The organism is Sphingopyxis sp. LARHCG72 (genome assembly GCF_052871675.1).
In genome coordinates, this window is sequence record NZ_JBIXJU010000002.1 from 54,560 (window position 1) to 107,644 (window position 53,085).

Below are 53,085 nucleotides of genomic sequence, written 5' to 3' on the forward strand. Positions count from 1 at the left end.
ATACAACCGCCGCAATCTGGAAGGTGCGATCGGTTTCGAGGGCACGTTCGGTGACGGCTGGAAATATGACGCCTATTATGATCATGGTGAAATCCGGATCAGCCAACAGGTCAAGAACCAGCGGATCAAGTCCCGCTTCGCCGCCGGTGTCGATTCGGTGCTGGTCGGCAACACGCCGACGTGCCGCATCAATGCCGATGCCTCGACGACAAACGACGATCCCAATTGTGTCCCGATCAACCTCTTTGGCAATGGCAATATCTCGGATAAGGCCGCAGCCTGGGCCTTTGGCGGCGCGCATCTGATCGCGACCATCAAGCTCGACGCGGCAGGCGCCTCCGTATCGGGCCAACCCTTTGCAACCTGGGCCGGTCCTGTCGACATTGCCGTCGGCACCGACGTTCGCTGGGAAAAGCAGACCACCGACTATGTCGATCCGCTGTCCAGGGCCAATGCGCTGAGCGTTCTCAACTCGTCGGCAACCAATGGCAGTTTCAACGTCAAGGAAGTCTTCGCCGAAGTAAACGTGCCGTTGCTCGATGCCGAAGACGTCGCACGTCTGGAAATCAACGGCGCTGCCCGCTATTCGGATTATAGCACCAGCGGCGGCATCTGGTCGTGGAAGACCGGCGGCACCCTGCGTCTCGTCAACGACCTCCTGCTGCGCGCCGTCTATTCCCGCGACATTCGTTCGCCCAGCATCGCCGAATATTTCACCACCCGCTCGGTCGGCATCGGCACGGTCGTGGATCTCTACCGGGGCCCCAATGTCATTCAGAATGGCGTGACGGTTTATGGCGGTGGCAACAGGAATCTCACCCCGGAAATTTCGCACACGCTGACCGTTGGGGGATCCTATTCGCCACACTATATTCCGGGCCTTCGCCTGTCGGTCGATTATTATGACATCAACATCGACAATGTCATCACGTCGATCCCCGCGCAGACGCTGATTGCGCAATGCGTTGCCAGCAAGCCGAGCGATCCGACGTGCGGCGGCGTCATCGTTCGCAAACCCAATGGCGAAATCGAGTCGATGACGAATACCGTTCGGAACCTCGCCAATTACAACACGCAGGGACTCGATATCGAGGCGTCGTACCGGATGGCGCTGGGCGACGGCAATCTGAGCTTCCGTGCATTGGCCAACCACGTCTTCCATCTGAAGGTCAACGGGGTCGATGTCGCAGGCATCGTCGGCGGCGAAACCGCCTTCTCGACGCCGAAATGGCGCGGCAGCGCGACAGTCGCCTTCGACAACGCCGACTTCGGTGCCAATGTGCGCGTTCGCTATGTCGACGGCGGCCTCTACAGCGTCCCGCCGCCGGCCCCGGCCAAGGCGCCCGCGAACAACCGCAACGGCAGCCGCACCTATGTCGACCTTGGGCTGCAGTTCAAGGCCGGCGCCTTCACCCTGTTCGGCAACGTCAACAATCTGTTCGACGTCGATCCGCCGCTGACCCCCTATATCACGCCGAACTATGACGTCATCGGGCGTTATGTTTCGGGGGGCGTGAAGCTGAACTTCTAGTCGCTCATTACCAGGTAGTCCCGGGGGGCAGCGGTATCGTCGATACCGCTGCCCTTTTCTTTTGCGGCGGTCGCAGGCGGCGCGTCGTTATCGCGCGCGCGCGGCCTGATGCGCGATGTCGGTCATCAGCTTGCGGAACAGCACCGCCCCCGGCGTGCCCGACGATTTGAGCGCGCGTTCGCAATCGAGCAGCCGGCTCATCAGCCGCGCGATGCGCACCGAATCCCAGATGTGGAGCTGCGCCGTCACCGCGTCGCGTTCCTTCCAGAAGATGCCGCTCGTGCGCGCCGATACGACGGTCGCGGGGTGCGCGCCGCCGTCGACCTCGGCGCGCAGCCGCGCGAGCGCCAGCGCGCGGATCGCCAGCGCGCGGATGATGCGGATTTCGGCGACGCCGATCGCCGCCGCTTTCGCAAGCATCGCGGGAAGCTCGCGCACCTTGCCGCCCAATGCGACATTGATGCACTCGCTGACATCCTCTTCGTGCGTCGCGGCGCCCAATGCCGCGATGTCGGCCGCCGTGACCTGCCGCTGGCGGTCGGGACCGGCGTCGAGATAGAGCGCCATCTTCTCGATCTCGCGCCGCATCAGCGCCTGATCGCCCGACACCAGGTCGACGAACAATTGCGCATCGGCGTTGGCGATCCGCAGCCCCTGTTCCTCGGCCGCCGCCATCGCGATGCCGACGAGCTGGCGCCGGTCGGGCTGGTAGCAGATCGCGGCGACGGCATAGTCCGCGCCTTCGACGAGCTTGACGAGTTTCGATTTCGCGGTGACCGACGCGCCGGTCGCGATCACCGGATTGATCGCGGTGTCGGCGGCGAGCAGGGCCTCGACCGCGGCAAGGCTGTCGTCGCCGCTGCCCGACAGTTCGAGCCGGATCACCCGCGCGGACGAAAAGAGCGACATCGACGCCGCCTCGGCGGCGAGCAGCGACGGGTCCTGCGACAGCTGCGATCCCGTCAGGTCGAGCCGCTCGGCATCCTTGCCCGCGAGCCCGATCAAATGGCTCGCGACAGCTTCCATCGTCGCTTCGTCGGGACCGGTGAGGAGGGTGAAACGAACCGCGGGGTCGAGGCGCGAGAGGCGTTCGAGTTCGTTCGGCTTGACGCTCTTCATTGCCCTGCGGGGGCCGGGGCGGGTGCGGCCGCCGGCTGGCCGCCGCCACGGTTCGCATAGACCGCGAGGCGCGCGACGATCTGGTCGGCGACCCCCGAGGCGAGGCGTTCGAGCGCGGTCGATTCGGCGGCGATCGTCGCATATTCGCTGCCGACGACGTCGATCCCGGCGTCCTGCGCCGCGGTCGCGTCAAGCAGCACCTCGCCCGATGCTGCGTCGACAAGCTGGTAGCGCGCGCGCAAGGTGCGGCGTTCGCGCGTCACCGCATCGTCGGCGCGGACGCCGAAGCCCGTGATCGAATCCTCGAGCCGGACATCGAGGCGGAGGCGTTTGCCCGCGCCCGCGCCGCCCTGCGTCGCCTGCAACCGGTCGCGCAGCGCGTTGCGGACGAGCCAGCCATTGTGCCCCTCGATCGGCGCGACATCGACATCGGCGAGCACCTGCGCCACCGCCCCCTTGCTGCCGTTCGCGTAGAGCGGACGCAGCCCGCAACCGCCGATGGTCAGCGAGGCGGCCGCGAGGCAGGAGACGAGAAGCAAGCGCATCAGGGAACGATATTCACCAAACGGTCGGGGACCACAATCACCTTCTTCGGCGCGGCGCCCGCGAGCAGCTCGACGATGCGCGGGCGCGCGAGTGCGGCGGCTTCCACTGCATCCTTGTCGAGGCCTTTGGCGAGCGTCATCGTATCGCGCAGCTTACCCGCCATCTGGATCGCGATTGTCACCTCGTCATCGACGAGCAGTGCCGGATCGGCGGCGGGCCAGGCGGCATCGGCGATCATCGGCGTCGTGCGCTGGCTTGTCGGCAGCGCCGCCCACGCCTCTTCGGCGAGGTGCGGCAGCATCGGCGCGACGAGCAGGATCAAGGTGCGGCACGCCTCGGCGCGCGTTGCCGAGGGTTTCGCTTTCTCGACGTCGTTCGCGAGCGCGTGGATCTTGGCGACCGCCTTGTTGAAGCCGAGCGCCTCGATATCGGCGGCGACTCCGGCGATCGCCTGATGCAGCTTGCGCGCAAGGCCCAGGTCTTCGCTGCCGTCGCCGACATTTTCGGTATCGCCGAACAGGCGCCACAGGCGCTGGACGAAGCGCCACGCGCCCTCGATCCCCGCCTCGCTCCACGGCAGGTCGCGCTCGGGCGGGCTGTCGGACAGCATGAACCAGCGCGCCGCGTCGGCGCCATATTGGTCGAGGATGGCGTCGGGATCGACGACATTCTTCTTCGACTTCGACATCTTGATCACGCGGCCGATATCGACCGGTGCGCCATCGGCGGTCAGCGTCGCGCTATCGGCGCCGCGTTCGATCTCGTCGGGGGTGAAGAAGAGCGGCGGCAGGCCTTCGCCCTGCGCACGGCTATAGGTTTCGTGCGTCACCATGCCTTGCGTGAACAGGCTCGCGAAGGGCTCGGCGATTTCGATCATCCCCATCTTCTGCAAGGCGCGCGTCCAGAAGCGCGCGTAGAGCAGATGGAGGATCGCATGTTCGATGCCGCCGATATACTGGTCGACGGGCAGCCAGCGGCGGATCACTTCGGGATCGAACGGCTTGTCGGCCGGCGAGCTCGCGAAGCGCAGGAAATACCAGCTCGAGTCGACGAAGGTATCGAGCGTGTCGGTTTCGCGCACCGCTTCGCCGCCGCAGCTCGGGCAGGCGACATGCTTCCACGTCGGATGGCGGTCGAGCGGATTGCCGGGGACCGAGAAATCGACATCCTCGGGCAGCACGACGGGAAGCTGGCTCTTGGGGACGGGTACCGTGCCGCACGCATCGCAGTGGATGAACGGGATCGGCGTGCCCCAATAGCGCTGGCGCGAGACGCCCCAGTCGCGCAGGCGCCACACGGTCGTGCCCTTGCCCCAGCCCTCATGCTCCGACCGCGCGATGACGGCGGCCTTGGCTTCGTCGATCGTCATGCCGTCGAGGAAGTGGCTGTTCACCAGCTTTCCGGGGCCGGTGTACGCTTCGGTGCCGGTGAAATGCTGGTCGGTCGCGTCGCCGTCGGCGATCACGCGATAGACGGGCAGCTCATATTTATGCGCGAAATCGAGGTCGCGCTGGTCGTGCGCCGGGCAGCCGAAGATCGCGCCGGTGCCATAGTCCATCAGCACATAGTTCACGACCCAGACCGGCAGGTGCCAATTCGCGTCGAGCGGATGCTCGACCGAAAGCCCGGTGTCGAAGCCCATCTTCTCGCCCGTGTCGAGCTGTTCGGCGGCGGTGCCCTGACGGCGGCATTCCTCGATGAACGCCGCAAGCTCGGGCGAATCCTTCGCGAGGCGTTCGGCGAGCGGATGGTCGGGCGAGATCGCCGCGAAGCTCGCACCGTAGAGCGTGTCGGGGCGCGTCGTGAAGACATCGAAACCGACCGCGCCGCCCGCGAGCTTGAAGCTGAACTCCAGCCCCTGCGACTTGCCGATCCAGTTTTCCTGCATCAGCCGCACCTTGTCGGGCCAGCTTTCGAGGGCGCCCAGCCCTTCGAGCAATTCCTCGGCGAAGTCGGTGATCTTCAAAAACCACTGCGACAATTTCTTCTTTTCGACGAGCGCGCCCGAACGCCAGCCGCGGCCGTCGATGACCTGCTCGTTCGCGAGCACGGTCATGTCGACCGGGTCCCAGTTGACGTAGCTGTGCTTGCGCGTGACGAGCCCCGCGGCGAACAGGTCGAGGAACAGAGCCTGTTCCTGCCCGTAATAGTCGGGCTCGCACGTCGCGAGTTCGCGGCTCCAGTCGATCGCGAGGCCGAGGCGCTTCAGCTGCGCGCGCATCGATGCGATATTGTCGCGCGTCCAGCCGCCCGGGTGGACACCCTTTTCCATCGCCGCATTTTCGGCAGGCATCCCGAATGCGTCCCAACCCATCGGGTGGAGCACGTCGTGGCCGGTCATCCGCTTGAAACGCGCGAGGACGTCGCCCATCGCATAGTTGCGGACATGCCCCATATGAATGCGCCCCGACGGATAGGGGAACATCTCGAGGATATAGGCCTTGGGCCGGTCCGCTGTATCGGTCGTGGCAAAGCTGTTCGCCGCCTCCCACGCCTTTTGCCAGCGGGCGTCGGCGGCGAGGGCGCCAAAGCGCGGTTCGCGGGTCATTCGTCGGTTACCCCGTTTGTCTGTCTAAGGGACGCGCAAGCCGCGTCGCCGGATTAGCCCTTGATGGCCGAGCGACGCAGGTCGCGGGCGCGGGTCAGGATGATTTCCTCGAGCTTCTGCACCGTGGCGGCCTGCACCGGCGCGTCGACCCAGGTGCCGCCCTGCGCCACCTGGCGCGAGGCGGCGATGCGAAGCGCGTCGGCGCGCAGATCCTGATCGAGGATCGACACGGTGACCTTCATCCGTTCGCCCGGGTTGCCCGGATTCGCATACCAGTCGGTGATGATGACGCCGCCCGACGAATCGGCCTGCAGCAGCGGCATGAACGACAGCGCGTCGAGCGAAGCGCGCCACAAATAGCTGTTCACGCCGATCGTCGTGACCTGGCTGGCCGCGAGGTCGGCGCGCGGCCGGTCCTTGCTCGCGCACGCCGAAAGGCCGAGCGCGGTGAGTCCGAGCAGCGCGAGCGTAGCCGGACGACGGCCGAGCGTGGCAAGGACGGAAAGCTTGGACATGCCGATACACCTTATCTCTTGAGCGCCGCCGGAATCAGGGAAAACCGCGCCGCGCATAACGGAATTGCCAGCGTCTCTATCGCCCTTGTCGCCGCCCCGCAAGCGCGGCAATTCCGCCCGGCCCGCCGTTCAGATTCTGGTCAGATTGGCGGGCCACTGTGACGATCCCGCAACAATTCCGGCAAAAAGCAGAATCATTGCAATAATCTGGCGGGATTCACTGGCAATATCGCGCCGGGAGTCCTATTTGACGAATCGATTGGGGTTGGAGTCGCAGAGCAATGGCGCGGACATCGCGACATTTTTGGAAAGTCAGTCTCACCGCTTTCGCGGTGGCTTCGCTTGCGCTTCCTCCGGCGCTGGCCGCGATGTCGCGCGCCGACCGTATCCGCGACACCTCGCTTTCCGAAACCCTGCTTGGCCAGTTCACCCCCGCGTCGGGCGACGAACGGCTGATCGCCCGCTACAACAAGATGTCGGCCGAAGCGCGCCGCAGCTTCAGCTTCACGCCTGCGCTCACCGACAGCAGCCGCAAGAACCGCGCGATCACCGTCGTGATCCGCGCCCGCGACGACGCCTCGAGCGCGGCGCGCACCTCGGCGCTGGCGGCAGGCCGCACCGCGCCGATCGCGATCGCCCCGGTCAAATATAATCTGGGCGCGTCGGTCGGGTTCGAGAAATTCGTCACCCCGTCGCTTCCGCGCGGCACCGATCTGCGCAACCTGCCGGTCGCGAAGGCCCCCGAGCAGGACGAGAAAAAGTCGCGCTTCGCCACGCGGATGGTCAACCGCTCCAGCGACCCTAGCGGCGCGACCGACCGCGTCACCGCTCCCGGCGAAGCGCCCGCCGTCGATGTCGTCAGCAGCTATCGCCTGACCAAGAATATCGATGTGACAGCGGGCGTTCGCTATCGCGCCGACGACCGTGTCGAACCGCTGACCGATTCGCGCCGCGACAGCCAGGCGGTCTATGTCGGAACCGCATTCCGCTTCTGACGCGCCCGGCGTTTCGACGCCTTTTCTTCCCACGCATCGATCGCCGCCCAGCCGACGCTGATTTCGCTCGCGCGCTGCAGCGCCCGCGCGCGCGCCGGGGTCATCCCGCCGAGCGCGAACGCCTGCCCGCCGGCGAGCCGCGCCAGTCGCAGCCACGCCGCGCGGCCGAGCGAAGCGGCGCCGGGGTGCGAACGGGTTGGATGAAGCGGCGAGACGAAGACGCCGTCGGCGCGCGCGCGGCGCGCGCGGCGCGCCTCTTGCGCGTCGTGGACGGGCATCGTCACGAGCAGCCCGGTGCGGCGCGCCTCCGCCGCGCGGCACGCGTCGTGCTGGCGAAGATGCACGCCGTGGGCGTGCCAGCGCGCCGCCGTCGCGGGCGCCCCCGCGAGCAGGATGGTGAGCCCGCGCGCGCGCGCCAACCGCATCAGGCGGCGCAGCAGGCGCCACCGCGCGCCGGACGCCAGGCTGTCGTGCCGAAGGACGACACCGCTGCCCGGCGGAAGCAACGCGGCGAGCGCGATCACATCGGCCTGTGTCCGCGTGTCGCTGAACAGCCAGATGTTGGGCAACCGCGTCGGGGGCAATTTGCGGGGCAGGGGGTGGCGCGGGCGCATCGCCCTTTCTATAGGCGCGTCGCGAGCGCACGCAACGCGCGGAACGGGACGATATGATGAGCGAAGCAGCAGAACGGCTGGCGAAGGTACAGGCCGATATCGCAGATGCAGCACAGCGCGCGCAGCGGCGCGCCGGCGATATCGAGCTGATCGCGGTGTCGAAAACGCACGGCGCCGAAGCGATCCGCCCGCTGATCGCCGCGGGCCAGCGCCACTTCGGCGAGAACCGCGTGCAGGAAGCCGCGGCCAAATGGCCTGAACTGCGGAGCGAAACGCCGGGTATCCTCCTCCACCTGATCGGCCAGTTGCAGTCGAACAAGGCCGAAGAGGCGGTGGCGCTGTTCGACGCGATCCATTCGGTCGACCGCTCGTCGCTGGTGCAGGCACTCGCCAAGGCGTGCGAGAAAGCGGGCAAGCGGCCGCAGCTGTTCGTGCAGGTCAATATCGGCGACGAGGAACAGAAGGGCGGCTGCCCGGTCGCCGACCTGCCCGCGCTGCTCGCCGAAGCGAAGGACGCCGGCCTTGCGATCGACGGGCTGATGGCGATCCCGCCCGCCGACGTCGATCCCGCCCCCTATTTCGCGCTGCTCGACGAACTCGCCGAGCGCCACGGCTTGCCGTTGCGTTCGATGGGGATGAGCGGCGATTACGAGAATGCCGTCATGCTCGGCGCGACGCATGTGCGCGTCGGAACGGCGCTGTTCGGCGCGCGCGAATAGGCGCGCCGGGTCGGAGGCAGCCCGTCAACCGCTCTGCAACGCGATGCGGTTTCCTTCGCTGTCGGTAATCTCCGCGACGAACAGATTTTCGCCGGCCGGTGTTTTCGGGAACAGGAGCACGCTGCCCGCGGCGACCGCGCGCGCGATGGTGCGATCGATGTCGGGAACGCGCAAATAGACGATCGCGCCCTCGCGCGTCGGGACATACACCTCGCCTTGCACAAGCGCGCCGCTGGCGCCGTCCTGTCCCTCCTCGAAAGGGAAATATACCATCCGGTTGTCGTGGATGGTGACGACCTCTCCAAAGCCGATGTCGAATAGCCGGCCGTAGAAACGCGTCGCGCGTTCGAGGTCGGTGACGGGGATTTCGACGTGCGCGATCAGGTTCATGACAAATTTTACCGGCCAGTTGGGGGACGGACTATCGCTTTGCTTCGTGCCGATGGAAAGCGCGTTCGGCCGATCTTCTATTGATATTCGACCGTCACCGGGATCCGCCCGCGATAATCGCCGTCGTCGAGGCCCGCGATCTGGAGCCGGCCGCCGAAACGGAAAACGAGGCGGCCGTCGAGGCCGAGGCGCGGTGCGGCTGCAAGGTCGGTCGCAAGCCCGGTGACACGTGCGGTACGCCCGTGCCCGCTTTCGAGATCGACGCTCGCGGGCAGGATCACGCGCACTTCGGCGCCGGGCTCCCCGCGCACCGTAACGGTGCCGGTCAGCGCGAAGCCGCCAAGGTCGACGACATCGCCGCGCAAGCGCCGCGCGCCCGAAGCGGGGTCGATCTCGACCTCGCCGCCCATCGCGCCGACCGCGATGCGCCCCATGTCGAGCCGCGTTTCGACGTCGACGCGCAGGGGGGTTGCGGCTTGGCGCGCCGCGACCGCGCTGGCCGCCGTATCGGGCGCGCAAAGCTGGCATTGCGCCGCAGCGGGGGGAACCGCGGCGACAAGCAGGGCCGACATGAGGAAAAGGCGCAATTTCACACCGGCACCCTACCCGCCTCATGGTTAATCCGGGGTAAAATGGCGACATCGCTTATCCGCTGGCCAGCCGCCGGCTTTTCGGTCAAACCCGCGGCATGAGCAGTCCCCCGGCCGTTTGGCTCAATGCCCTCGCCACCGCGGTGCCCGACCACGACATCCACCAGGCGTTCATCGACTGGGCGACGCCGCGACTGGCCGACCCGCGGATGCGCGCGCTCTTTGCACGCATGGCGGCCCGATCGGGAATCGACCATCGCTGGTCGGTGCTGCCGCCCACCGCCGACGGCGGATCGCCCGTCGGCGCCGGCGGATTCTACGACGTCCCCGGCCTGCCGCCGACCTCGGCGCGGATGGCGGCCTATGCACAATATGCCCCCAACCTTGCGATGGAGGCCATCGCGGCGCTCGGCGACGCGCTCGACCCGGCGCGCGTCACGCATATCGTCGTCGCGAGCTGCACCGGCTTCGTCGCGCCCGGGATCGACCAGATCATCGCGCAGCGGCTGGGCCTGCCCGCGACCGTCGAGCGCGTGCTGATCGGCTTCATGGGCTGCTATGCCGGGGTCACCGCACTGCGCACCGCGCGGCATATCGTGCGGTCCGAACCCGGCGCCGTCGTGCTGGTGGTCAGCGTCGAATTGTCGAGCCTCCACCTGTCGCCCGCCGACGCGGCCGAACCGCTGCTGATGATGCTGCAGTTCAGCGACGGCGCCGCGGCGGGCATCGTATCGGCCGCACCGTACGGGCTGGCGCTCGGCGAAGGGCGCAGCCTCGCGCTCGAAGACAGCGCCGACCTGATCCGCTGGGATATCGGCGACAGGGGGTTCGAGATGCAGCTGTCGGGCGAAGTGCCCGGACGGCTGCGCGAAGCGCTGGCCGCGCCCGCAGTGCGGAACCAATTGTTCGGTAGCGACGAACCGCCGCCCTTGCTCGCGGTCCACGCCGGGGGGCGCTCGGTGCTCGACGCGGTCGAACATGCGCTCGGCGTCGATCCCGATGCGCTCGCCGACAGCCGCGCGGTGCTCGCGCGTTTCGGCAATATGTCGTCGGCGACAATCCTGTTCGTGCTCGCCGACATGATGGCGCGCGGCGCAAAGGGGGAGGGGATTGCGATCGCCTTCGGCCCCGGCCTCGCCGCCGAAGCGATCCGCTTCACCGCGTCATGACCCCCTTCGCCAGCCTTCGTGTCCCGATCGAGGCAGAAGAGGAGATGGACGCCGTCGACCTGCCACCCGATCGCTATGCGAAGGTGCTCGCCGACCTGTCGCGTATCAACGGGCTGACGATGGCGCCGCGACCGACGCTGGGCTTCCTCGACCGGGTGCGCGCGCGCGGTGTGGGCGAGCGCCCATGGCGCATCCTCGACGTCGGGTTTGGCGCCGGCGACATGCTTGCCCGCATTGCCCACTGGGGCGAGAGGCGCGGGATCGCGCTCGACCTGGTCGGCATCGACCTCAATCGCAAGAGCGAGGCGGTGGCGGCGGCGCGGCTCGGCACCCGCGCGCGGCTGATCACCGGCGATTACCGGGCGCTCGCGGGGCAGGGGTGGGACATCATCCTGTCCAGCCTCGTCACCCACCATATGACACCCGCGCAGCGCACCGAATTCCTGCGCTTCATGGAGGCCGAGGCGGCGCGCGGCTGGCTCGTCAATGACCTCCACCGCCGCCGCCTGCCCTTTGCTGGCTATCCGCTGCTCGCAACATTGGCATGGGTCGATCCGATCGTGCGGCGCGACGGGCAGCTATCGGTCGGGCGCAGCTTTCGCCGCGCCGAATGGCGGGCGATGCTGACCGACGCGCTACCCGATACGGCGGGCGAATGCAGCATCTTCCGCAGCTTTCCCTACCGTCTCTGCGTCGAGCGCATCCGGTGACCCGGTGACCGGGACCGACGCGATCGTCGTCGGCGCCGGACCTGCCGGGTCGGCCGCGGCGATCGGGCTCGCGCACGGCGGCGCAAAGGTCCTGCTGCTCGAACGCGCGCGCGAAACGGGCGACGCGCTGTGCGGCGGGTTCCTGAGCTGGCAGTCGCTCGCGCGGCTCGACGCGCTCGGCATCGACCGCGCGGCGCTCGGCGGCCAGCGGGTGACCTGCGTACGGCTGTTCGCGGGCCAGCGATGCAGCGAAACCGCACTCCCCGCTCCCGCAATGGGCGTATCGCGCCGCCACCTCGACAGCGCCCTGCAGGCCGCGGCGGGTGCAGCGGGCGCGGGCCTCGAACGCGGCGTTCATGCGACCATGATCGAGAATGGCTCTGTGCAGACTCGCGACGGCGCCGCGCTTTCGGCCCCCTCGCTTTTCCTCGCCGCCGGCAAGCATGGCTTTCGCGGCTTTCCGCGCGAGCCCGCAGCATGGCAGCGCACCGATCCGGTAATGGGCCTCCGGCTCCGGCTTCCGCACCACGCCGCGCTCGACCGGTTGGTCGGCGACGCGGTCGAGCTCCACCTGTTCTACCGCGGCTATGCCGGGCTGGTGCGGCAGGAGGACGGCAGCGCCAATCTGTGCCTTGCGGTCCACAAATCGCGCCTCGACGAGGCCGGGGGCGATCCGGCCGCGCTGCTGCGCGCGCTCGGCGATGCGGGCCCCCAGCTCGGCGAGCGGCTCGCGCACGCCGACTGGACACAGGCTATCGATGCGATCGGGCACATCCCCTACGGATGGCGCGCGCGCGATACGGCGCCGGGGCTGTTCCGGCTCGGCGATCAGGCGGGGGTGATACCGAGCCTCGCGGGCGAGGGCATGGGCCTCGCCCTTGCGAGCGCCGACGCCGCGGTGGCGGCGTGGCGTCACGGCGGTGGCGGGGCAGCACCCGCATATCAACACATCCTCGCCGCCCGCATGGCGCGGCCCTTCGCGATCGCGAACCTCGCCTGGCGGACAGGCGAGAATCCGCGGACGGCGCGCGCGCTGGTATCGCTGGCGACGGGCCTCCCGCCCCTCGTCCGCCGGGTGATGTCCGCGACGCGCATTCGCGGCGACTGAGCGGCCCGGCCTTGCAGCGCGGCGCGTCCGGACCGATATAGGAGGCAACGCGGGGACGCCCGGGCCGGGCCGCCCCTTCAGGAGCCGAGCCGCCATGACCAATCCAAAATCCGACGCCGACCTCGACCCGATGGCCTATCATGTGCTGCGCGAGGGCGGCACCGAACGCGCCTTCACCGGCAAATATACCGACCATAAGGGCGATGGCATGTATCGCTGCGCGAGCTGCGGCGAGTCCTTGTTCGACAGCCGCACCAAATATGACAGCGGGTCGGGCTGGCCGAGCTATACCGCGCCCGCGGGCGATGCCGCGGTCAAGGAACTGACCGACACCAGCCACGGCATGGTTCGCACCGAAGTGCGCTGTGCGAAATGCGAAGGCCACCTTGGCCATGTCTTCCCCGACGGCCCCGGACCGACGGGCCTGCGCTATTGCATCAACAGCGCGGCGCTTGACTTCGCGGACCGCTCGCCGGATGAGGCGCAGACCGGCGAAGGCTGAAACCTCCTTCCCGGACTGACGCATCTGGGGCGCAGTGAGGGAAGGAAATCGGGCTTTGCGCCGCGAAAGACAGCAGGCTTCGTCGAAACAATCGTCATCGTCCAGCAAAGGCAGCGGCACGCCCGGCAGCGAGCCGCCGCGCTGGCGCGTGTGGCTGCGCCGTGCATTCCGCTGGGGCCTCGGCCTCGCAGTCGTCGGGCTTGTCGCACTCGCGGTGGCGGTCGGCATTGCCGTCCAGCGCATGCCGAGCTTCGAGGAGCTCAAGAAATCGCCCGCGGGCCAGACGATCCGCGTTCGCGCTGCCGACGGCACGGTCTTCCTGTCGCTCGGGCCGAATTACGGCCGCTGGCTGACCTTGCGCGAAACGCCGCAGGTGATGCAGGACGCGATGGTCGCGGTCGAGGACCGGCGCTTTCGCTATCATCCCGGGCTCGACCCCGTCGGCATGGCGCGCGCCGCGGCGGTGGCGCTGCAAAATCGCGGCAGCGGCCGGCGCCTGCAGGGCGCATCGACGATCACGCAGCAGCTTGCGCGCAACGTCTTCCTGTCGAACAGCTATGATTTCAAGCGCAAGGCGCGCGAGATGATCCTCGCGCTCGCGCTCGAATGGAAATTCTCGAAGGACGAGATCCTCGAGCTTTACCTCAACAAGGTGTATTTTGGCGGCGGCAGCTATGGCATCGACGCCGCGTCGAACAGCTTCTTCGGCCATAGCGCGACCGAAATGTCGCTGTCGGAGGCCGCGGTCGTCGCGGGTCTCGTCAAGGCGCCGTCGCGCTATTCGCCGACCGCCGACGCACAGGCGGCACTCGGCCGCGCGGGCGTCGTGCTCGACGTCATGGTCGACGCCGGCGTCATCACGCAGGCGCAGGCCGACAGCGCCGAACCCGCCAACGTCCAGCTCGCGAAGGAAACCGGGCAGAACAGCGCGCGCTATTTCAGCGACTGGGCACTGCCGCAGCTCGACATGCTGATCGACGAGGGCAGCGAAGCACTCGACGTCTATACGACGATCGACCTCGGCATGCAGCGCGCCGCGACGGCATCGATCCAGGCGAACACCCCCAAGGGCGTGCAGGGCGCGCTCGTCTCGCTCGACCGCGACGGCGCGGTGCGCGCGATGGTCGGCGGCACCGACTATGTCGCGTCGAACTATAACCGCGCGACGCAGGCGCTGCGCCAGCCGGGGTCGGCGTGGAAGCTGTTCGTCTATATGGCGGCGCTCGAGGCGGGCTATAAGGTCGGCGATGCGGTCGTCGACGAACCCGTGACGATCAACGGCTGGTCGCCCCGCAACTCGTCGGGCCGTTTTTCGGGCACGATGGACCTGCGCAGCGCCTTTGCTTACTCGGTCAACACGGTCGCGGCGAAGCTGGGCGACGAGGTCGGTTTTTCGGCGGTCGCCAATATGGCGCGCCGTTTCGGCATCACCACCCCGGTCAACACCCACCCGTCGATGGTGCTCGGCAGCGCCGAGGTCCGCGTGATCGACATGACCGCCGCCTTTGCCGCGGTCGCGCGCGGCGGCGTGTCGGTGCAACCCTATGGCATCACCAAGGTGACGACCGCGAGCGGCAACCTCCTCTACCAGCGCCCCGCCGAGCGCGGACAGACGCTGGTCGATCATTGGGTCGCCGCGGGGATCACCGACCTGCTGCAGACCGCGGTCAACACCGGCACGGGCAAGGCGGCACAGATCGGCCGCCCCGTCGCGGGCAAGACCGGCACGACATCGAGCAACAAGGACGGCTGGTTCCTCGGCTTTTCGAGCGGGATCACGACGGGCGTCTGGATGGGCCGTGACGACGCGAAGCCCGTCGGCGGGCTGCAGGGCGGCCGTGCGCCCGCCAAGGCCTTTGCCGATTATATGCGCGTCGCGGTGGCACGCCGCCCGGTCGAGCAATTCGATACCGAAGTCGTGCTGCCCGAATGGCAGCTCGAGGATGAGGGCGAAGCCTATATGGGCGAACCCGGCGAAGGCGCGCTCGTCGACGAGAATGGCATGCCGATCGAGCTGCCCTACGACAGCCGGCCGCCCGAAGGCGCGGCGCCGCCCCCGCCGACCGAGGACGGCCCCGTGCTCGACCAGCAATGGATCGAGGAACAGACCGGACGCCGCCCGCCCGCCGACAATGGCGCGGTGCCGAAAAACGGCAGCCAGCCCAAGATGGTGACGGTACCGAAGGTCGCTCCGCCCCCGGCCAAGGGGTCGCAGCCGCGACCGCCATCCGAAACTTCCGAATGAGCGCGCTCAGGCGGTAAAACGGTAGCGGTGGAGTGCGCGCCCTTCGCGGCGCAGCCAGCCGCGCGCCGCCGCGACGTCCCCGTCGTGCAATTCGTCGACGAGCGCGTGGAACGCCGCGCTGTGATCCATATGGCGAAGGTGCGCGACCTCGTGCGCGACCGTCGCGCGCCGGACATGATCGGGCGCCATCACGAGCCGCCAGCTGTAGCGCAGGTCGCCATCGTGCGTGCAGCTGCCCCAGCGGCTGCGCGGATCGCCGACTCCGATGCGGCCGACCGACAGGCCCGCGGCGGCCGCGATTTCGCGGCTTTCGCGCTCCATCAGGTCGAGTGCCTGCCCTTTCAGCCAGCGTTCGATGCGCCGACCGACGGTTTCGAGCGGGCCACCGACATGCAGGCTATCGCCGTCGAGACGGATCGCGCGCGGCGCGGTCGCGGTCCAGTCGATGTGACGCGCGACGCCAAAAACGGGCACCGAGGCGCCGGGGCCGACAATGACGGGCAGCGCCGCCTTGCCGACCTGCTCGACGAGCCACGCCTGCTGTTCGCCGGCCCATTTCAATGCCGCGCGTTCGTTGGTACGGCGCGGGACGGTCAGTCGCAGTTCCCCGCGCGCGCCGTCGAAGACGAGCCGGTAACGCCGCGACTGGGCGTGCCGCACGACGCGCACGGGCCAGGCCTCGTCACCGACCCAGATATGCGGCCCGTCGGGCGCGAAGTCAGACGACGCGTTCGACAAGATGATTCTCAAGGGGCCCGGCCATGTCTTCGCCGACCGTCCAGCCGACGATCGACTCGCCCGCGCGGTGCACGGCATCGCGGTCACCGCAGACCAGATAATGCCAGTCGGGCAGCGCCTCGCCCTCGGCGCGCAGGCGATAGGCGCAGGTCTGCGGCAGCCATTCGATGTCGGCGACCTTCGCCTTGGTCAGCGTCAGGCAGTCGGGGACATGGCGGCGGCGATGCTTGTAATCGCCGCAGCGCGCGGTCGAAAGGTCGAGCAGGCGGCACGCGACATTGGTCGGATAGATGCGGCCCGTGTCCTCATCCTCCAGCTTGTGGAGGCAGCATTTGCCGCAGCCGTCGCACAAGGCTTCCCACTGCCCCGCGTCGAGAGTGGCAAGCGGCGCTTCCCAGAAGGGTTGCGCCTCGCGCACCATTATTTGACCCACTTCGCCAACTCGGCGGCAACCTTGTCGGGCGTGCCCTCGTCGGCGTCGGTCGACGGATCGTCGAGCGGCAGCAGCGCGAGCGGCTTGCCGTCGGGATCCATCAGGAAGGCGAGCTGGCTGTGCGCCATCAGATAGCGGTCGGGCGCCGAGCCCGGCACCTTGTTGTACGTGACGACAAAGGCTTTCGCGACCGCCGCAATCTGTTCGGGTGTTCCCGTCAGGCCGAGCAGGCGCGGATGATAGCGCGCGACGAAGGGTTTCAGCGCTTCGGGGGTATCGCGCGCGGGATCGACGGTGATGAAGAGCGGGGCGACCTTGGCGCCGCGCGCGGCATCGGCCTTTTCGAACTGCGACAGCCCGCGCATCAGTTTCTGGAGATCGACCGGGCAGATGTCGGGGCAGAAGCTGTAGCCGAAATAGACGAGGCGATATTGCCCCGCGAAATCGCTGTCGCGAACCGTCTTGCCGTCCTGGTCGGTGAGCGTGAAGGCGCCGCCGATGCGCGCGCCTTCGAGCGGCGGCCGCGCGGGCGCGCTGTCGGCCGCGCCATTGCATCCGGCCAGCGCCGCACCGAAAGCGAGGATCAGGCTTGCACGGACCAGCCTTTGTCCCATATTTGCGATATTCATCATGTGGCCAGCCTTGGTCGGCTAGCCGCCGAAAATCAACCTTTGTCGTCGCGCGAGCGGCGGACATATTGCCCCAGGGGTCGCCCAGATCATGTTTCGACGCGCGGAGTTCCGCCTCGCCTCCTTCCTCCTCGCGCTGGTCGCGGCGGTGGGTTTGTTCCAGGCGCCCGCACAGGCGCAGTTCCGCGGCGGCTATGCCTTCCTGCAAGCGGTCGAAAGCCGCGACGGGACCAAGGCGACCGACGCGCTGAAAGGCGATGCCTCGCTGGTCAACACGCGGCACCCCGAATCGGGCGAAACCGCGCTGGCCATCGTCACCAAGCGGCGCGACGCGAGCTGGCTGCGCTTCCTGCTCGCGAAGGATGCCGATCCGTCGATCGCCGACCGGCAGGGCATGACCCCATTGATGCACGCCGCGCTGATCAATTTTGCCGACGGCGCCGAGGAGCTGCTCAATCGCCGGGCGCCCGTCGACCAGGCCAACCGGCGCGGCGAAACCGCGCTGATCCTCGCGGTGCAGGCGAAGAATGCCGCGATGGTCCGCCTGCTCGTCAAGCGCGGTGCCAATCCCGACAAGGCCGACCATGTCGCCGGAATGTCGGCGCGCGACTATGCCAAGCGCGACGACCGAAGCGGCCAGATCGTCACGCTGCTCGACGCCAAGAGCGATGCGCCGGCTCGCGACTTCGGCCCGAGCTTCGGCCCCCAATAATCAGTTCAATGTGATATATGGATTGACTATCACATTTCAGTGTGAGACATAAGCCGCATGTCCACACAGCTCATCGATCGCATCCGATCCATCGTCGACGACGGGACCATGTCGCGCTCGGGCCTCGCCCGCGCCGCGGGCCTCCACGCCAACAGCCTGCGCGACCTCGATTCGCCTGGCTGGAACCCCACCGCCGAAACGCTGCGCAAGCTCGAAAACTGGCTCGCGAACGGCAGCGAGCTGTCGCCGATGGCGACTCCTGAGGAAATTATCGCCGAGGCGCGCAACGGCCGCATGTTCATCCTCGTCGACGACGAGGATCGCGAGAATGAAGGCGACCTCGTCATCCCCGCGCAGATGGCGACCCCCGACGCGATCAATTTCATGGTCACCCACGGCCGCGGCCTCGTCTGCCTGACGCTCACCAAGGCGCGCGTCGACACGCTCGGGCTCGAGCTGATGAGCCGCAACAACGGCACGCGGCACGAAACAGCCTTCACCACCTCGATCGAGGCGCGCGAAGGCGTCACCACGGGCATTTCGGCGGGCGACCGCGCACGCACCGTCGCGGTCGCGATCGACGCGGGCAAGAGCCGCGACGATATCGTCACCCCGGGGCATATCTTCCCGCTGATCGCGCGCGACGGCGGCGTGCTCGTGCGCGCCGGCCATACCGAGGCTTCGGTCGATATCGCGCGGCTCGCGGGGCTTAATCCCTCGGGCGTGATCTGCGAGATCATGAACGACGACGGCACGATGGCACGGCTCGACGACCTCATTCCCTTCGCGCGGCGCCACGGGCTGAAGATCGGCACGATCGCCGACCTGATCGCCTATCGCAACCGCACCGACCGGCTGGTCGAATGCGTGTCCGACGAACCCTTCGAATCGGATTATGGCGGCGACTGGCGCCTCAAATCCTATCGCAACAAGGTCGACGGTAGCGTCAATCTGGTACTGCAAAAGGGGCCAGTCGATCCCGACGGCGTGACCTTGGTGCGGATGCACGCGGTCTCGCTCTTCGACGACATCATGGGCCGCCCGGGTCCGAAAAAGCGCCGCCTGCAACGATCGATGGACGCGATCGGCGAGGCCGGCGCGGGCGTGATCGTCATGCTGATGCGTCCGCTTCCCGGCTCGGCCGATGCCGACGCGCTCCCTCCGCCGAGCGGCGGGATGGACCTTCGCACCTATGGTATCGGCGCGCAGATCCTCGCCGACCTTGGCGTCCATGCGATGGAACTGCTCACCCCCACCCACAGCAATATCGTCGGCCTCGAAGGCTATGGCCTGTCGGTCGTCGGCGAACGCCCCATTCCCGGAGAAGCATGATGGCGCATGTCCTGATCGTCGAAGCCCGCTTTTATTCGCACCTCAACGACATGCTGATCGATGGCGTGCGCAGCGCGCTCGAGACCGCGGGGCATAGCCACGAGACGGTGACCGTCCCCGGCGCGCTCGAAGTCCCCGCGGCAATCTCGCTCGCCGCCGACAGCGGCCGCTACGACGCCTATGTCGCGCTCGGCGTCGTCATCCGCGGCGAAACCTATCATTTCGAAGTCGTCTCGAACGAAAGCGCGCGCGGCATCATGGCGCTGACGCTCGACGGGCTCGCGATCGGCAACGGCATTCTCACCGTCGAGAATGAGGAACAGGCGCTTGCGCGCGCCGACAAGACGCGCAAGGATAAGGGCGGCGAAGCGGCGAAGGCCGCGCTCGCCATGCTCGCGCTCAAGGAACAATTCGGCATTGGTTGATCGCCCACCTCCCAGCCGCTTTTCCGTCGTCGAACGCGGCGGGCGGCTGGTGGTGATCGACAAGGAAACCGGCCAGACCCCGCCGACCGCCGCCGAGCGGATGGACATGCACGATCGCAAGATGGGGGTTGAACCGATCCGGCCCACCGCGCGGCAAGCCCCCGCAGAGCCGACCCCGGTTATCGCGGAGACCGCTCCGCCACCGCAGCACAACCCGCCGCGCCCGCCGAACGACCGGATGGCGGCCGCTGTCGCCGAACTGAACCGCAAGCGGCCTTGGCAGGAAAACCCGCGAAGCGCCGCCCAACCGCAACCCGCGCGCCATCCCCCGCGCCCCCAGCCGCAAGCGGCCGGCCGCAAGACAATCGTCACGGGAAAATGGTGGGACAGCAAGGGACCGCGCACGATCGAACTCGGACCCAAGGGTCAGAGCGAATTGACCGGCGGCTTCATGGCGCTGGTCTTCGGGCTCGTCATCGCGGCGATCGTCGCCTTCTTCGTCGAGCCGTTGCTGCTCTTCGTCGGCGCCTTCGTCCTCTTCCGCTTCGGCGGCAATTTTCTGGCGCCGGTCGGCGCCCGCATCATCGACAAGGCGATGGCCGAAAGGGGCTGACCCGGACGGCACACACCGCCCGGGCCATCCTTGTCCTATGCCGTCACCAGCGCGGGATAGTCGGTGTAGCCCACCGGGCCCGGCGAATACCAGGTCTGCGGATTGTCAGCCGCCCATTCGGCGCCGTTCCGGATCCGCTCGACCAGGTCGGGATTGCCGATGAAGGGGCGGCCGAAGGCGATCGCGTCGGCGGTGCCGCTTGCGATTGCCGCTTCGGCGAGCGCGACGTCATAGTCGCTGTTGAGGATCAGCGGCCCCTTGAACGCGGCGCGGATCGACGGCGACTGTTTCGGGACATCGGTGCGCCCGAAAGTGCCCTCGGGCCCGGGTTCGCGCAATTCGAGGAAAGCGATGCCGAGCGCGTCGAGCGCCGCCGCGGCAATCGGGAACAGCCGTTCGGGGGCGCTGTCGTCGACCCCCTGCGTGTCGCCGTTGGGCGACAGGCGCACCGACACGCGGTCGGCGCCCCACACGCCGATCAGCGCTTCGGTCACTTCGCGGAGCAGGCGGATGCGGTTCTCGACCGGGCCACCATAATCATCGTCGCGCAGGTTGCTGTTGTCGCGGAGGAACTGGTCGATCAGATAGCCGTTCGCGCCGTGGATCTGCACGCCGTCGAAGCCCGCCCTTTTGGCATTTTCGGCGGCCTTCGCATAATCGGCGATCACGCGCGGGATCTCGCCGGGTTCGAGCGGGCGTGCGACCTCATATTCCATTCGGCCGACGGGCGTGTGCGCCTTTCCGGGTGCCTGCGTCGCCGACGCCGAAACGGGCGGCTTGCCTTCGTTGAATACCGAATGGACGACACGGCCCATGTGCCAGAGCTGCGCCACGATGCGCCCGCCGGCTTCGTGCACGGCGTCGGTCACGGGCTTCCAGCCCTCGACCTGCGCGTCGGTCCACAGGCCGGGAGCGCTGGGCCAGCCCAGGCCTTCCTGCGAAATTCCGGTGGCTTCGGAGATGATCAGCCCCGCCGAGGCACGCTGGCGGTAATAGTCGCGCGCGAGTTCATTCGGCACGAAACCCGGCCCGGCGCGGCCGCGCGTCAGCGGCGCCATGATGATGCGGTTCGGCGCTTCGATGGCGCCCAATTTGATCGGATCGAACAGGGATAGAGTCATCTTTCCTCCACGTCGCACTTTCTTCGCGACGGCCCCACCGGTCGTCGCTATGGCCCGCGAAGCTATGAACGCCGCGGCGCCGGCACAATGGTCAGTATCAAAAGAAAATCTAAATGACAGCGAAGATGGACAGCATCGACAGCGAATCGGCCGCGGACGCTGGCACCGGACGCTGGGCCTTTGCCGCGCTGCTCGGTGGCAATATCGCGCTATCGCTCGGCGCGATGCTCGTCCGTATGGCCGAAGCCGACGGTGTGGGGCCGACCGCCTCGGCCTTCTGGCGGATGACGCTCGCGCTGCCGCTGCTGCTGATCTTCGCATGGCGCGAGACGGGTGGGCGGATGCCATCGCGTCCGGCGCTGGTCGTCACGGCGGCGGCGGGCATCTTCTTCGCGCTCGATCTGGTCGCCTGGCACCTCGGCATCCTCCAGACCAAAGTCGCCAACGCGACCCTGTTCGGCAATTGCGCCAGCCTGCTGCTCGTCCTCTGGACGATTTTCCTGACCCGCACGCTGCCGCGCGGCTGGCAGGCCGCCGCGATCCTGCTCGCCTTCGCCGGATCGGCGCTGCTGATGGGGCAAAGCTATGAATTGTCGCCGGACTATCTCGTCGGCGACCTGCTGAGCGTGCTCGCGGGGGTGCTCTACACGGGCTACGTCATCCTGATGCAGCGCGTGCGCGGCGAGCTTGGTCCGTGGGCCGCGCTCGCCATCGCTTCGGCGGTGTGCGTTCCCATCCTGCTCGGCACCGCGCTCGCGCTCGGCGAGACCGTGATGCCGCAAGACTGGACCCCGCTGATCCTGCTCGCGCTGCTGAGCCAGGTCGTCGGTCAGGGGCTGATGATCTGGTCGCTGCCACGCTTTTCGCCGCTGGTGATCGGGCTGACCTTGCTGATCCAGCCCGCCTTCGCTGCGCTCACCGGCTGGATCGGCTTCGGCGAGACGCTGTCGGCAATCGACATTGTCGGCGGGCTGATGGTCGGCGCAGCGCTCGTCCTGATAAGGTTGCCGAGCCGCCGCGCGGCGCCTATCTGAAGACCATGGCTTCCATTCTGCCCGCCGACCCGACGCTCGACGAGATTCGCGCCGCCCTCGCTCCGCTGATTGCCGCGTCGGCGGCATTCGACGGCTTCAGCCCCGCGGCGCTCGACGACGCCGCGCGCCGCGCCGCAGTCGACCCCGATGTCGCGCGCCTCGCCTTCCCCGGCGGCGGACGCGACATGGTCGATGCCTGGTTCGCCGATATCGACGCGGGCATGGAACAGCGCTGGCCTGCCGAAAAGCTCGCCGCGCTCAAAATCCGCGAACGGATCACCACGCTCGTCGAAACGCGCATCGAACTGCTCGCGCCGAACCGGGAATCGCTGCGCCGCGCGCTGGCGCTGCTCGCGCTGCCGACCAACGCACCGCACGCTGCGAAGCTCGGCTGGCGCGCCGCGGACCATATGTGGCGCCTCGCGGGCGACACAGCGACCGACTATAATCATTACAGCAAGCGCGCGATCCTCGGCGCCGTCTATGGCTCGACGATGGCGGTGTTCCTGAACGACGAGAGCGAGGGTTTCGAAGACACGCGCGCCTTCCTCTCCCGCCGCATCGATCAGGTGATGCGTTTCGAAAGCTGGAAGCACCGCCGCGCCGCGCGCAGCATCGAACGGCCGAGCCTCGCGCGCTTCGTCGGGCGGCTGCGTTATCCGGGGCGGTAATCATAAATTACAAAGGAGGGGTGGCGCTCCCTTGCTGTTATTGATAATCGCTCGCAAATGACTGCTTTGCTCGAAAATCTGCTCGATCGGGCCCCGCTGGGCGTGATGGTACGAATTGCCCGCATCGACTGGACCGCAATGTCCGAAGACGAAGGCCGCCGCCTGCGCGAGTTCGGCCTGATGGAAGGATGCGAGGTCACACCCCTGCATCGCGGCAGCATTTTCTCGCGCGATCCGCTTGCGCTGACCGTGGGCCGCATGAAGGTGATTATCCGCGCGCGGCAAGCCGCGGCGATCACCGTCGAGCCTGCGGCATGACCGGCGCCATCCCCTCGATCGCGCTCGTCGGCAATCCGAACGCCGGCAAGTCGAGCCTGTTCAACGCGCTGACCGGCGCGCGGCAGAAGATCGCGAACTATCCCGGCGTCACCGTCGAGCGGAAGGCGGGGCATGCGAGCTTCGCCGACGGCCGCCCGATCTCGCTGATCGACCTGCCCGGCACCTACAGCCTGACCCCCGCGAGCCTCGACGAAGCGGTGACGCGCGACGTCGTGCTCGGCAAGCAGGATGGCGAAAAACGCCCCGACGCGTTGATCGTCGTCCTCGATGCCGCGAACCTCGACAATCATCTGAGCTTCGCGCTCGAATTGCTCGCGCTCGACCTGCCCACCGTCGTCGCGCTCAACATGGTCGATCTCGCGGCCCGCGACGGGCTGACGCTCGACGCCGAACGCCTGTCGAAGGAACTCGGCGTTCCCGTCGTCCCCACCGTCGCGGTCCGCAAGCGCGGCATGGCCGAGCTGCTCGCCGCGGTCGACGGCGCGATCCGGTCGCACGGCGCGGGCGAAGTCGCCGCGCCTGCCGAAGCGAACGACGCATCGCTGCACAAGCGGGCACGGACGATCGCGCGCGCCGCGATCCTCAGCGAAACCCCGGTGCGCCGCTGGACCCAGCGCGTCGACAATATCGTCCTCCATCCGGTCGCGGGCATGTTCATCCTGCTCGCGCTGATGTTCGTGATGTTCCAGGCGGTCTATGCCGCCGCCGAGGCACCTGCCGACTTCCTCGAAGGCGGGATCGGCGTGGTCCAGCAATGGGTCGTCGCGACTTTCCCCGACAATTTCCTGCGCGGGCTGGTCGTCGAGGGCCTGCTCGCGGGGGTGGGCGCGGTGGTCGTCTTCCTGCCGCAGATCCTGATCCTCTTCCTCTTCATCCTGCTTCTGGAAGCGTCGGGCTATATGACGCGCGCCGCCTTCCTGATGGACGGGCTGATGGGCAAGGTCGGCCTGTCGGGGCGCGGTTTCATCCCGCTGCTGTCGAGCTTCGCCTGCGCGGTCCCCGGCATCATGGCGACACGCGCGATCCCCGACGAAAAGGACCGGCTGACGACGATATTGATCGCGCCGCTGATGACCTGTTCGGCGCGGCTTCCCGTCTACGCGCTGATCATCGCCGCCTTCATTCCCAATAGGACAGTCGGCGGCACCCCGGTCGGGCTGCAGGGGCTCGTGCTCTTCGGCCTTTATCTCGCGGGCATCGTCGGCGCGCTCATCGTCGCCTATGTCTTGCGCCGCACGGTGGCGAAGGGTGCCGGCGCCGGTTTCATGATGGAAATGCCGCGCTATCAGATGCCGCAGCTGCGCGACATCGCGATCGGCCTGTGGCAGCGCGCGTGGATCTTCCTCCGCCGCGCGGGCACGATCATCGCGATGACCACCGTCATCCTCTGGCTGCTGCTCACCTTCCCGCAGGCACCCGAGGGCGAAAGCCAGGTCGAATATAGCGTCGCCGGCCGCATCGCGAGCGGGCTGGAAGTCGTCGTTGCGCCGATCGGCTTCAACCACGACATCGCGCTCGCGCTGATCCCCGCAATGGCGGCGCGCGAGGTCGCGGTGTCGGCGATGGCGACCGCGAACGCGATCGACGCGGGCGACGATGAAGAGGCGATGGCGCAGTCGCTCGGCGAACGCTTGCAGGGCAAGTGGAGCCTCGCCACCGCGCTCGCTTTCCTCGCCTGGTTCGTCTTTGCCCCGCAGTGCATTTCGACGATCGCGATCACGCGGCGAGAGACCAATGGGTGGAAATGGCCGATGTTCATGGTTGGCTATTTGTTCCTGCTCGCCTATGCCGCTGCTGGTATCACTTACTGGACGGCCGTCGCCTTCGGACTCGGCTGATCCTCCACATTTTCTAGCGGAGCGGAGCGGCGGATGGCTGGCAGCGTCAACAAGGTAATTCTCATCGGCAACCTCGGTGCCGATCCCGAAATCAAGTCGTTCCAGAACGGCGGCAAGGTCGCGAATCTCCGCATTGCGACGTCCGAACAGTGGAAGGACCGGATGACCGGCGAGCGCAAGGAGCGCACCGAGTGGCATCAGGTCGTTATCAACGGCGAAGGGCTGATCGGCGTCGTCGAGCGCTACCTGAAAAAGGGCTCGAAAGTTTACATCGAAGGCTCGCTGCGCACCCGCAAATGGCAGGACCGCGACGGCAACGACAAATATACGACCGAGATCGTCATCGCCGGCATGGGCGGCACGCTGACCATGCTCGACGGCGCGCCCGGCGGCGGCGGCTCGCGTGGCGGCGGCGGCGGCGGTGACGACTGGAGCGGCGGTTCGTCGGGCGGTGGCTCGGGCGGCGGCTGGAACCAGGGCGGCGGCGGCTCGTCGGGCGGCAGCGGCTTCGGCGGCGGCGGTTCGAGCGGCGGCGGACGTCCGCCCTTCGACGACGATCTGGACGACGACGTTCCCTTCTGAGCGCGGCTTTAAACGATGACCGACCCGATCACCGCCGCGGACGTCGCGCGCGGCGTGTGCCGGCTGTTCGTGCAGCAGGGACTGGTCGCGATCCCCGAGGTGCCGCTGCCCAACGGGCGGCGCACCGACCTCACCGCGATCGATGCAAAAGGCCAGATCACGATCGTCGAGATCAAGGTCAGCCGCGCCGATTTGCACGGCGACGGCAAATGGCCCGACTATTGCGACTGGTGCGACCGCTTCTACTGGGCGCTCGCATCGGGACTCGACCCCGCGATCCTCGAAACCGAGGGCTATCGCCGCGAGACATCGGGGCTGATCGTCGCCGATCGCTACGGCGCGGCGGTGGTGCGCGAAGCAGCGAGCTGCAACCTCGCGCCCGCACGCCGCAAGGCCGAGCTTCTCCGCATCGGGCGGCTCGCGATGCGGCGGTCGATGATCGCCGCCGACCCCGAGCTGGCGGCCGGTTGGGGCGAGGGTTAGGCGCCGTCGATCCGCGCCGAATCGAAGCCCGCTTCATACTGCGGCGCCGAATCGGCGATACAAACCCACGGGGCTTTGGATGCGGCAAAGATATGGGCAGTATAGCCGCGAAAGCCCGGATCGTCGTCGAGCAGGCCCGCCGGCACAAAGAAGAACTTGCCGTTCGCATCGCCCAGCGGCGTCGGGCTGCCGCATCGACGGCAGAAATGCGACGCCCAGCCCTTGCCATCGGGGACGGTGAAGCGTTCGATCAATTCCTCGCCCGCCAGCCAGCGAAAACCGGCCGCTGGCGCATAGAAGACCGCGTTTCCGTCGGTACCCGACACCTTCCGGCACTTGGAACAATGACATTGGCCGGCGGGTCCGACTTTCCCGACGATTTCGAAACGGATTCCTCCACACAGGCAGGAGCCTCGTATCGTCTTGGTCATCCCCGGACGTCCTTCTCCGTTTGCAGGGCCGACTATCCTCGCGCCTGCATTCGCGCGAGATAGCGCGCGAGGATATCGATCTCCAGATTGACCGGGCGCTCCGCGGCGGCTTCGTCGAGCGTCGTCATCTCCTGCGTGTGCGGGATGATATTGAGCGTGAAATGCGCCTCGCCATTCGGCTGGTCGGTCACTTCGTTGACCGTCAGCGACACGCCATCGACGGTGATCGACCCCTTGGGCGCGATATGCGGCGCGAGCGATGCCGGCGCGGCGACGGTGACCGTCACGCTGTCGCCGACGGGTTCGACCGACACGATGCGGCCGATGTCGTCGACATGGCCGGTGACGATATGTCCGCCCAGCTCGTCGCCGATCTTGAGCGCGCGTTCGAGGTTGAGCCGGCGGCCCTGGTCCCACATCCCCGGCGCGGTTCGCGCCAGCGTTTCGCCGCTCGCGTCGATCGCGAACCAGCCCGCGGGGCCGTTGCTCCCCTCATACACGCCCTTGTCAACGACCGTCAGGCAAGCGCCCGAGCAGGCGATCGACGCGCCGATGTCGACGGTGCCGACATCATAGGCGGTGTCGATGACGAGCCGCGTGTCGCCGCGATCCTCGCGGCTGCGGATGGTGCCGATGTCGGTGATGATGCCGGTGAACATGGAGCCCTCTTATCCTTCTCTGACGCGCTCGTAGACGTCGAGCCGGTCGCTGCCAAGCAGGCGGCTGTCGGAAAGGCGCCAACGGCCGTGCGCCCCCGCGAGGTCGGCGAGGCCGATGTCGCCGAGCGCAGGCCGGCCGCCGCCGATCAGGATCGGCGCGCGATAAAGCAGAAGCCGGTCGACGCAGTCGGCGGCGAGGAACGCCGATGCCGCACCCGCGCCGCCCTCGACCAGCACCGAGTCGACGTCGTCGATAGCGTCGGGCGAGGCGACCGCCGTCCATCCGCCGGGCGCGGTGCCCGACGTCAGAACCAGTTTCTTCGGGCTGCGATCCTCCAGCCCCGGCAGCCGCACATCGAGTTTCGGCGCATCGGCGTCGAGCGTCCCGCGCCCGACGAGAATCGCCTGATGCTGCGCGCGCTCGAGGTGGCCGTGCGCGCGCGCGCGGTCGCCGGTGATCCAGCGGCTCGACCCGTCGGCCATCGCGATCGCGCCGTCGAGCGAAGTCGCAAGCTTGAGGGTAACGAACGGCCGTCGCTCCGTATGCCGCGTCCACCACGGCGCCATCGCCGCGCGCGCTTCGGCGGGAAGGACATTGAAGACGACCTCGATCCCCGCCGCCTGCAACCGCGCGATTCCCTTGCCGTCGGTGCGCGGGTCGGGGTCCTGCGCCGCGATCACGACGCGCGCGATGCCTGCGGCGATCAGTGCATCGCTGCACGCCGGTCCACGCGCGCTGGCGTGTGCGCATGGTTCGAGCGTGACATAGGCGGTCGCACCGCGCGCCGTGTCGCCCGCCGCCGTCAGCGCCGCCGCCTCGGCATGCGGACGCCCGCCCGCCTGCGTCCAGCCGCGCGCGACGACCTTGCCATCGCTGACAATCAGGCAGCCGACATTGGGATTGGGCGCCGACGCCGGCCGGCCGCGCCGCGACAGCGCGATGGCGGCCGCCATCCAGTCGGCATCGGCGGGGGCCCGCTGCATCGGGTCAGTCGGCGGCTTTGGGCTGCGCGCCGCGTGCCGCGCGTTCGGCGAGCGTCGAGCGCACCTGCACCGGCGCGGGCTTCTTTTTCGCCTCCGCCGCGGCTTCGTCGCCCAGCGTCTCGCGGGTCACCTTGTCGGCCTCGCTCGAATCATATTCGATACCGAGGCTGTCGGCGAAGCGCTGATATTCGGCGCGCTTCTGCGCGTTGTGCAGCGTCGTTTCCCTGGCGCGCGCGACCCAGTCGGCGCGGATTTCCTCCGCGCTGCGGTTCGCGGTCCAATTCTCGAAATAGATGATCTGTTCCTTCGGCTTTTCATACGGGATCAGATATTTCTCGACCCCGGTGAAAATCAGCCAGGTCAGCGCCAGCGCGACACCCCAGATCGCCCAGCGATGCGGTCGCGGTTCGCGGATATAGGACCAGAAATCGGACAGGCCGCCGCCGACATCCATATTGTTGAACATTCCCATCCGCGCAATTTAGGCGATGTCGCGGCAATTTGCGAGGGGCAGCGAAGCGCGCGGGCGATTGCGTCGAACGATCGCTGATAACGTTCTCGATTGCAAAAAATGCAATAGCAGATGCTCTTTTCGCAGTTGCAACATTCATTGTGCAGTGCAATATCACACTTGCCTTTTAGGCATCCTCTCCCAAAACTTTCACGGGCCACCTTCGGGTGGCCCTTTTTTTTTGGCCTTTTCCGGCTCAAAACCTGACTTTTTTGGTCGAGAAATACGATCCGGTTCGAATCAGGGGGCGGGCGAATCAGCCCTGAACCGGGGTGCGCGTTTCGAATCGCCGTACCTCGGCGATGAAGCTTCCGGGCAGCGACGTCGGTTGCCCGCTATCGCTGTCGATGTGCGCATAGCTGATCTCGATGTCAGTCAGCCGCTCATTCCCGCGAAAAATCCCGCAATGAAGCGTGAAGTTCGTCCGGCCGAAGGCGCTGATCCGCGCGGCGATCGTGATCAGTTCGTCGAGCCGTGCCGGCGCATGATAGTCGATCTCGCAATGCGTCTCGCGAATATCTGTACCATATTGGTGAAAATAGGGTCCAGGTTGCCCTTCGCCGAGCGCGCGGAAATATTCGGTGACGCCGATATCTGCGTAGACCAGATAATTGGCGTTGAAGACGATATTCTGGCCGTCGATTTCGTTGAAGCGGACGCGAACAGGTTCCTGCACGCGAAAATCGGCGAGCGGCACGTCGCTGCGGATATCGGTCATGGCAGCGTCAGGCAGCAAGCGCGGCGGGCGTACGGTCGAGCGGCGCGCACGCCGCTGCAAGCCACTCGCGCTCCTCGCCCTCTGTCCCGGCCGCCAGTTTCGCGAACACCTCGGCATGATAGGCGTCGAGCCAGTCGGCCTCGGCACCCGACAGCAGCGCGACGTCGACAAGGTTCTGCGCGATCGGCGCGAAGGTGATCGTCTCGAACCCCAGCATATCCTCCTCGGCGCCGGCGATGCTCTGCGGCACGACGATCACGAGATTTTCGATGCGGATGCCGAAGCTGCCCGCCTTGTAATAGCCGGGCTCGTTCGAGAGGATCATGCCCGCGTGGAGCGGCTCCTCGGTCCCTGCCTGCCCGCCCGACGGCTTGGCGATGCGCTGCGGCCCCTCGTGCACCGCGAGATAGGTGCCGACGCCGTGCCCGGTGCCATGCGCATAATCGACCCCGTCGGCCCACAGATACTGGCGGGCGAGAATATCGAGCTGGCTGCCGCGCGTGCCCGTGGGGAAACGCACGGTGGCGAGCGCGATATGGCCCTTCAGCACCTGCGTGAAGCGGCGGCGCATCTCCGCGGTCGGCGTGCCGATCGCGATCGTGCGCGTGATGTCGGTCGTGCCGTCGGCATATTGCCCGCCCGAATCGACAAGATAGAGCGTGCCGGTCTCGATCGCGCGGTTCGTCGTTTCGTCGACCTTGTAATGCGGCAACGCGCCGTTCGGCCCGGCGGCCGAGATGGTATCGAACGACAGGTCCTTGAGCGCACCATTCTCGGCACGGAACGCGCGCAGCTTTGCCGCCGCGCCAAGCTCGTCGAGACCGCCCTGCGGCGCGACCTCTTCCATCCATTTGAGGAAGCGCGACACCGCGACCCCGTCGCGGACATGCGCGGCGCGCGTGCCGTCGAGTTCGGTGCTGTTCTTGATCGCCTTGGGGAGCACCGCGGGATCGCGCCAGCGTGCGATCCCGGCCCCCGCGCCTTCGAGCGCGGTAAAGATCGCGGCGACCGCACGGTCGGGATCGACCGCAACTTTCTTGTCCCTGAGGTCGACTAGCGCCGCCTCGAACGCGTCGCGGTCGTGGATGCGCACGCTGTTGCCGAGATGCGCGCGCACCGCGTCGGTGACCTTTTCGGGTGCGATGAACAGGTCGGCGGTCGCGTCGGCGTGGAGCAGCGCGAAGGCGAGCCCGACCGGCGTATGGCTGACGTCGGTGCCGCGGATATTGAAGGTCCAGGCGATCGAATCGAGCGCGGTCATCACCGTCGTATCGAGCCCCTTCGCCTTCAGCCAGTCGGCAATAATCTCGCGCTTCTCGACCGCGCCCTGTCCGGCGAGCGCCGCATCGTGGACCGTCACCACCGCGGCGCTCGGCGCCGGCTGGTCGTCCCACGCCGCGTCGATCGGGTTCGCGTCGACCGCGACAAGGCGCGCGCCCTTCGCCGCCAGCGCCTTTTCGAGGCCGCGCGCCCAGTCGATGCCGTGGAGCCACGGATCATAACCGACCTTCTGTCCCGCGCTGACGTTGGCGCCCAGCCATTCGGCAACGCTCGACTGCGGCACGCCGACATAGTCGAAGAGCGACCCGTCGACCTGGTCGCGCACCTGCACCGTATAGCGCCCGTCGACGAACACTGCCGCCTTTTCGGGCAGCACCGCCGCGGTGCCGGCCGATCCGCCAAAGCCCGTCAGCCACGCCATGCGCTGCGCATAGTCGCCGACATATTCGCTCATATGCTCGTCGCTGATCGGCACGACGAAACCGTCGAGACCGCGCGCGGCGAGTTCGGCGCGGACGCGGGCGAGGCGCTCTGCATAAACAGTTGCGGGGACGGGGCTGGACATGGTCGCTTCCTTGTTCCTACATCGTAGGCGATCCCGCCCATAGGGGCGACACCGCGGGGGATTTTGTGATGCGCGCTATTTGGATGTTTCTGGCGGCAATTGCCACCCCGCTTGTCGTATCGCCCCCACTGCTCGCCCAAGAGAAAGACCCAGCATTGACCAGCACCACCCCGGCCCTGCCCGCCGCCCCTGTCGCGGAAAAGCGTCCGCACGAAATGACGCTGCACGGCAAGACGCTCTCCGACCCGTATCACTGGCTGAAGGACGAGAGCTATCCGACGATCGATGACAAGGATGTGCTCGATTATGTGAAGGCCGAGAATGCCTATTTCGACGCGGCGATGAAGCCGCACGCCGCGCTCGTCGAAACCCTGTTCCAGGAGATGAAGGGCCGGATCAAGGAAGCCGATTCCTCCGTGCCGCAGAAGGACGGCGACTGGATCTACTGGGTCGAATATGAGGAAGGCGCCGAATATAAGAAATGGTATCGGAGGCCCGCCGCGGGCGGTGATGCGATCCTGATTCTCGACGAGGTCGCGATGGCCGCGGGCAAGGATTATTTCCGCCTCGCCGAACTGTCGATCAGCCCCGATGGCAAGCTGATGGCCTATTCATTCGACGACAATGGCTCCGAACGGTTCGAAGTGCGCTTCAAGAACCTCGCCACCGGCGAAGCCCTCGCCGATGTCATCCCCGGCACGCTGTCGTCGCTGGTGTGGACGTCGAAGAATGACGCGATCCTCTACGGCCTCGCGAACGAGAATTGGCGCACCGACAATGTCCGGCTGCACAAGCTCGGACGCCCCGTGTCCGAGGACAAATTGCTCTACAAGGAAGCCGACATCGGTTTCGGGGTGGGGATCGGCAAGACGGCCGCCGACAATTATATCGTCATCGCGACGGGCGATAACGAGACGAGCGAGGTCTATCTCCTCCCCGCCGACAATCCCGAGGCGAAGATGCAGCTCGTGTCGGCGCGCAAAAAGGGCCGCGAATATAGCGTCGATGAGCGCGACGGGACGCTTTATGTCTACACCAACGACGAGCATCCGAATTTCCGCGTCGCGACCGCGAGCGTGAAGAAGCCGGGCGAGTGGAAAACCCTCATCCCCGGATCGGACGGAAGCTACATCACCGGCCTGTCGGTTTTCCGCGACTATTTCGTGCTCGAAACGCGCGAGAAGGGTGTCGATCAGGTCGATATCCGCAAATATGACGCGCCGCTGACCCCCGGCCGGATCCGGTTCCCCGAAGCCACCTATGTCGCAGGGCTCGGCGACAATCCCGAATATCATCAGGACAAGCTGCGCCTCGACTATGAATCGATGGTCACCCCCGACACGGTGTTCGATTACGACCTCGCAAGCGGCAAGCTCGAAACGCTGAAGGTGCAGGAGATTCCGTCTGGTTATAATCATGACGACTATATAACCGAATTGGCAAACATGCCGTCGCGCGACGGAACGCCGGTTCCCGTGTCGCTCGTCTATAAAAGGGGCACGCCGCGCGACGGTAGCGCGCCGATGCACCTCTATGTCTATGGCTCTTACGGCTACCGCGTCCCGCCGGGCTTTTCGACGACGCGTTTGAGCCTCGTCGATCGCGGGATGATCTACGCGATCGCGCATGTCCGCGGCGGCGACGACCTCGGCCGCGCCTGGTATCTCGCGGGCAAGACGACCGAGCGCAAGAACACGTTCAACGACTTCATCGATGTCGCCAAGGGCTTGATCGCCGCCAAATATACCAGCGCGGGCAAGATTTCGATCGAGGGCCGCTCGGCGGGCGGGCAGGTGATGGGCGCGGTTTATAACCAGGCGCCCGAGCTGTGGGGCGCGGTGCTCGCGGGGGTGCCCTTCGTCGACGTGATCAACACGATGGTCGACGAAACGCTGCCACTGACCCCCGGCGAATGGCCCGAATGGGGCAATCCGATCACCGACAAGGCGGCGTTCGACTATATGCTGAGCTACAGCCCCTACGACAATGTGACGGCGAAGGCCTATCCGCCGATGCTGGTGTCGGCAGGGCTCAACGACCCGCGCGTGACCTATTGGGAACCCGCCAAATGGGTCGCCAAGCTCCGCGCGACGCGCACCAACGACGCGACCTTGCTGCTGCGCACCAACATGGGCGCGGGCCACGCCGGCAAGTCGGGCCGCTGGGGCGCGCTACGCGAGGATGCCGAGGAGTTCGCCTTCGTGCTGACGCAGTTGGGGGTGGAGAAGTAGAGCTGTGGAACAGCACTCCATCTTCGTGATCGGGGGAGCAGAAGACGAGCAGATTCTGATCGTTCAGGGCCGTGACGGCGACAATTGCCGGCTCACCTGCACGGTACGCGGCGAAACTCATCATGCCGATGCGCCAGACTATTTTTCGGCGCTCCAAAGAATCCGCAAACGGGTGCTGGAGCCCAAGGGCCTGATTCCATTCTGCTACGGCGCAAGTTTGAAGGTTTGGCCGTCGGCCATGTCACGAGATATGGGCGGAGGCCTGAAAGCCTATAAGATTGAAACCGGCCTTCCAGCGACGGAGCTCGTCGGAATTTTCGAGGAAGGGCCGGACATCATTCCGGCATCGGTTGAGATGCAGGAAGAGTTTTCGCGTGACTGGATTGAATCGCTGCGAAAACTGATGCGCTAAGTCAAGCGCGCCAGGTAACGCCGAGAGACCAACTCGCGCTCCAGCGTCGGCGCATCGACGAACCGGTGCCCCGCGATGCCGACCGATTCGGCGCCCGCGATATTCGCCGCGACATCGTCGATGAACAGCGCGCCCTCCGGGTCGATGCCGAATCGCTCGATGGCGAGATGGTAGATCGCGGGTTCGGGTTTCATCAGCTTCTCGGTCCCCGACACGACGATATCGCGGAAGCGGTCGAACACCGGCTGGGTCGGGCGGAAAGCTTCCCAGAATTCATGCCCGAAATTGGTGATCGCAAACAGCGGTACGCCCGCAGCGTCGAGCCGCTCGACGAGTTCGACGCTGCCGGGCATCGGGCCGGGGATCGTCTCGTTGAAGCGCGCCGCATAGGCGTCGATCAGCGGCGCATGATCGGGAAATTCGGCTTTGCGTTCGGGCACCATCTCGGCGAGCGGGCGGCCGGCGTCGTGCTGGAAATGCCACCCGGGCGTGACGACGTTCGTCACGAACCACTCAAGCTCGTCCTTGTCGGCGATCAGCTTGGCGAACAGATAGCGCAGGTCCCAGTCGAAGAGGACACGGCCGACGTCGAAGATCACGCTCCGGCCAATCATGACGGCTCCAGACACGCGAAAGCGCCGCCGGAAGCATCCGACGGCGTAACGCTGTTCATCAAAAGCAAACGGGGCGAAATCGCCCCGCGCAGGGGCATTAGCCCTGGCGCGCCTTGAAGCGGCGGTTGGTCTTGTTGATCACATAGGTGCGGCCACGGCGGCGGATAACGCGGTTATCCCGGTGGCGGTCCTTCAGCGACTTCAGGCTGTTGCGAATCTTCATGATCTCTGTCCGTAAATCTTGGCGTATTGACGCGAAGCGGCGCAACTATGGGGAAGCGGCTCGAAAGTCAACCGCCTTTCAGGCCGATTTCAGCCTGCGAGCGCCTTTTGCCGCCGCCTTTGCACCGACGAGCCATAACCCATCGCCTCGCGATATTTGACGACGGTGCGCCGCGCGATGTCATGCCCCTCGGCAGAGAGTTTCTGCGCGATCGTCTCGTCGGACAGGATCGCCTTCGCATCCTCGCCCTCGATCATCGCCTTGATCCGGCTCTTCACCGCCTCGGCCGACACCGCACCGTCGCCTTGCATGTCCGAAATGCCGCTCGAGAAGAAATATTTGAGCTCGAACAATCCGCGCGGGCAGCTGAGATATTTGTTGCTCGTGACGCGGCTGACGGTCGATTCGTGCATGCCGATCGCCTCGGCGACCTGGCGCAGCGTCAGCGGGCGCATATGCGCGACGCCGTGGAGGAAAAAGCCTTCCTGCTGCTTGACGATCTCGCTCGCGACCTTGACGATCGTGCGCTGGCGCTGGTCGAGCGCGCGCACCAGCCAGTTGGCGCCCGCGAGCTGCTCGGACAGCCACGCCTTGCTCTTCGCCGCCGCTCCCTTCGCCAGCTCGCTATAATAGCGGCGGTTGACGAGCAGCCGCGGCAAGGTGCCGCTGTTGATCTCGACCGCCCAGCCCTTCGCGGTCTGGCGGATATAAAGATCGGGGACGACCGCCTGCGCGCCACCACCGCCGAATTTCAGCCCCGGCCTCGGGTCATAGCCGCGCAGCTCGCGAATCATGTCGGCGAGATCTTCGTCGTCGACCCCGCAGATGCGCTTGAGCTGCGGGAAGGCGCCTTTCGCGACAAGGTCGAGATGCGCGATCATCGTCGCCATTGCGGGGTCGTAACGATCGGCCTCGCGCGCCTGGATCGCGATGCATTCCGCAAGGTCGCGCCCGCCGACGCCCGAAGGGTCGAAGCACTGGATGCCCGCCAGCACCGCTTCGACCAGCGCGAGCGGGACGCCCAGCTGCGCGGCCAACTCGGCAAGATCGGCGCGCAGATATCCCGCCTCGTCGATCAGCGCGACGAGCTGTCCCGCGACGATCGCCTCGATCCCGCTGAAGCGTTCGCCGACCTGCGCGAGCAGATGGTCGTGCAGCGTGCCCTCATGCTCGGCGAAGCTGTCGAAATCGATATCCTCGCCGCTCCCCGACAGCCCGACATTGTCGCTCGCGCTGTCGTGGTGGAAGCTGTCGGCGGCAAGATCGACGTCGAGGTCGTTCGCGGTGCCGCCGTCCGCCGCCAGCGCCTGATCGGCGCCGAGCGACGCGGCTTCGGTCGGCGACACGTCGCCGCCGGGCATGAATTCGGGATCGCCCGCGCTTCCGTCGCTGTCCGCCGCGGCGGCATCGAGCAACGGATTGCCCTCGAGCGCCTCGGCCAGATAAGCTTCGAGTTCGAGGTTCGACAGCGCCAGCAGCTTGATCGCTTGCTGCAGCTGCGGCGTCATCACCAGCGATTGCGACTGGCGGAGATCGAGGCGCGGACCCAACGCCATCAGCGGCTCACATCGTCACAAAGAGAAACCCTCGCCGAGATAGAGGCGACGCACCTCGGGGTCGGCGACGAGTTCGGCCGGCGAGCCGGCAAGCAGCACCTTGCCGTCGTAGATGATGCAGGCGCGGTCGACGAGGTCGAGCGTCTCGCGCACATTATGGTCGGTGATCAGCACGCCGATGCCGCGCGTCTTCAGATCGGCGACGAGGTCGCGGATGTCGCTGATCGACAGCGGATCGATGCCCGCAAAAGGTTCGTCGAGCAGCATGATCGACGGGTTGGCCGCGAGCGCGCGCGCGATTTCGGCGCGGCGCCGTTCGCCGCCCGACAACGCCATCGCCGCCGATGAACGGAGGCGCGTCAGCCCGAATTCGTCGAGCAGTTCCTCGAGCCGGCGCTCGCGCGAGACCTTGTCGGGCTCGCTGAGTTCGAGCACCGCGCTGATATTCTGTTCGACCGTCATGCCGCGAAAGATCGACGTTTCCTGCGGCAGGTAGCCAAGGCCGAGGATCGCGCGGCGATACATCGGCAGCGCGGTGATGTCGGCGCCGTCGAGCATGATGCGCCCGGCGTCGGGCTTCACCAGCCCCATGATCGAATAGAAGCAGGTCGTCTTGCCCGCGCCGTTCGGACCGAGCAGGCCAACGACCTCGCCCTTGCCTACCGACAGCGACACGTCGGACAACACGACGCGCTTGTCATAGCTTTTCGCGATCGAGATGACGGCGAGGCCATTGCCGGCGGCCGCCTCTTCGCGGACATGCGCCTTATGTTCGGTGACGCCATGATCACCTTCGGCCATCGTAACAGCGGGGGATTCGTCGTCGGTCATAGGTCGGTCGGTTCCGTTTCTAATACCCGAGCGGCGTTACCCCAGCGACGCGGCGAACGTCAATCTGGCAAGATTTTTGCAGGGCAACGAAAGCGGTGCCGGCGGCGGCGCTTAATGCCCCGCCTGCGGCCCGCGCACGATCCCCGACAGGGCGAGCTGTTCGTCGATCGCGGCGAGCAGGCGCGCCAGCGCTGCCTCGTCCTTCGCCTCGGCGCGCGCGACAAGCACATCCTGCGTGTTCGACGCGCGGAGCAGCCACCAGCCATCGTCGGTCAGCACACGCGCGCCGTCGGTGCGGTCGACCTGTGCGCCCGATTCGGCAAGCCGGTCGAGAACTTCGTCCACAATGGCGAACTTGCGCACCTCGTCGACCTGGAAGCGCAGTTCGGGGGTGTTGACCATCGGCGCCATATCGCCGCGGAGCTGCGTAACGCTCTGCCCGAGTTTCGTCGCCGCCTCGATCAGCCGCACCGCGGCATAGGGCGCGTCGTCATAGCCATAATAGCGATCGGCGAAAAAGATGTGCCCGCTCATCTCGCCCGCGAGCGGGCTGCCGGTTTCCTTCATCTTCGCCTTGATCAGGCTGTGCCCGGTCTTCCACATCAGCGGCTTGCCGCCGAGCTCGGCGACGCGGTCGAACAGCGCCTGGCTCGCCTTCACATCGGCGATCACCGTCGCGCCCGGCAAATCCCGCAGCGCCGCGGCGGCGTAGATTTGCAAGAGCTGGTCGCCCCAGATCACCCGCCCCTGCCCGTCGATCGCGCCGATGCGGTCGCCGTCTCCATCGAAAGCGACGCCGAAATCGAGGCTCTTCTCGGCGACGAGCCTCTTGAGGTCGGCCAGATTCTTTTCCTCGGTGGGATCGGGGTGGTGGTTCGGAAAATGGCCGTCGATATCGGTGAAAAGAAGATGATGTTCGCCCGGCAGGCGCGCGGTCAGTTTCTCGATCACGGTGCCGGCGGCGCCGTTTCCGGCGTCCCAGCCGATGCGGAACGCCCCGCCCGCGAAGCCTTCGATCAGCCGGTCGACATAGGCGTCGACGATATCGATGCTCTCCGCCGTGCCTTCGCCGCTTTCCCAGTCGCCGGCGGCAGCCATTTCGCCGATCCGCTGAATGTCGGCGCCGAAGAAGGGACGCCCCTGAAACACCATCTTGAAACCATTATAGTCGGGGGGATTGTGGCTGCCGGTTATCTGTATGCCGCCGTCCACATCCTCGGTTGACGCGGCATAATAGAGCATCGGTGTCGGCCCCAGCCCGACGTTCAGCGCGTCGATGCCCGCGGCATTGATCCCGGCGATCAGCGCGTCGGCAAGCATCGGCGACGACAGCCGCCCGTCGTAACCGACCGCAACGCGCTTGCCTCCCGCGCGGCGGATCAGCGTCGCGAAGCTGCGCCCGATCGCGTTGGCATCGGCGGCCGACAGCGTGTCGCCGACAACCCCGCGAATGTCATATTCGCGCAGCATGGTGGGGTGGAAAGCGTGGGTCATGGTGGGTCCTTTGGGGGAGCTGGGGCGTCAGGCGGCGGCGAACAGGTCGCCGTCGGGATGGAACCGCTCGCGCGCGGGAAGGTTCAATCCCCCCATCGCTTCGCGCAATTCCTGCCGCGCGACGACATGGCCGATGCCCATGCCGCCGAGATGCGCCTTGTCGAGCAGGGTGAGGCCCGCCGGGAACAGCTCGCGATAGATGACGCGCTCGCCGAGGCCGGGGATGACGCGGAAACCGACGCGGCGCGACAATTGGGTCAGCGCTTCGCCGACGCGGCGCATATTGTGCGCATCGACATGCTGGAGGCGGTTGCGCAGGATGATCCAGTCGATCGTCCGCCCGTCGGTCTTGGCGCGCGTCTTGCGCGTGTCCCAGATCAGTTCCGAATAGAAGCTGGGGCGGGTGACCTGGAATGTTTCGGGGTCGACCTGCCCGATCAGGTCGAAATCGATGAAGCTGTCGTTGATCGGGGTGACGAGCGTGTCGGCGCTCGTCGCCAGATGGCGCGCAAAAACATCGTCGCGCCCCGGGGTGTCGGCGATCAGATAGTCGGCGTCTTCGGAGAGCCGCGCGACCTGCTCGTCGAGCTCCTCGATCGTCGTGCCCTCGAACACCTCGAAGCGCGGCGTCGGCAGCGTGATGTCGCGGCGCTTTTCGGTGTTCTGGCGATTTTCGAGATAGCGGTGGAAGGTACGCTGGCGCGGGTCGAGATCGATCCCGGCGACACGCCACCCCTGGCTGGCCAGTGCGACCGCGAAATGCACGGCGCAGGTCGATTTGCCCGTCCCGCCCTTTTCATTGGCAAAGATGATGCGGTGCGGTGCGGGCTTCGTCGCGAGGGTAGTCATGGGGCGTTGCGATTTTCCTGTTTGCGCGGCATGGGCGGCCGACGCGCGAAGTGATATAGTCGCGCCAATATCGGAGGGCGACCGGGCGTGCAAATCATCCGTGACATCGCGATGCTGCACCGTGCCGTTACGGCACTGAAGCAGGGCGGTAAGAGCGTGGCGCTCGTGCCGACGATGGGATCGCTGCACGACGGCCATCTCTCGCTCGTCCGCATGGCAAAGCGTGTCGCCGACCACGCCGTCGTGTCGATCTTCGTCAATCCGACCCAGTTCGGCCCGAACGAGGATTTCGACGCCTATCCGCGCGACGAGGCGCGCGATGCGGCGATGCTGGTCGAGGAAGGCACCAGCCTGCTGTGGGCGCCCGATGTCCGCACCATGTACCCCGGCGGCCACAGCACGCATATCGAGGTTGCCGAACTCGGCGCCGATTATTGCGGCGCGGCGCGCCCCGGCCATTTCGACGGCGTCGCCACCGTCGTCGCCAAATTGTTCAACCAGGTCCGCCCCGATGTCGCTATCTTCGGCGAAAAGGACTGGCAGCAGCTCGCGATCATCCGCCGCATGGCGCGCGACCTCGATTTTGCGATCGACATCTTGGGCGCGCCGATCGCGCGCGATGCCGACGGCCTCGCGCTCTCGTCGCGCAACGCCTATCTTTCGACCGACCAGCGCGCGGCGGCGACCGCCTTTCCGCGCGCGCTGAACGCTGCGGCGAAAGCGATTGCGGGCGGCAGCGACGTCGCCGAGACACTCGCGAAAGCCGAAGCGACGATCGTCGCGGGCGGCTTTGACAGCGTCGATTATGTCGCGCTCGCCGATGCCGACAGCCTCGAACGATTGGGCGATTTTCGCGCACCCGCGCGCCTTCTAGCGGCCGCACGGATCGGGAAAACACGGCTGATCGACAATTTGCCGGTCGGTTGACCAACGCCAAAAGCCAAGGATTTCTGCGGCACTTGCACGATATCCACAAAAAACTGCGATCGCCGTTAACGCTTTGTTGACCATAAGTCGCAACTTTGGGCCCCGAGGTCTCCATGTGGGGTGGAGGCAAAAGGGGGTTATCATGGCGAACAGTCTGAAGTCTGCCCAATATCTGATCGAGAGCCGTCTGCTCGACGCCGCCCGCGGCGACGCCAATGCCTATTTCGATCTCGGTATCGCTTTTTCGACCGGCACCGGCGGGGTCGATGTCGACCTGATCCAGGCGCACAAATGGTTCAACCTTGCCGCGCTCGGCGGCAATATCGAAGGCCAGCAGTGCCGCGCCGACCTGTCGGACGAAATGTCACGCGATGAAATCGCCGAAGCGCAGCGCCAGGCGCGCGCCTGGCTCGACGAGACGGCGCGCCGTCCCGCCGCGCGCCGCTTCGCGGCCTAATCCGTCCGCTTGAAGGGCGTATGCCCTTCCAGCCATTCCATTTCACTTTCTTCGGCGCGGCGTTCCTGTTCGAGATAATCGGCGACCGCACGGCGAAAACCCGGATCGGCGATGAAGTGCGCCGACCAGGTTGCGACGGGGCCATAGCCGCGCGCGAGCTTGTGCCCGCCCTGCGCGCCCGCCTCGACGCGGGCGAGACCGCGTTCAATCGCGATGTCGATCGCGCGGTAATAGCATAATTCGAAATGCAGATAGGGGATCTCGACGAGGCATCCCCAGTAACGGCCATACAGCGTATCGGCGCCGAGGAAATGCAGCGCCCCCGCCACCGGCCGCTCTTCCGCATCATAGGCGATGAGCAGGATGATCCGCTCCGCCATCCGCGCGCCCATCAGGCCGAAGGCTTCGCGTGTGAGATAGGGATGCCCCCATTTGCGCGCGCCCGTGTCCTGATAGAAGAGCCACATCGCGTCCCAATGTTCGGGATGGATCGCGTCGCCCGTCAGCTCCTCGATGCGCAGGCCCTCGACGGCGCGCTGCCGTTCCTTGCGAAGCTGCTTGCGCTTTTGCGAGTTCAGCGTGCCAAGGAAGTCGTCGAAGCTCGCATAACCGCTATTCGCGAAATGAAACTGGATGTCGCGGCGGACAAGCCACCCCGCTTCCTCGAACAGCGGCATCTGGTCGGGGGCGACGAAGGTTGCGTGCGCCGACGACAACTGATTCTGCCGCACCACCGCCTCGGCGGCGCGAAGCAACAACAGCGCGTCGGCCTTGTCCCGCGCCAGCAGCCGCGGCCCCGGCACGGGGGTGAAGGGCGCCGCGATCTGCAGCTTCGGATAATAGTCGCCGCCCGCGCGCGCCCAGGCGTCGGCCCAAGCGTGGTCGAACACATATTCGCCCTGGCTGTGCGACTTGAGATAGGCGGGGGCGGCGGCGACCAGCGCACCCGCCGCATCCTCGACGAGCAAGGGGGCCGCCTGCCAGCCGGTGCCCGCCCCGACGCTGCCCGATTCTTCGAGCAGCGTCAGGAAGGCGTGACCGACGAAGGGATTGCCGCCGTCGTGGAGCGCATCCCACGCCGCCGCGTCGATCGCGGCGACGCCGGTTCCGAGCGAGATCGTTCGGGCGGGCGGGTCGGCTTCGGCCACCGGATTCCTTAGGCGGGCTTCACCGCGACGATCGCGTCGGCCTCGACCGCGGCGCCAAGCGGTAGCACCGCGACGCCGACCGCGGCACGCGCGTGGCGGCCGGCATCGCCGAACAGCGTCTCGAACAGGTCCGACGCGCCGTTGGCGACCTTCGCCTGATCGGTGAAATCGGGGGTGCTGTTCACGAACACGCCGAGCTTGACGATCCGTTCGACACGCGACCAGTCGCCGCCGAGCGCCTGCCCGATCTGCGCAACGAGCATCAGCGCGACGCGCTGCGCGGCATCCTGCCCGCCCGCGACATCGACATCGTCGCCGAGGCGGCCGGTCACGACCTGTCCGTCGCGGAACGGCAGCTGACCGCTGACATGGAGCAGGCCGCCATGTTCGACGACGGGGACATAGGCAGCGACCGGCGCGGCGGGCTTGGGGAGTTCGAGGCCGAGGGTGGCGAGCTTGGCGGCGATATCCATGCTTATGTCCTTGTCTTAAACCGGCTCGGGGGCCGGGGCGGGGATGTTTTCGGCGAGGCGCGCGAGGATCCAGTCGCGCGCCGCCGTCCAGTCGTCGATGCGCGCGTGGGCATATTTCGCCGGTGCGATCTTGTCGGCGATCGCTGGCTCGCCGACGAGGTGGAGCCGCCACACGTCGGGCGCGACCTCCGCCACCGACTGGTGGTGACCCGCAAGGTCGTCGATGAACACCGCGACCGAAGGCTTATACTCCTCGATCAGGCGCCGCACCGGTTCGCCCTTGCCGCCGCGGCTGCCGATAACCGGCGCATGGAAATCGTGCAGCGCAAGCTGGTCAACGCGGCGCTGCTGATGTTCGGGGCCGACGTTGGTCAGCACGACGATATCGGCCTCGGCGCCAATCGCCGCCATCGCGGCGAGCGCTCCGGGGATCGGATATTGCCGCGTCATTTCCCGGCGGAAAAAACCGTCGAGCAGGGGCCACACCTCGGCTGCCTCGAGCGGCGTGCCGCATTCCTTGCGCTTCAGCGCGTTCGCGAAGCTCGCATCCTCGATGCGAAAGATCACGCCATGTTCGGCGTCGACCCATTCGGCGAAGGGAACGACCATGTGCATCAGCACCTCGTCGCAATCGGTGATGACGAGCGGGCGGTTCATGCAGTGGTTCCTTCGAGTCTTTGGGCAGCAGCCGCAAGGCTGGCAGGCGGCACCTGCAACGCATCGGCGCAGGCGACAAGGTCATTTTCGTGGCCCGTGAGAAAAGACAGGATCGCCGCGAGCGTCGCGCGCTCGCCGAGCGAAGCGCGCAGTTCGTCGGGCGCGAGCCCGGTCAGCCCGAGCAGCCGCTCGGCGCGCGGTTCGTCGCTCAAGATCCAGCCGAGCGCATGCAGCGCCAGCGCCTCGTCACCCTCATGCAAAACCGGTTATCCCTTCGTCGCGATGCAATTGTGTCGTGCCGCCGATTCGCCTAAACGGGCCGCGGACGCAAGGTGGGGAACACAAGCAACATGGGCAAGACCATCCTGGTCGTCGAGGATAATGAGCTTAACCTCCGCCTGTTCTGTGACCTGCTCAACGCTCACGGCTATAGCGCGCACCCGGTGCGCGACGGGCGCGACGCGCTCGCGAAGGCGCGCGAAATCGCGCCCGACCTGATCATCATGGATATCCAGCTGCCGCATGTCAGCGGGCTCGAACTGATCGGCCAGATGAAGGCCGACCTGACCTTGCGCGCGGTGCCGATCATGGCGGTCACCGCTTATGCGGGGAAGGGCGACGAGGAACAGATCCGCGCCGCCGGGGCCGAGGCCTATGTGTCAAAGCCGATTTCGGTGATCAAGTTCATCGAAAGCGTCGGCGCGTTCGCCTGACGGGATCGACGAGAGCCATCCCCGGCCAGCGCCGGGGACAGTGACGGCCGCGGGTCAGGCCGCGCAGCCGCCCCGATCGTTCCGGAGTGTAGCGTCCGACGTCGCCGGGCGCTTCCACGGCGCGGCATAATGGATCGCCACCGCGGCGGCGGAGGCCTCTGCCACGATATTCCAGAGGCGGCTGATCGGGTTCGATTCGCGATGCTGGGTCATTTTCAGTCTCCTCGACGCAGACGGCGGGGAGGGGAGCGGGCCGGAGGCCATGCCGCTGCGTCACCTGTCTTTTACGCGCGAGACGATGGCGATTGTCGCCCAAATTGGCCGTGCGTGCGACCAATTTTAGCGCTATAGACCTATATATGCGAAAAATGATCGATCTCGACGATTTCGACCGGCGGCTGCTCGAACTGGTGCGCGCAAACAATCTGGAGCCCGCGCGCGTGCTGGCGGAAAAGGTCGGGCTGTCGCTGTCGGCGGTGCTCCGCCGGTTGCGGCGGCTGCGCGCCGAAAAGGTGATCGTCGCCGATATCGCGGTGGTCAATCCGGCGCTGACCGGATCGGCGCTGACGATGCACGTGCTCGTGCAGATGCAACAGGCGGGTCCGCAGACGATGGACAGCTTCGCCCGCGACATCGTCCGCCACCCCGAAATCACCGGCGCGTGGGACGTCACCGGCGACGATGATTTCCTGCTCAAGGTCCAGGTCGGGTCGATGGAGGAATATGACGTCTTCACGCGCCGCGCGCTCGGTGAAGACAAGGGCGTCCATTCGTTCAAGACGCTGATCACGATCCGCAACATCATCGAGAATGACGTCGCGCGGCGCCCGCTGCGCGACCGGTAGCGGACCGCCCACTCAGTCGCGCACGAAAAAGGGCGGCACGCGGCCGCCCTCTGGATCCCCGCTTCTGCGGGAATGACGCATTTTCAAACCGCGCGGCGTCGCCGCACGGGAAAAGGCATCACTTGATCTTGGATTCCTTGAACTCGACGTGCTTGCGGACACGCGGGTCATATTTCCGCACCGACATCTTTTCGGTCATCGTGCGCGGGTTCTTTTTCGTGACATAGAAAAAGCCCGTGTCGGCGGTGCTCACCAGCTTGATCTTGACGGTCGTCGGCTTGGCCATGGCCCTGTTCCTCGAAGTAACTGCACATCCGCCGGAGGTCCGGTGGATGCGGCGGGACTAGGGCCCCGACGTTGGTGTGAAAAACATGAAAGGGCCGCGCGACGCCGCGCCGCCCTCCAATATCCGGGCGCCTTTGGCGGGATTCGGCCTTTCTGTCAAGCGAAAGGAACGGGCGGGCGGCAATATCGGCCGCCCGCCCGGGAGGGGTCTCCTCACGCCGTCAGGCGTTCTTGATCTCGAAGCGTACCGTCATCACCTTCCAGCTTTCCTCGGCCACCCCGCCGCGCGTCGCGGGCTTGAAGCGCCATTTGGCGAGCGCGCGGCGCTTCGTCTCCTCGAAAAAGCCGGGGCTGTCGGTGCTGACCAGCTCGACCGCCTTCACGCGCCCGTCGGTGCCGATGAGCACGCGGACCTTCGCCACCCCCTCGACCTCGCGGCGCTGTTCGCTCGCCGGATAGTCGGGCTGGAACGCACCCGCGAAGCGCGGATCGAGCTCGGCGAACACCAGCTTGGGAAGCGGCGGCGGATCGGCCGGCCGGGCCGGCGGCCCCGGGTCGATCGGCGGCAGGTCGATGATGACCGGCCCCTTCTCCACAAAATCATTGGTGAGCGGGGTCGTCTTGACAAGCGGATCGACACTATCCGTAGCGGACGAAGCCTTTGGCGTCGGCTTGGCATCCTCGACCACGTCGGGCGGCGGGGGCGGCTTGGGCAGTTCGATGATCGTGCCGATCAGCGGGGTCGTCCGCGGCTTGGACTCCATGACCATCGGCGACAGCGCCACTGCGACAACGAGCGCGACGGGCAATCCCACCGCAAGCAGCGCCGCGACCGGGCGGTGGCGGTTGCCGGTACCATAGCTGTTGCGCGGCAACGGCACCGAAGCCCCGGCGGGCGCCGTCGTCGCTTCGGGGGCGGCCATGATGGCCGAAATCAAAGGTATCAGGGTCATGGCATCTCTCCTTGCCTTGATGACCCGGCCCCGCGGCGTTCTGACCGTCATCATCGGCCAGGTCAGAGTGACGTGATATTATAACATCACTTATCTTGTCAAGCGGATCGGTAGGCAAGTTTTGCCTCGATTGCCACGGCAGGGATTCAGGCGGCGGACAGCCGCGCGATCGCCTCGTCCTTCGCGATCAGCGGCAACAGTTCGCCCATGTCGGGACCATGGTCGCGCCCCGTGAGCGCGCGGCGCAGCGGCAGGAAGAGCGCGCGGCCCTTCGCACCCGTCGCCTCCTTCACCGCGCCGGTCAGCGCATGCCAGGGATCGGCGCTCCAGTCGACGCCGGGCGCCGCGGCGGCGGCGGCGGCGATCACTGCCCGGTCGGCTGGATCGGCGGGCGGCGGCACGAACGGGCCGTCGAACACCGCAACCCAGTCGGCCGCCTCGGCGACCGTCATCAGATTCGGGCGAATCGCGTGCCAGCGCGCCGCGGTGATCGCGGCGGGCAGCCGGTCCGCGATCGCTTGATGGTCGGTGTGGTGCAAGATCTTCTGATTGAGCAGCGCCAGCTCGGCCTCGTCGAAGCGCGCGGGGGCGCGGCCGAAACGGGCGAAGTCGATGCCTTCGACCAGCGGCGCGAGCGAGGTCACCGGTTCGACCGGATCGCTCGTCCCCAGCCGCGCGAGCAAGGCGGCGAGCGCAATCGGCTCGATCCCCGCCTCGCGCAGGCTCGCCATACCGAGCGAGCCCAATCGCTTCGACAATTTCCCTTCGGTCCCCACGAGCAGCGCCTCGTGCGCAAAAGCCGGCGGCGCGGCGCCGAGCGCGTCGAACATCTGGAGCTGCGCCGCGGTGTTCGACACATGATCCTCGCCGCGCACGACATGCGTAATTCCCATCGCAATATCGTCGATCACGCTGGGGAGCAGGTAGAGCCAGCTGCCGTCCGCGCGCCGCACCACCGGGTCGGACATGGTTTTCGGCTCAAAATGCTGTGGCCCACGAACCATATCGATCCACTCGATCGGCGCGTCATGGTCGAGGCGAAAACGCCAGTGCGGCGCAACACCCTCGGGCACCGGCGCATCGGCGGGCTTGCGTTCGTAAACGGGCGGAAGCCCGCGCGAGAGCAGTACCTTACGGCGGATATCGAGTTCTTCGGGGGTTTCATAACAGGCGTAGACGCGCCCCGCCGCCTTGAGCTTCTCAAATTCGGCTTCGTAGAGCGCGAAGCGCGCCGACTGCCGTTCCTCGCCGTCGATATCGAATCCCAGCCAGCCAAGGTCGGCGCGAATCGCCTCGACATATTCCTCTTTCGAGCGTTCGAGATCGGTGTCGTCGATGCGGAGCAGGAAGCGTCCGCCATGCTTGCGCGCCCACAGCCAGTTGTGCAGCGCGGTGCGGACATTGCCGACATGCAGGGTGCCGGTCGGCGAGGGGGCGAAGCGGGTTACGACGGTCATGCGCGGCGCCTATAACCGCATAATGACCCGCCGTCAGTTGTCTTCCTCGATCTTGCGGTTCTGGACGATGTGCGCTGCCCAGCGCAGCGCCATGCCGATCACCGACAGGATGGCGCCTGCGACGATCACCCACACCCACAGCCTGTCCTCGCCGGGCGCCGGCCAGGCGGCCCACGCCAGCAACGCCACGCTGACGATCGACAGCGCATAACCGATCCCGGTAAGCCAGTTCGCCACGCCCTCAGCCTTGCCCGCGCCGCGGCGGCCAATAGGCCCAGGCAATCGCGAGCAGCGCGACGATCAGCAGAACGCTATATTCCATGCCGTTGCGCCCGCCGCCGACGACGAACCAGCCCGCGGGCAGGTGGACGAGGATCAGGCCGAGCGTGAGGATGCCCGCATGGCCGAGCGCGGCAAGGCTGGTCCAGCGGCGCGCCAGCATCAAGAGCGGGCCGACCAGTTCGTACAGCGTCACCGCCATCGCCCAGCCATAGCCGAAGGGAAAGCCAAGGCTGTCCAGCCATGTTCCGAAGGGTGCGACGAGCCCAGCCGCGAGCCGATAGACACCATGGATGAGGATAAGGATCGCGACGGTGATACGCAGCGCCTCGAACGCCACTGCGGCGCGCGGCGCCGGGGCCGCGGGTCCGATCAAAGCCATATGCCTCCCCTTCTCCTACCCCGTCCGGAACCCGTGGGTGATCGGATAACGCCGGTCGCGCCCGAAGTTGCGGGTCGACAATTTGACTCCCGGCGGCGCCTGGCGGCGCTTATATTCGGCGAGCATCAGCAAGCGCTCGATTCGCGCCACCGCGTCGCGGTCGAAGCCGTAACGTGCGACGACATCGTCGACACTCGCTTCCTCCTCGACGAGCATGTGGAGCATGCGGTCGAGATCGGCGTAGGGCGGCAGGCTGTCCTCGTCCTTCTGGTCGGGGCGCAGCTCGGCGCTCGGCGGCTTGGTGACGATATTGGCGGGCATCACCGGGGTCACCGGGTTGCGCGACAGGCGCGGGACATGTCCGTTGCGCCACGCGGCGAGCGCGAACACCGTCATCTTGTACGCGTCCTTCAGCGGATTGTAGCCACCCGCCATGTCGCCATAGATCGTCGCATAACCGACGCTCATCTCGCTCTTGTTGCCCGTCGTCAGCAGCATCGGACCGAATTTGTTGCTGAGCGCCATCAGCGTGACTCCGCGGATGCGCGACTGGACATTCTCTTCGGTCGTGTCGACGTCGCGGTCGGCGAAGCTTCCCGCCAACATCGTATCGAACGCGTCGACCGCCGCAGCGATCGGGATCGTATCAAGCCGGCACCCGATCATTTCGGCGCAGCCCGCAGCATCGTCGAGGCTTTCCTGGCTGGTGAAGCGGCTCGGCAACATCACGCACCACACCTTGTCGGGGCCCAGCGCGTCGGCGGCGATCGCGGCGCAGATCGCCGAATCGATCCCGCCCGACAGCCCGAGCACGACGCCGGGGAAGCGGTTGCGCTCGACATAGTCGCGCAAGGACAGGATCATCGCGCTGTAGATGTCGGCGGGATGCGCTTCCCATTCGGCAATCGCGCCGGGCGCGCACGTCCAGCCGGCGGCGCCCTTCGCCCAGTGCGTCACGCGTTCCTCGGGCTCCCAGTCGGTCAGCCGGTGCGCGGTGGTCCCGTCGCCGTTGAGCACGAACGAGCAGCCGTCGAACACGATTTCGTCCTGCCCGCCGATACGGTTGAGGAAGATGACCGGCAGCGCGGTTTCGGCGACGCGGCTCGCAAACACCTGCGTCAACCGCCGCTCGTCCTTGTCGATCTCATACGGACTGCCGTTGACCGAAATCAGCAGCTCGGCGCCCTGCCCCGCCAGATGCCGGCAAACCTTCGGCAGCCACCCGTCCTCGCAGATCGGCAGGCCCAGCTTTACCCCGCGCCATTCGACGATATCGGGGAGCGGGCCGGGGACGAAGACGCGCTTCTCGTCGAAGGTTCCGTAATTCGGCAGTTCATGCTTCCGGCGCGTCGCGACGACATGCCCGCCATCGAGCAAGGCGACGATGTTGTAGAGCACGTCATTGCCATATTCGTCCTTGGCGCGCTCGACCGATCCGACGAGCATCGCCGGGCCGCCGTCGGCGGTCTCCGCAGCCAGCTCCGCGAGCATCGCCGCGGCGCGTTCCGCCAGCGCGGGCTTCAGCACCAGATCTTCGGGCGGATAGCCGATCAGCTGAAACTCGGGATAGAGGATCAGGTCGGCACCCGGATGCCGCGCGCGCACCGCGCGCATCGCGGCGGCGTTGGCGGCAAGGTCGCCGACGACCTGCGTCATCTGCGAAAGGACGATCGAGAGCTTTTGGGTCATGCGGGCGATTTAGGCGCAACCGCCCTGCGCATTCAACCGAAGAGAAGCCCCCACAGCGTGCGCCCGGGCGCCATTGCGAAAAACCCGGCGGCGATCAGCCCGAAAAACACGCCGCGCATGATCTTCATGTGGCGCTCGACCTGCCCCGTCTTCGCGAACCAGATCGCGCGCGGCAACTGGACGATCGTCACCACCGAAAAGATATGGATCGGGCCGACGCCGCCGGTGATCGTGCGGATCCAGAAGCTGTCGATCGCGGTAACGATCATCAGCAGGACCCAGATTCTGCCGCCGATCCGGTGCGCGGCGTCGCCTTTGCGCGGACGCCAGAGCAGCCAGGCGCCGAGCGGCAGCGCGGGGACGACTGTCCCCAGATGGATCCAGATCGCCCACGCCGGCGTGCGATAATCCGACCCGCCGCCGAACGAGCGGACAAGGACCGCCAGGATGATGGCGGCCAGGACGAGCAGGGCGATCAGCCCGGCGCGGCGAAGAGGGGCAGTGCGGGTCGGTGCGGCGGTCATGGCGAAATCCTGTCGGTTGCAAGTCATGACCCATCCCTGCCCGCCCGCCGTTCGCCGGCAATCCGTCCTTCGCAAAAGCGGCGGATTTCTTCGTCGAACCGGCCCCTCGGCCAATTGACGCTTCGTGAAATGGCACGCAAAAGGCGCGGCATGGCAAAGCGGCTGTCGATCGAAATATTGGTGATGGTGGCGCTTGGCCTGCTGGTCGGCCTGCTCGGGCCGTTCGGCACCTTCGCCGCCCCGCCCGCGCAGCGGATGCTCAGCTGGGTGCTCTGGCTGCTCGCGGGCTACGCGCTGTTCCGCCCCACCAACCTCGTCGCCGGCTGGCTATGCGAAGCCACCGGGCTGCCGCACGCCGCGGGAAGGCTGCTCGCGCTCGTCGTTGCCAGCATGCCGCTGACCTTGATCGTCACGATGATGGTGACGGGTCTGCGCTTCGCCGATGCTTTACGCTGGCCGGGCTTCTGGACGATGTATCTCTATATAGGCGTCATCGCGGTCGTCGCGTCGATCGTGATGACCGCGACCTTTGGCCGCCGCGACCAAAAGCCCGCAACGCCCGCGCCCATGGCGCCCGAACCTCAGCCCACGCCTTCCCGGCCAGCGCTGCCCCTGCCACCCGGCTTCGGCCCCGTGCGCGCCCTGAAGGGCGAGGATCATTATGTCCGCGTCATCGGCGAAGCCCGCGAGGAATTGATCCTGATGCGGATGCGCGACGCGATCGAGCGGCTCGACAATGCCGACGGCCTGCGCGTCCATCGCAGCTGGTGGGTGGCGAAAGACGCGGTCGCCTCGGTGCGCCGTGACGGCCGCACCGCCATCCTCACGCTCCGCTCGGGCCATGAAGCGCCCGTCGCGCGCGACATGATGCCGCAGCTGCGCGCGGCAGGATGGCTTTAACCCCTTCCCCTATCCGCCCACGCTGGCTAAGGGGGCGCGCAATCCCACCCCGCGCGAAAGGGCCTTGCACGCCATGAAACTCATCTCCGGCAACAGCAACCTGCCGCTGGCCCGTGCGATCGCGGACTATCTGGAACTGCCGCTGACCGACACCAGCGTGCGCCGCTTCGCCGACGAAGAGGTCTTCGTCGAAATCCATGAGAATGTCCGCGGCCAGGATGTCTTCGTCGTCCAGCCGACGAATTTCCCCGCGAACGACAATCTGATGGAGCTGCTGATCATCAACGACGCGCTGCGCCGCGCCTCGGCGAAGCGCATCACCGCGGTCGTCCCCTATTTCGGTTACGCCCGCCAGGACCGGAAGCCCGGCCCACGCACCCCGATCTCGGCGAAGCTCGTCGCCAACCTGATCACCACCTCGGGCGCCGACCGCGTCCTCGCGATTGACCTCCACGCCGGGCAGATCCAGGGCTTCTTCGATATCCCGACCGACAATCTCTACGCCGCGCCGGTGATGAGCGCCGATATCCAGGCGCGCTTCGCGGGCAAGAATCTGATGGTCGTGTCGCCCGACGTCGGCGGCGTGGTCCGCGCGCGCGCGCTCGCCAAACGCCTCGACAACGCCCCGCTGGCGATCGTCGACAAGCGCCGCGAACGCGCCGGCGAATCGGAAGTGATGAACATCATCGGCGACGTGAAGGGCCGCTTCTGCATCCTGATCGACGATATCGTCGATTCGGCGGGCACGCTGTGCAACGCCGCCGCCGCGCTCAAGGCCGCGGGCGCCGAGGGCGTCGTCGCCTATTGCACCCATGGCGTGCTGTCGGGCGGCGCGGTCGCGCGCGTCGACGCGAGCGAACTCACCGAACTCGTCATCACCGATTCGATCCAGCCGACCGACGCCGTGAACGACAGCAGCAAGGTCCGCGCGCTCACCGTCGCGCCGCTGCTCGGCGAAGCGATCAAGCGCATCGCCGACGAATCGAGCGTCTCCTCGCTGTTCGACTAAGCCCCGCGCCCAATCGACACATTGCCTTGGCGCCGCTTTGCGCCCAGTCTCGGCGCAGGCGAGGCTTGGAGACGCGGCGGGGGCGATGCACGACAATGGCGAATGCGGTTGCCTGAACGGAATCCCCAGCGCCGGCGACGGATCGTCCGGCGCATGATCGGGTCGCTGATCTTCCTGACCGGAAGCTTCGCGTTGCTCGCCCTCGCGCTGTGGGCGGCGTTCCCGCTCCCTTCGCTCGACGGCCGGCGCGCCAGCGCCGCGCTCGACGGACGGGACACCCCGATCGCCGCGGCGATCGCACCGGTCGCGGCGCGGCACCCGGGGATGAGCGGCATCTACCTCCTCCCCGACGCGCTCGACGCCTTTGCCGCGCGGGTCGAGATGATCCGCGCCGCCCAGCGGTCGGTCGACCTGCAATATTATATCTGGAACGACGACCTGTCGGGGCGCATCCTGCTCGCCGAACTCGTGCGCGCCGCCGACCGCGGCGTGCGCGTCCGCCTGCTCATCGACGACAATACCACCGCGGGGCTCGACCCGATGCTGGCGGGCGCCAACGCGCATCCCGGCATCGAAGTGCGCCTGTTCAACCCGCTGACCCTGCGGCGCGTCCGCGCGGCCAATTATCTCTTCGCCTTTCCGCGCCTCAACCGGCGCATGCACAACAAATCGCTGACCATCGACGGCGCGGTGACGATCGTCGGCGGGCGCAACGTCGGCGACGAATATTTCGGCGCCGAACAGGACGGCCTGTTCATCGACATGGACGCGCTGGCG

The 53,085-nt window shown here is 66.8% G+C and carries 62 protein-coding genes (2 of these 62 only partly in view); 27 read left to right on the forward strand and 35 right to left on the reverse strand.

Going from position 1 to position 53,085, the window contains the following annotated elements; all coding sequences use genetic code 11:
* A protein-coding gene (locus ACIPPQ_RS05310; protein WP_446543158.1) for a TonB-dependent receptor plug domain-containing protein crosses the window boundary here: on the forward strand, positions 1-1,531 show its 3' portion. The gene continues 1,181 nt to the left of window position 1, outside the view; the window shows 1,531 of its 2,712 coding nt (coding positions 1,182-2,712); the start codon falls outside the window, past its left edge; its stop codon occupies positions 1,529-1,531.
* An 87-nt stretch (positions 1,532-1,618) separates the two neighbouring features.
* On the opposite strand, the gene holA is transcribed toward ACIPPQ_RS05310, so the two are convergent.
* The 4 genes from holA to ACIPPQ_RS05330 are packed head-to-tail and all read right to left on the reverse strand — an operon-like array spanning position 1,619 to position 6,259.
* The gene (holA, locus tag ACIPPQ_RS05315; protein WP_446543159.1) at positions 1,619-2,650 is read right to left on the reverse strand and encodes a DNA polymerase III subunit delta; all 1,032 of its coding nucleotides are present in this window, start codon (positions 2,648-2,650) and stop codon (positions 1,619-1,621) included.
* Positions 2,647-3,195, reverse strand: coding sequence for an LPS assembly lipoprotein LptE (gene lptE / locus ACIPPQ_RS05320; protein WP_446543160.1), 549 nt, complete (start codon positions 3,193-3,195; stop codon positions 2,647-2,649). The genes holA and lptE overlap by 4 nt, the downstream gene beginning before the upstream one ends.
* Positions 3,195-5,744 (reverse strand): leucine--tRNA ligase, encoded by a 2,550-nt coding sequence (gene leuS / locus ACIPPQ_RS05325; RefSeq protein WP_446543161.1) that lies wholly within the window; start codon positions 5,742-5,744, stop codon positions 3,195-3,197. Before leuS ends, lptE begins: the two co-directional genes overlap by 1 nt.
* A 53-nt stretch (positions 5,745-5,797) precedes the next feature.
* Positions 5,798-6,259, reverse strand: a complete 462-nt coding sequence (locus ACIPPQ_RS05330; protein WP_327456454.1) for a DUF3576 domain-containing protein — start codon at positions 6,257-6,259, stop codon at positions 5,798-5,800.
* Between the two features lie 332 nt (positions 6,260-6,591).
* Between ACIPPQ_RS05330 and ACIPPQ_RS05335 the strand changes: the two genes are divergently transcribed.
* Complete coding sequence (locus ACIPPQ_RS05335; protein WP_327456456.1) at positions 6,592-7,254, forward strand: hypothetical protein; 663 nt, start codon at positions 6,592-6,594, stop codon at positions 7,252-7,254.
* Here the strand turns inward: ACIPPQ_RS05335 and ACIPPQ_RS05340 are convergent.
* Complete coding sequence (locus ACIPPQ_RS05340) at positions 7,227-7,868, reverse strand: thiamine phosphate synthase (RefSeq protein WP_446543162.1); 642 nt, start codon at positions 7,866-7,868, stop codon at positions 7,227-7,229. The two genes, ACIPPQ_RS05335 and ACIPPQ_RS05340, sit on opposite strands and share 28 nt — an antisense overlap.
* Positions 7,869-7,924: 56 nt before the next feature.
* Between ACIPPQ_RS05340 and ACIPPQ_RS05345 the strand changes: the two genes are divergently transcribed.
* Complete coding sequence (locus ACIPPQ_RS05345) at positions 7,925-8,587, forward strand: YggS family pyridoxal phosphate-dependent enzyme (RefSeq protein WP_446543163.1); 663 nt, start codon at positions 7,925-7,927, stop codon at positions 8,585-8,587.
* 24 nt (positions 8,588-8,611) lie between these two features.
* On the opposite strand, the gene ACIPPQ_RS05350 is transcribed toward ACIPPQ_RS05345, so the two are convergent.
* Positions 8,612-8,977: a VOC family protein gene (locus ACIPPQ_RS05350; protein WP_446543164.1), complete on the reverse strand. Its 366-nt coding sequence runs from the start codon at positions 8,975-8,977 to the stop codon at positions 8,612-8,614.
* A gap of 77 nt (positions 8,978-9,054) precedes the next feature.
* Entirely contained in the window at positions 9,055-9,570 is a 516-nt protein-coding gene (locus tag ACIPPQ_RS05355) for a DUF4402 domain-containing protein (RefSeq protein WP_446543165.1), read from the reverse strand.
* 95 nt (positions 9,571-9,665) lie between these two features.
* Here ACIPPQ_RS05355 and ACIPPQ_RS05360 point away from each other — a divergent pair, with 95 nt between their 5' ends.
* The 5 genes from ACIPPQ_RS05360 to ACIPPQ_RS05380 all read left to right on the forward strand — a co-directional run bounded on the left by ACIPPQ_RS05360 (position 9,666) and on the right by ACIPPQ_RS05380 (position 15,301).
* Positions 9,666-10,736: a type III polyketide synthase gene (locus tag ACIPPQ_RS05360; RefSeq protein ID WP_446543166.1), complete on the forward strand. Its 1,071-nt coding sequence runs from the start codon at positions 9,666-9,668 to the stop codon at positions 10,734-10,736.
* A complete protein-coding gene (locus tag ACIPPQ_RS05365) occupies positions 10,733-11,446 on the forward strand; it encodes a methyltransferase domain-containing protein (protein ID WP_446543167.1) in 714 nt (237 codons plus the stop codon). Before ACIPPQ_RS05360 ends, ACIPPQ_RS05365 begins: the two co-directional genes overlap by 4 nt.
* 4 nt (positions 11,447-11,450) lie before the next feature.
* Entirely contained in the window at positions 11,451-12,554 is a 1,104-nt protein-coding gene (locus ACIPPQ_RS05370; RefSeq protein ID WP_446543168.1) for an NAD(P)/FAD-dependent oxidoreductase, read from the forward strand.
* A 94-nt stretch (positions 12,555-12,648) separates the two neighbouring features.
* Entirely contained in the window at positions 12,649-13,056 is a 408-nt protein-coding gene (gene msrB, locus ACIPPQ_RS05375; protein WP_446543169.1) for a peptide-methionine (R)-S-oxide reductase MsrB, read from the forward strand.
* A 55-nt stretch (positions 13,057-13,111) separates the two neighbouring features.
* Positions 13,112-15,301, forward strand: coding sequence for a transglycosylase domain-containing protein (locus tag ACIPPQ_RS05380; protein ID WP_446543170.1), 2,190 nt, complete (start codon positions 13,112-13,114; stop codon positions 15,299-15,301).
* 6 nt (positions 15,302-15,307) lie between these two features.
* On the opposite strand, the gene ACIPPQ_RS05385 is transcribed toward ACIPPQ_RS05380, so the two are convergent.
* From ACIPPQ_RS05385 to ACIPPQ_RS05395, 3 genes are read right to left on the reverse strand one after another with little or no spacing between them, the layout of a single operon-like run.
* On the reverse strand, positions 15,308-16,051 hold the full coding sequence (locus tag ACIPPQ_RS05385; RefSeq protein WP_446543171.1) for a M48 family metallopeptidase: 744 nt from the start codon (positions 16,049-16,051) through the stop codon (positions 15,308-15,310).
* Positions 16,020-16,460, reverse strand: a complete 441-nt coding sequence (locus ACIPPQ_RS05390) for a YcgN family cysteine cluster protein (protein WP_446543172.1) — start codon at positions 16,458-16,460, stop codon at positions 16,020-16,022. The genes ACIPPQ_RS05385 and ACIPPQ_RS05390 overlap by 32 nt, the downstream gene beginning before the upstream one ends.
* Positions 16,460-17,104 carry an SCO family protein gene (locus ACIPPQ_RS05395; RefSeq protein ID WP_446543173.1) on the reverse strand — a complete coding sequence of 215 codons (645 nt, stop codon included), beginning with the start codon at positions 17,102-17,104 and terminating at the stop codon, positions 16,460-16,462. Before ACIPPQ_RS05395 ends, ACIPPQ_RS05390 begins: the two co-directional genes overlap by 1 nt.
* An 88-nt stretch (positions 17,105-17,192) precedes the next feature.
* Here ACIPPQ_RS05395 and ACIPPQ_RS05400 point away from each other — a divergent pair, with 88 nt between their 5' ends.
* Genes ACIPPQ_RS05400 through ACIPPQ_RS05415 form a run of 4 tightly spaced genes read left to right on the forward strand, consistent with a single transcriptional unit; the run spans position 17,193 to position 20,183 of the window.
* A complete protein-coding gene (locus tag ACIPPQ_RS05400; protein WP_446543174.1) occupies positions 17,193-17,813 on the forward strand; it encodes an ankyrin repeat domain-containing protein in 621 nt (206 codons plus the stop codon).
* Positions 17,814-17,870: 57 nt separating this feature from the next.
* Positions 17,871-19,145 carry a 3,4-dihydroxy-2-butanone-4-phosphate synthase gene (gene ribB, locus ACIPPQ_RS05405; protein WP_446543175.1) on the forward strand — a complete coding sequence of 425 codons (1,275 nt, stop codon included), beginning with the start codon at positions 17,871-17,873 and terminating at the stop codon, positions 19,143-19,145.
* Positions 19,145-19,570, forward strand: coding sequence for a 6,7-dimethyl-8-ribityllumazine synthase (ribH, locus tag ACIPPQ_RS05410; RefSeq protein WP_446543516.1), 426 nt, complete (start codon positions 19,145-19,147; stop codon positions 19,568-19,570). Before ribB ends, ribH begins: the two co-directional genes overlap by 1 nt.
* Entirely contained in the window at positions 19,563-20,183 is a 621-nt protein-coding gene (locus ACIPPQ_RS05415) for a hypothetical protein (protein WP_446543176.1), read from the forward strand. The genes ribH and ACIPPQ_RS05415 overlap by 8 nt, the downstream gene beginning before the upstream one ends.
* A gap of 35 nt (positions 20,184-20,218) precedes the next feature.
* Here ACIPPQ_RS05415 and ACIPPQ_RS05420 read toward each other — a convergent pair whose 3' ends face one another.
* The gene (locus tag ACIPPQ_RS05420) at positions 20,219-21,304 is read right to left on the reverse strand and encodes an alkene reductase (RefSeq protein ID WP_446543177.1); all 1,086 of its coding nucleotides are present in this window, start codon (positions 21,302-21,304) and stop codon (positions 20,219-20,221) included.
* 113 nt (positions 21,305-21,417) lie between these two features.
* Here ACIPPQ_RS05420 and ACIPPQ_RS05425 point away from each other — a divergent pair, with 113 nt between their 5' ends.
* Genes ACIPPQ_RS05425 through ACIPPQ_RS05450 form a run of 6 tightly spaced genes read left to right on the forward strand, consistent with a single transcriptional unit; the run spans position 21,418 to position 26,251 of the window.
* Positions 21,418-22,338 (forward strand): DMT family transporter, encoded by a 921-nt coding sequence (locus ACIPPQ_RS05425; protein WP_446543178.1) that lies wholly within the window; start codon positions 21,418-21,420, stop codon positions 22,336-22,338.
* Positions 22,339-22,343: 5 nt separating this feature from the next.
* Positions 22,344-23,009: a COQ9 family protein gene (locus tag ACIPPQ_RS05430; RefSeq protein WP_446543179.1), complete on the forward strand. Its 666-nt coding sequence runs from the start codon at positions 22,344-22,346 to the stop codon at positions 23,007-23,009.
* A 57-nt stretch (positions 23,010-23,066) separates the two neighbouring features.
* Positions 23,067-23,327 carry a FeoA family protein gene (locus ACIPPQ_RS05435; RefSeq protein ID WP_327456493.1) on the forward strand — a complete coding sequence of 87 codons (261 nt, stop codon included), beginning with the start codon at positions 23,067-23,069 and terminating at the stop codon, positions 23,325-23,327.
* Positions 23,324-25,186: a ferrous iron transporter B gene (gene feoB, locus ACIPPQ_RS05440; protein WP_446543180.1), complete on the forward strand. Its 1,863-nt coding sequence runs from the start codon at positions 23,324-23,326 to the stop codon at positions 25,184-25,186. The genes ACIPPQ_RS05435 and feoB overlap by 4 nt, the downstream gene beginning before the upstream one ends.
* 33 nt (positions 25,187-25,219) lie before the next feature.
* Complete coding sequence (gene ssb / locus ACIPPQ_RS05445) at positions 25,220-25,768, forward strand: single-stranded DNA-binding protein (RefSeq protein WP_446543181.1); 549 nt, start codon at positions 25,220-25,222, stop codon at positions 25,766-25,768.
* Between the two features lie 15 nt (positions 25,769-25,783).
* A complete protein-coding gene (locus ACIPPQ_RS05450; protein WP_446543182.1) occupies positions 25,784-26,251 on the forward strand; it encodes an MmcB family DNA repair protein in 468 nt (155 codons plus the stop codon).
* On the opposite strand, the gene ACIPPQ_RS05455 is transcribed toward ACIPPQ_RS05450, so the two are convergent.
* From ACIPPQ_RS05455 to ACIPPQ_RS05480, 6 genes are all read right to left on the reverse strand, one after another.
* Positions 26,248-26,682, reverse strand: a complete 435-nt coding sequence (locus ACIPPQ_RS05455) for a GFA family protein (protein ID WP_446543183.1) — start codon at positions 26,680-26,682, stop codon at positions 26,248-26,250. The two genes, ACIPPQ_RS05450 and ACIPPQ_RS05455, sit on opposite strands and share 4 nt — an antisense overlap.
* 32 nt (positions 26,683-26,714) lie before the next feature.
* Entirely contained in the window at positions 26,715-27,341 is a 627-nt protein-coding gene (locus tag ACIPPQ_RS05460; RefSeq protein WP_446543184.1) for a riboflavin synthase, read from the reverse strand.
* 9 nt (positions 27,342-27,350) lie between these two features.
* Positions 27,351-28,295 carry a bifunctional diaminohydroxyphosphoribosylaminopyrimidine deaminase/5-amino-6-(5-phosphoribosylamino)uracil reductase RibD gene (gene ribD / locus ACIPPQ_RS05465; protein ID WP_446543517.1) on the reverse strand — a complete coding sequence of 315 codons (945 nt, stop codon included), beginning with the start codon at positions 28,293-28,295 and terminating at the stop codon, positions 27,351-27,353.
* Between the two features lie 34 nt (positions 28,296-28,329).
* Positions 28,330-28,791: a hypothetical protein gene (locus ACIPPQ_RS05470; RefSeq protein WP_446543185.1), complete on the reverse strand. Its 462-nt coding sequence runs from the start codon at positions 28,789-28,791 to the stop codon at positions 28,330-28,332.
* A 301-nt stretch (positions 28,792-29,092) separates the two neighbouring features.
* The gene (locus tag ACIPPQ_RS05475) at positions 29,093-29,554 is read right to left on the reverse strand and encodes an acyl-CoA thioesterase (RefSeq protein WP_446543186.1); all 462 of its coding nucleotides are present in this window, start codon (positions 29,552-29,554) and stop codon (positions 29,093-29,095) included.
* 7 nt (positions 29,555-29,561) lie between these two features.
* Positions 29,562-31,400, reverse strand: coding sequence for an aminopeptidase P family protein (locus ACIPPQ_RS05480; protein ID WP_446543187.1), 1,839 nt, complete (start codon positions 31,398-31,400; stop codon positions 29,562-29,564).
* A gap of 83 nt (positions 31,401-31,483) precedes the next feature.
* Between ACIPPQ_RS05480 and ACIPPQ_RS05485 the strand changes: the two genes are divergently transcribed.
* Both ACIPPQ_RS05485 and ACIPPQ_RS05490 read left to right on the forward strand, forming a co-directional pair.
* Positions 31,484-33,631 carry a S9 family peptidase gene (locus tag ACIPPQ_RS05485; protein ID WP_446543518.1) on the forward strand — a complete coding sequence of 716 codons (2,148 nt, stop codon included), beginning with the start codon at positions 31,484-31,486 and terminating at the stop codon, positions 33,629-33,631.
* Positions 33,632-33,635: 4 nt separating this feature from the next.
* A complete protein-coding gene (locus ACIPPQ_RS05490) occupies positions 33,636-34,043 on the forward strand; it encodes a hypothetical protein (RefSeq protein ID WP_446543188.1) in 408 nt (135 codons plus the stop codon).
* Here ACIPPQ_RS05490 and ACIPPQ_RS05495 read toward each other — a convergent pair.
* The 6 genes from ACIPPQ_RS05495 to ACIPPQ_RS05520 form a co-directional block, all read right to left on the reverse strand.
* Positions 34,040-34,657, reverse strand: coding sequence for an HAD family hydrolase (locus tag ACIPPQ_RS05495; RefSeq protein WP_446543189.1), 618 nt, complete (start codon positions 34,655-34,657; stop codon positions 34,040-34,042). The two genes, ACIPPQ_RS05490 and ACIPPQ_RS05495, sit on opposite strands and share 4 nt — an antisense overlap.
* Positions 34,658-34,754: 97 nt before the next feature.
* Entirely contained in the window at positions 34,755-34,880 is a 126-nt protein-coding gene (ykgO, locus tag ACIPPQ_RS05500) for a type B 50S ribosomal protein L36 (protein WP_003046794.1), read from the reverse strand.
* 89 nt (positions 34,881-34,969) lie between these two features.
* Positions 34,970-36,436, reverse strand: a complete 1,467-nt coding sequence (gene rpoN / locus ACIPPQ_RS05505; RefSeq protein ID WP_446543190.1) for an RNA polymerase factor sigma-54 — start codon at positions 36,434-36,436, stop codon at positions 34,970-34,972.
* A gap of 15 nt (positions 36,437-36,451) precedes the next feature.
* Positions 36,452-37,237 (reverse strand): LPS export ABC transporter ATP-binding protein, encoded by a 786-nt coding sequence (lptB, locus tag ACIPPQ_RS05510; RefSeq protein ID WP_446543519.1) that lies wholly within the window; start codon positions 37,235-37,237, stop codon positions 36,452-36,454.
* A gap of 141 nt (positions 37,238-37,378) precedes the next feature.
* Complete coding sequence (gene pgmG / locus ACIPPQ_RS05515; RefSeq protein WP_446543191.1) at positions 37,379-38,761, reverse strand: phosphoglucomutase/phosphomannomutase PgmG; 1,383 nt, start codon at positions 38,759-38,761, stop codon at positions 37,379-37,381.
* A gap of 27 nt (positions 38,762-38,788) precedes the next feature.
* A complete protein-coding gene (locus ACIPPQ_RS05520) occupies positions 38,789-39,610 on the reverse strand; it encodes a division plane positioning ATPase MipZ (protein WP_446543192.1) in 822 nt (273 codons plus the stop codon).
* A gap of 87 nt (positions 39,611-39,697) precedes the next feature.
* On the opposite strand from ACIPPQ_RS05520, the gene panC reads away from it, so the two are divergent.
* Positions 39,698-40,537 (forward strand): pantoate--beta-alanine ligase, encoded by an 840-nt coding sequence (gene panC / locus ACIPPQ_RS05525; RefSeq protein WP_446543193.1) that lies wholly within the window; start codon positions 39,698-39,700, stop codon positions 40,535-40,537.
* A gap of 142 nt (positions 40,538-40,679) precedes the next feature.
* Entirely contained in the window at positions 40,680-40,994 is a 315-nt protein-coding gene (locus tag ACIPPQ_RS05530) for a sel1 repeat family protein (RefSeq protein WP_037515851.1), read from the forward strand.
* Here the strand turns inward: ACIPPQ_RS05530 and ACIPPQ_RS05535 are convergent.
* From ACIPPQ_RS05535 to ACIPPQ_RS05550, 4 genes are read right to left on the reverse strand one after another with little or no spacing between them, the layout of a single operon-like run.
* Positions 40,991-42,142: a GNAT family N-acetyltransferase gene (locus tag ACIPPQ_RS05535; RefSeq protein ID WP_446543194.1), complete on the reverse strand. Its 1,152-nt coding sequence runs from the start codon at positions 42,140-42,142 to the stop codon at positions 40,991-40,993. The two genes, ACIPPQ_RS05530 and ACIPPQ_RS05535, sit on opposite strands and share 4 nt — an antisense overlap.
* A gap of 8 nt (positions 42,143-42,150) precedes the next feature.
* Positions 42,151-42,615: a RidA family protein gene (locus tag ACIPPQ_RS05540; protein ID WP_446543195.1), complete on the reverse strand. Its 465-nt coding sequence runs from the start codon at positions 42,613-42,615 to the stop codon at positions 42,151-42,153.
* Between the two features lie 15 nt (positions 42,616-42,630).
* The gene (locus tag ACIPPQ_RS05545) at positions 42,631-43,272 is read right to left on the reverse strand and encodes an HAD family hydrolase (protein ID WP_446543196.1); all 642 of its coding nucleotides are present in this window, start codon (positions 43,270-43,272) and stop codon (positions 42,631-42,633) included.
* On the reverse strand, positions 43,269-43,532 hold the full coding sequence (locus ACIPPQ_RS05550; protein WP_446543197.1) for a DUF3572 domain-containing protein: 264 nt from the start codon (positions 43,530-43,532) through the stop codon (positions 43,269-43,271). Before ACIPPQ_RS05550 ends, ACIPPQ_RS05545 begins: the two co-directional genes overlap by 4 nt.
* A 90-nt stretch (positions 43,533-43,622) precedes the next feature.
* Here ACIPPQ_RS05550 and ACIPPQ_RS05555 point away from each other — a divergent pair, with 90 nt between their 5' ends.
* Positions 43,623-43,985: a response regulator gene (locus tag ACIPPQ_RS05555; protein ID WP_327456534.1), complete on the forward strand. Its 363-nt coding sequence runs from the start codon at positions 43,623-43,625 to the stop codon at positions 43,983-43,985.
* Between the two features lie 54 nt (positions 43,986-44,039).
* Here the strand turns inward: ACIPPQ_RS05555 and ACIPPQ_RS05560 are convergent, their stop codons facing one another.
* Positions 44,040-44,198 (reverse strand): hypothetical protein, encoded by a 159-nt coding sequence (locus ACIPPQ_RS05560; protein WP_446543198.1) that lies wholly within the window; start codon positions 44,196-44,198, stop codon positions 44,040-44,042.
* A 146-nt stretch (positions 44,199-44,344) separates the two neighbouring features.
* Between ACIPPQ_RS05560 and ACIPPQ_RS05565 the strand changes: the two genes are divergently transcribed.
* Entirely contained in the window at positions 44,345-44,830 is a 486-nt protein-coding gene (locus ACIPPQ_RS05565; protein WP_446543199.1) for an Lrp/AsnC family transcriptional regulator, read from the forward strand.
* A 118-nt stretch (positions 44,831-44,948) separates the two neighbouring features.
* Here ACIPPQ_RS05565 and rpmG read toward each other — a convergent pair whose 3' ends face one another.
* The 7 genes from rpmG to ACIPPQ_RS05600 form a co-directional block, all read right to left on the reverse strand.
* On the reverse strand, positions 44,949-45,116 hold the full coding sequence (gene rpmG, locus ACIPPQ_RS05570) for a 50S ribosomal protein L33 (protein WP_058818055.1): 168 nt from the start codon (positions 45,114-45,116) through the stop codon (positions 44,949-44,951).
* A gap of 220 nt (positions 45,117-45,336) precedes the next feature.
* Positions 45,337-46,068, reverse strand: coding sequence for an energy transducer TonB (locus ACIPPQ_RS05575; protein ID WP_446543200.1), 732 nt, complete (start codon positions 46,066-46,068; stop codon positions 45,337-45,339).
* 146 nt (positions 46,069-46,214) lie between these two features.
* Positions 46,215-47,525, reverse strand: a complete 1,311-nt coding sequence (locus ACIPPQ_RS05580; protein WP_446543201.1) for a glutamate--tRNA ligase — start codon at positions 47,523-47,525, stop codon at positions 46,215-46,217.
* A 33-nt stretch (positions 47,526-47,558) separates the two neighbouring features.
* Entirely contained in the window at positions 47,559-47,762 is a 204-nt protein-coding gene (locus tag ACIPPQ_RS05585) for a hypothetical protein (protein WP_446543202.1), read from the reverse strand.
* Between the two features lie 4 nt (positions 47,763-47,766).
* Positions 47,767-48,186, reverse strand: a complete 420-nt coding sequence (locus ACIPPQ_RS05590) for a DoxX family protein (protein WP_446543203.1) — start codon at positions 48,184-48,186, stop codon at positions 47,767-47,769.
* Positions 48,187-48,201: 15 nt separating this feature from the next.
* Positions 48,202-49,875 carry an NAD+ synthase gene (locus ACIPPQ_RS05595; protein WP_446543204.1) on the reverse strand — a complete coding sequence of 558 codons (1,674 nt, stop codon included), beginning with the start codon at positions 49,873-49,875 and terminating at the stop codon, positions 48,202-48,204.
* Between the two features lie 32 nt (positions 49,876-49,907).
* Positions 49,908-50,399, reverse strand: a complete 492-nt coding sequence (locus ACIPPQ_RS05600) for a DUF2306 domain-containing protein (protein WP_446543205.1) — start codon at positions 50,397-50,399, stop codon at positions 49,908-49,910.
* Positions 50,400-50,549: 150 nt separating this feature from the next.
* Here ACIPPQ_RS05600 and ACIPPQ_RS05605 point away from each other — a divergent pair, with 150 nt between their 5' ends.
* The 3 genes from ACIPPQ_RS05605 to ACIPPQ_RS05615 all read left to right on the forward strand — a co-directional run.
* The gene (locus ACIPPQ_RS05605) at positions 50,550-51,299 is read left to right on the forward strand and encodes a LytTR family DNA-binding domain-containing protein (RefSeq protein WP_446543206.1); all 750 of its coding nucleotides are present in this window, start codon (positions 50,550-50,552) and stop codon (positions 51,297-51,299) included.
* A 73-nt stretch (positions 51,300-51,372) separates the two neighbouring features.
* A complete protein-coding gene (locus ACIPPQ_RS05610; protein WP_037515690.1) occupies positions 51,373-52,308 on the forward strand; it encodes a ribose-phosphate pyrophosphokinase in 936 nt (311 codons plus the stop codon).
* A 153-nt stretch (positions 52,309-52,461) separates the two neighbouring features.
* Positions 52,462-53,085: the beginning of a phospholipase D family protein gene (locus ACIPPQ_RS05615; RefSeq protein ID WP_446543207.1), read on the forward strand. 921 nt of this gene lie beyond the right edge of the window; only the first 624 of its 1,545 coding nucleotides appear in the window; it begins with the start codon at positions 52,462-52,464; its stop codon lies beyond the right edge, outside the window.

Excerpts from the sequence above, each read along its gene's own strand:
- holA (WP_446543159.1), bottom strand. The coding sequence starts at position 2,650 with ATGAAGAGCGTCAAGCCGAACGAACTCGAACGCCTCTCGCGCCTCGAC.
- lptE (WP_446543160.1), bottom strand. The coding sequence starts at position 3,195 with ATGCGCTTGCTTCTCGTCTCCTGCCTCGCGGCCGCCTCGCTGACCATC.
- leuS (WP_446543161.1), bottom strand. The coding sequence starts at position 5,744 with ATGACCCGCGAACCGCGCTTTGGCGCCCTCGCCGCCGACGCCCGCTGG.
- ACIPPQ_RS05330 (WP_327456454.1), bottom strand. The coding sequence starts at position 6,259 with ATGTCCAAGCTTTCCGTCCTTGCCACGCTCGGCCGTCGTCCGGCTACG.
- ACIPPQ_RS05340 (WP_446543162.1), bottom strand. The coding sequence starts at position 7,868 with ATGCGCCCGCGCCACCCCCTGCCCCGCAAATTGCCCCCGACGCGGTTG.
- ACIPPQ_RS05345 (WP_446543163.1), top strand. The coding sequence starts at position 7,925 with ATGAGCGAAGCAGCAGAACGGCTGGCGAAGGTACAGGCCGATATCGCA.
- ACIPPQ_RS05350 (WP_446543164.1), bottom strand. The coding sequence starts at position 8,977 with ATGAACCTGATCGCGCACGTCGAAATCCCCGTCACCGACCTCGAACGC.
- ACIPPQ_RS05360 (WP_446543166.1), top strand. The coding sequence starts at position 9,666 with ATGAGCAGTCCCCCGGCCGTTTGGCTCAATGCCCTCGCCACCGCGGTG.
- ACIPPQ_RS05365 (WP_446543167.1), top strand. The coding sequence starts at position 10,733 with ATGACCCCCTTCGCCAGCCTTCGTGTCCCGATCGAGGCAGAAGAGGAG.
- msrB (WP_446543169.1), top strand. The coding sequence starts at position 12,649 with ATGACCAATCCAAAATCCGACGCCGACCTCGACCCGATGGCCTATCAT.
- ACIPPQ_RS05390 (WP_446543172.1), bottom strand. The coding sequence starts at position 16,460 with ATGGTGCGCGAGGCGCAACCCTTCTGGGAAGCGCCGCTTGCCACTCTC.
- ACIPPQ_RS05395 (WP_446543173.1), bottom strand. The coding sequence starts at position 17,104 with ATGATGAATATCGCAAATATGGGACAAAGGCTGGTCCGTGCAAGCCTG.
- ACIPPQ_RS05400 (WP_446543174.1), top strand. The coding sequence starts at position 17,193 with ATGTTTCGACGCGCGGAGTTCCGCCTCGCCTCCTTCCTCCTCGCGCTG.
- ribB (WP_446543175.1), top strand. The coding sequence starts at position 17,871 with ATGTCCACACAGCTCATCGATCGCATCCGATCCATCGTCGACGACGGG.
- ribH (WP_446543516.1), top strand. The coding sequence starts at position 19,145 with ATGGCGCATGTCCTGATCGTCGAAGCCCGCTTTTATTCGCACCTCAAC.
- ACIPPQ_RS05420 (WP_446543177.1), bottom strand. The coding sequence starts at position 21,304 with ATGACTCTATCCCTGTTCGATCCGATCAAATTGGGCGCCATCGAAGCG.
- ACIPPQ_RS05425 (WP_446543178.1), top strand. The coding sequence starts at position 21,418 with ATGACAGCGAAGATGGACAGCATCGACAGCGAATCGGCCGCGGACGCT.
- ACIPPQ_RS05430 (WP_446543179.1), top strand. The coding sequence starts at position 22,344 with ATGGCTTCCATTCTGCCCGCCGACCCGACGCTCGACGAGATTCGCGCC.
- ACIPPQ_RS05435 (WP_327456493.1), top strand. The coding sequence starts at position 23,067 with ATGACTGCTTTGCTCGAAAATCTGCTCGATCGGGCCCCGCTGGGCGTG.
- feoB (WP_446543180.1), top strand. The coding sequence starts at position 23,324 with ATGACCGGCGCCATCCCCTCGATCGCGCTCGTCGGCAATCCGAACGCC.
- ssb (WP_446543181.1), top strand. The coding sequence starts at position 25,220 with ATGGCTGGCAGCGTCAACAAGGTAATTCTCATCGGCAACCTCGGTGCC.
- ACIPPQ_RS05450 (WP_446543182.1), top strand. The coding sequence starts at position 25,784 with ATGACCGACCCGATCACCGCCGCGGACGTCGCGCGCGGCGTGTGCCGG.
- ACIPPQ_RS05455 (WP_446543183.1), bottom strand. The coding sequence starts at position 26,682 with ATGACCAAGACGATACGAGGCTCCTGCCTGTGTGGAGGAATCCGTTTC.
- ACIPPQ_RS05460 (WP_446543184.1), bottom strand. The coding sequence starts at position 27,341 with ATGTTCACCGGCATCATCACCGACATCGGCACCATCCGCAGCCGCGAG.
- ribD (WP_446543517.1), bottom strand. The coding sequence starts at position 28,295 with ATGGCGGCCGCCATCGCGCTGTCGCGGCGCGGCCGGCCGGCGTCGGCG.
- ACIPPQ_RS05470 (WP_446543185.1), bottom strand. The coding sequence starts at position 28,791 with ATGTTCAACAATATGGATGTCGGCGGCGGCCTGTCCGATTTCTGGTCC.
- ACIPPQ_RS05475 (WP_446543186.1), bottom strand. The coding sequence starts at position 29,554 with ATGACCGATATCCGCAGCGACGTGCCGCTCGCCGATTTTCGCGTGCAG.
- ACIPPQ_RS05480 (WP_446543187.1), bottom strand. The coding sequence starts at position 31,400 with ATGTCCAGCCCCGTCCCCGCAACTGTTTATGCAGAGCGCCTCGCCCGC.
- ACIPPQ_RS05485 (WP_446543518.1), top strand. The coding sequence starts at position 31,484 with ATGTTTCTGGCGGCAATTGCCACCCCGCTTGTCGTATCGCCCCCACTG.
- ACIPPQ_RS05495 (WP_446543189.1), bottom strand. The coding sequence starts at position 34,657 with ATGATTGGCCGGAGCGTGATCTTCGACGTCGGCCGTGTCCTCTTCGAC.
- ykgO (WP_003046794.1), bottom strand. The coding sequence starts at position 34,880 with ATGAAGATTCGCAACAGCCTGAAGTCGCTGAAGGACCGCCACCGGGAT.
- rpoN (WP_446543190.1), bottom strand. The coding sequence starts at position 36,436 with ATGGCGTTGGGTCCGCGCCTCGATCTCCGCCAGTCGCAATCGCTGGTG.
- lptB (WP_446543519.1), bottom strand. The coding sequence starts at position 37,237 with ATGGCCGAAGGTGATCATGGCGTCACCGAACATAAGGCGCATGTCCGC.
- pgmG (WP_446543191.1), bottom strand. The coding sequence starts at position 38,761 with ATGACCCACGCTTTCCACCCCACCATGCTGCGCGAATATGACATTCGC.
- ACIPPQ_RS05520 (WP_446543192.1), bottom strand. The coding sequence starts at position 39,610 with ATGACTACCCTCGCGACGAAGCCCGCACCGCACCGCATCATCTTTGCC.
- ACIPPQ_RS05530 (WP_037515851.1), top strand. The coding sequence starts at position 40,680 with ATGGCGAACAGTCTGAAGTCTGCCCAATATCTGATCGAGAGCCGTCTG.
- ACIPPQ_RS05540 (WP_446543195.1), bottom strand. The coding sequence starts at position 42,615 with ATGGATATCGCCGCCAAGCTCGCCACCCTCGGCCTCGAACTCCCCAAG.
- ACIPPQ_RS05545 (WP_446543196.1), bottom strand. The coding sequence starts at position 43,272 with ATGAACCGCCCGCTCGTCATCACCGATTGCGACGAGGTGCTGATGCAC.
- ACIPPQ_RS05555 (WP_327456534.1), top strand. The coding sequence starts at position 43,623 with ATGGGCAAGACCATCCTGGTCGTCGAGGATAATGAGCTTAACCTCCGC.
- ACIPPQ_RS05560 (WP_446543198.1), bottom strand. The coding sequence starts at position 44,198 with ATGACCCAGCATCGCGAATCGAACCCGATCAGCCGCCTCTGGAATATC.
- ACIPPQ_RS05565 (WP_446543199.1), top strand. The coding sequence starts at position 44,345 with ATGCGAAAAATGATCGATCTCGACGATTTCGACCGGCGGCTGCTCGAA.
- rpmG (WP_058818055.1), bottom strand. The coding sequence starts at position 45,116 with ATGGCCAAGCCGACGACCGTCAAGATCAAGCTGGTGAGCACCGCCGAC.
- ACIPPQ_RS05575 (WP_446543200.1), bottom strand. The coding sequence starts at position 46,068 with ATGACCCTGATACCTTTGATTTCGGCCATCATGGCCGCCCCCGAAGCG.
- ACIPPQ_RS05580 (WP_446543201.1), bottom strand. The coding sequence starts at position 47,525 with ATGACCGTCGTAACCCGCTTCGCCCCCTCGCCGACCGGCACCCTGCAT.
- ACIPPQ_RS05590 (WP_446543203.1), bottom strand. The coding sequence starts at position 48,186 with ATGGCTTTGATCGGACCCGCGGCCCCGGCGCCGCGCGCCGCAGTGGCG.
- ACIPPQ_RS05595 (WP_446543204.1), bottom strand. The coding sequence starts at position 49,875 with ATGACCCAAAAGCTCTCGATCGTCCTTTCGCAGATGACGCAGGTCGTC.
- ACIPPQ_RS05600 (WP_446543205.1), bottom strand. The coding sequence starts at position 50,399 with ATGACCGCCGCACCGACCCGCACTGCCCCTCTTCGCCGCGCCGGGCTG.
- ACIPPQ_RS05605 (WP_446543206.1), top strand. The coding sequence starts at position 50,550 with ATGGCAAAGCGGCTGTCGATCGAAATATTGGTGATGGTGGCGCTTGGC.
- ACIPPQ_RS05610 (WP_037515690.1), top strand. The coding sequence starts at position 51,373 with ATGAAACTCATCTCCGGCAACAGCAACCTGCCGCTGGCCCGTGCGATC.